Source organism: Pseudomonas sp. JDS28PS106 (assembly GCF_036706555.1).
In the GTDB taxonomy this organism is placed as follows: domain Bacteria; phylum Pseudomonadota; class Gammaproteobacteria; order Pseudomonadales; family Pseudomonadaceae; genus Aquipseudomonas.
On sequence record NZ_JBAJGT010000001.1, the window covers coordinates 344,950 to 400,708 of the forward strand.

Sequence of the window (55,759 nt, forward strand, 5' to 3'; positions counted from 1 at the left end):
TCGATCGGCCCCGGCGCGATGGCATTGACGGTCACCCCGCCGGCGGCGAGCTCCTTGGCGAAGATCTTGGTCAACGTAACGATCGCGCCCTTGGAAGCAGCGTAATGCGCGCCGGTCGCGGTGCCGCCGTTCTGCCCGGCCAGCGAGGCCATGTTGACGATCCGCCCGTAGCCGGCCGCCGCCATGTGCGCGCCGAACACCTGACAGCCGACGAACACGCTGCGGGTGTTGAGGCTCAGCACGCGATCGAACTCCTCGGGGCTGATCTGCATGACCGGCGTGGTCATGGTCATCGCCGCATTGTTGACGACCACGTGCAGTGCGCCGAAGCGTTCCAGGGTCGCGGCCAGCGCCGCCTCGAAGTCGGCCTTGCTGGCGACGTCGAGCTTGAGTGCCAGCGCCCGCTCGCCGCTGGCGTCCAGGGTCAACGCCGCCTCCTGGGCACGCTCCAGCGACAGGTCGCTGAGCACCACCGCGTAGCCCGCGGCGAACAGCCGGCCGGCGATGGCCTGACCCAACCCCTGGGCGGCGCCGGTGACCAGTGCGATCTGCGTCATGTCAGGCCCTCACAGGATGTAGCCGATGCCCGCGAGGGTATCGTCGGAGTTGATCAGGCGGATCAGCTTGCGCTGGATCCGGAAGCTGTCGCCATTGCGCACCAGGTCGTAGGTGAGATCGGCGCTGTAGTGCTTGAGCACGTCCTTGCGGAAGTCGCGCAGATGCTGCGAGCAGCGCACGCGTACGGTGTCGCCCTGCGCTTCGAGAATGCGGAAGTTGGAGGCGGCGCGCACCGTGCGCGGCTGCGGACTGGTGGAGATCGACTCGCCACCGATCAGCCGCTGCACACGCAACTGGCGCATATGGGCGTCGTCATAGGCGTAATTGAGCGTGTTCTCGAAATCCTCTTCGGTGGGGTCGATCGGGATGATATAGGTCCCCTTCTCGGTCCACAGCGCCAGCCAGGCGTCATACTCGTTGTGGTCGAGCATGTCGCCTTCCTGCCAGATGAAAGCGGTGACTTCTTGAAGCAGTTGCAGGTTCATGTCTCGGGTCTCCATCGATCAGGCCGACATCATCTTTTTCCACTGTTGGTAGGCAGCGCGCATTCCGGTTTCCGCCGACACGTCGCTGACGCGGCCGTCCTCGCTCGGCTTTTCGCCCGGTAAACCGCGATTGAGCATGATCCACAGGTCCTCGCCGGCGTTGGCGCCCTTCTGCACCCGCTCCCAGGCCTCGGAGTCGTCGGGCGTACCGAAGCCCATCGGTCCCTGGAAGTGTTCGTGCAGCCGCAGGCGATAGCGGTTGGCGACGGCCGGACCGCCGTCCATGGTGATCACCGAGTGGTGGATTTCGGTTTCGTTGACAGAGATCGGTTGCAGCACCCGGAAGAACGCCATCGAACAGGCGATGTTCGGGAACAGGTTGAGGTTGAAGCCTGAGCCGCCAACAGCGCGCACGATGCGCCGCACCTGCATCTCCTCAATGCCTTCGTCGCGCAGCTCCTGGGCCAGGCTCTCGAAACGGGTCGGGATCGGCGCGTCGAGGTTGGCTTCCAGATCGATCAGATCCGGGATCATGACCATGACGCTGTGGCCGTTGCCCAGGTCTTCCACGTAACCGGAACCGTCGACGAAATCGAGCATGTCCATGGTCTGCTGGTCCACCGAGTGCAGAAACGACTTGTGCACCAGCGGGAAGTGGTAGGCGTCGGTAGTGTTTTCCAGCTGGATCTTCCAGTTGCCGGGGAAGCGGAAACGATGTTCGCCAGGGACCTTGATGCCATAGCCGGCGCCCTGCTTCATGAACAGGTCCATCCACTTTTTCGCAGGGCCCAGGAAATCCACCAGCGGTTCGATATCGTCCTTGAAGGTCGCGAAGATCATGCCCGCGTAGGTTTCGGTACGCAGGCTGACCAGCGGCAGCTCGCTCTTGTCCAGGCAATCGCCATAGCTGTCCGGATGCGGAATACCACGCAGCGAGCCATCCAGACCGTAGCCCCAGCCGTGGTACGGGCAGACGAAGCTGTTGGTCTTGCCCTTCTTGTGCTCGCATACCGTCGCGCCACGGTGACGGCAGCGGTTGAGCAGCACATGCACGTGCTTCTTGCGGTCGCGCACAGCGATCACCGGTTGCTTGCCGATGTAGGTGCTCTTGTAGCTGCCGCCGTCGGGAATCTCGCTCTCGTGAGCGACCCAGACCCAGGTGCTGTAGAAGATCTTTTCCATCTCCGCGTCGAACAGCGCGGCGTCGGTATAGAGCGACGTATGCACGCGGTCAGGCTTGACCAGTTCGGCGGGATCGCATTCGAGGTTCACGACATCGATCATGTTATTCACGGTTGGCTCCTGAAAATCCGGAATCATTCGGTGCTCTTGGGCACCGGTAATGTGGCTTCGCTGTTCCAGGCGCCGACCGGGCGGCTGAACAGGTTTTCGGTCTGAAAATGGGCCATCCGCCAGGCGCCTTCCTGCCTGGCGAAACGCACGGTCAGGCGCGCGGCGTTAAGGTGTGAGGCGCCATCAGCGAAGGTCGAGGTCTGCAACATCACCCAGCTGCCCGTAGCGCTGCCCGCGTCTACCTCGATCAGCTCGCTGGTGAGGAAATGCACGTTGAGCGCGAAGTGCGCCGGGGTCTTCATGTAAGTGGCGAACATGGCGCGAATCGCCTCGCGCCCTCGGTAGCCGCCAAAGCTGGCGGAGTATCTGGCACCCTTGCCTTCCCACAGCGCGTCGGTGGTGAACAGTCCGGCCAGTTCGTCCAGCGGCGAGCTGGCGTCAAGGGCGTCGCAGAGCACCATGTAGCGGTTCATGCAGGCACGCACCGCATGTTCGGTTTCGAAACGTTCGAGACGGGTCTGGAGTTCGGCAAGGGTCGACATGGCGGTCACGAGCGCTGGATGATCAGTTCGCGGCCGGTGCGGGCCTCGACTTTCGCGTAGCGCCACAGCTTGTAGGTGCCCTGGCCTACCGGCGTGGTGCGGAACAGGTTGCACGCCGCATGCACGGTTTCGATGTCCGGGACATCGGCCAGCAGATAGGTGGTCCACGGATAGCCGTTCGAAGGGCCCACCATGCTCTGGTCGTCATCCATGTTGCCGAACACGGTCACGCCCGGCAGGTCGTGGATGCCGTTCCACATGGCGCTGAATGCGGCCCAGACTTCCAGTTGCTCTTCACGCGGGGCGTCGAAGAAGTTCTGGTTGATGCCCATGCAGAACAGCACGCGCAGGGGTTTTTTCTCGCTCATGTTTCGCTCCTGAAAAGGGTCAGAGATAGCCTGGCAAGGGCTGCTTGCCGAAGAAGATCGCGCCGGCGTTCTGGTAGGTGACATCGCCCATGAAGGCATGCTGGGTCACCACCTGGGTGTCATTGACACAGCGCGCCAGCGGACTTGAGTTGTAGATGCCGGTCATGCCCGAAAGCATCTGCGCGGTGCGTGCGACGTCCGCCGCCACGCGGGTGGCATGGGTCGAGGAAAGGCGCAGCAAATTGGTCTGCTCAGCCGACACCTTGTCGCCGGCTAGCACGCTCAGCCAGGCCTCCTCGATCGAGTCGAAGAAGAACGCCCGTGCCGCCAGCAGCGCGGCCTCGGCCTTGGCGATCTCGACCTGGGCCAGCGGCCGGTCGGCGACGGCGGGGGCGCCGGTGACCGAAACCCGTCCGGCGGCCATGTCGCGCAGTTCGTCGAGGGCGGCGCGGGCCACGCCCAGCCCCACCACCGACAGCACCTGGGTGGCGAACGACAGGGACGGATAACGGAAGAAGGCTTCGTCCAGATTCGGCGCGCCGCCGCGCACGAAGGTCCATTCTTCAGGCACCAGCACATTTTCGACCACCAGGTCGTGGCTGCCGGTGCCGAGCAGGCCGACGGTGTCCCAGGTGCGCTCGATGCGCGCCTTGTCCTGAGGCATCACCGCCAGACGCGGCAGGTCGAGCTTGTCGCCGTTGCGCGGCGCGATGCCGACACCCACCAGCGAGGCACCGACACAGCCACTGGAGTATTTCCAGCGGCCATTGACCTTGAAGCCGCCCTCGACCGGGTCGGCCGGCTGCGGCGGGAAGATGCCGCCAGCGAAGACTACGTTCGGGCCCTCGGCGTAGACCTTATTGATCGTCTCCAGCGGCAGCGAGGCCAGGTACACAGGGCTCATGCCGAAGCTGGCGACCCAACCGGCCGACCCGTCGGCGGCGGAGATCGCTTCGATCAGCGCGCAGAATTCGGCGGGCGAACACTCGTCCCCGCCGAAGCGCTTGGGCACGCAGGCGCGGTACACGCCCAGCGATTTGAAGCGTTCGATGATATCCGGGGCGATATGGCCCAGGCGGTCGAATTCGCCGTCGCGTCCACGCGCGCGTACATCGTCGAGCAGTGATCTGAAGGCCTCGCTCGACAAAAGAGCAGCCGTCGGCCGCAGGCCGGCCGCGTTAAGCGATGTCATGGGAAAGCTCCACGTTGGAATCGAGGCGGCGCAGCAGCTCGGTGGCGACTGCGAAAAGCAGCTCGTCGGCGCCCTTGGCGGCGACCAGTTGCAGACCCACCGGCAGACGCGATTTTCCTTCGAAGGGAATGGTCAGCGCCGGGTGGCCGGAAAGATTGAAGGGTCGCACGAAAGCGGTCATGCCCAGCACCGCCCGGGTGTCGGCGGCGTCTTCCAGGCGCAACGGATATTCAGGCATGGTCGGCAATGCGAGGACCGGGTACCGGGCCAGCGCAGCGTCGACTTCTGCGGTAAAGGCACGACGCGTCGCCTCGGCGGCGGCCAGCGCTTCGTCGCTGGTTTCTCCGGCCGCTCGCAGACGGCCGGCGATGTCCGCCCCTACCCGCCCGGTTTCCAGCAGGTGACCGCAGGCATTCCAGGTTTCGCGGTTGATGACCACCATGCCCGCGTCGTAGGCAGCTTTCATGCCTGGCAGCTGCACTGCTCCAAGCTCGAAACCCGAAGCTTCCAGTACTGCGTCGATGGCTTCGCGCACTTCGCTGTCAGCGTCTACCGACACGACCCCGAGTCGAACGCCGTTGACCCCCGGCAGTTCTCCGAAGCCCGGGTCGATGGCGCGCATGGATTCGGTCAGCCGCGCAATGTCGGCGGCGAAGGTTCCGATGCAATCCAGGGAAGTCTGCGCCGGCATGACGCCGCTGCGATCGATGCGTCCGAAGGTCGGCTTGAAGCCGAACACCCCACAGCAGCACGCCGGTATGCGCACCGAGCCGCCTGTGTCGGTACCCACGGAGAAATCGCAGAGACCTGCCGCAACGGCCGCAGCCGAGCCGCTCGAAGAGCCTCCGGGAATGCGTCCCGGATAGCGCGGGTTCTCGGCGGTGCCCACGTGATGGTTGATGCCGGTGGTGCCAAACGCCAGCTCATGCAGGCTGGTCTTGCCGACCAGCCGGCAACCGTGTTCCAGCAGACGCTCGACGACCACAGCATGACGCGCGGCGGCAGGAGCGTCCCGCAATGCCTGGCTGGAAGCGCGGGTCGGGTAACCCTCGACGTCGAGGGTGTCTTTGACCATCACCGTCGGGCCGGTGCCTCCAAGGTTCAATCGTTCAATCACTATCGACATGCCACTTCGCCTCTGCGACGGAATCAGGTGCCGGGCCGGGCAGCCCTTGCGTAAATCAAAAATCGCCATATTTACGTGAATTGTCAATTGAATTATGCGAAATATTTTGCGTGTAGAAATGGTGCACTTTTCACGTAAAAGCACCATCAGCGTGCAAAACGGTAACACGATGGAAATCGCATATTTGCAGGGCAGATCCAGCAGATAAATCGTTATTTTTCAGTATTTTAAACGATTCAAGACAGCTTTCGATGTTCTACCCGGTCGTTACCGCGAGCGGGAACAGGTGGTAACAGAACCAGAGATTAACAACCTCTTGAAAATTATTTTTTCGGCTGATTAACGCTGATTTTAAGCTAGTTTTCTGGACCGGTTTTCTCACCCAAAAAACGTGCTGGATCCTTGATCCGATTGAAGTTTTTGCCCACACGCTGACGCCGAGTGCTCGCTCCTCGCGACACAGCACAAACGACGTCCGGTGCCCGGCGCGATCCTGGTGCGCCGCAATCGCTGGCATGCAATCTGCAATTTCCGCTTCGCTGTCTCGCCCTGCGCGGCGTGTCGAGCCACCGGCGGTCATCCGCCCCACGAGAAGGCCGTTACAGGCCCGTTGCAGCCTTGCCAATGGAGAAAGACATGCGGTTCAAGAAAGCTCTGTCCACCCTGCTGCTGAGTGCGATCTGCGCATCCATGGCCCATGCCGAGGTGAAGATCGGCGTGATCACCTCCTCCACCGGCCCCATCGCACTGGTCGGCATCCCGCAGAAGGAAAGCGTGGCGTTGATGCCCAAGAAGATCGGCGACCAGGACATCACCTATATCTCGCTGGACGACGGCAGCGATCCGACTGCTTCGGTCAAAGCGTTCAAGAAGCTGATCGACGAAGAGCGCGTCGACGCAATCATCGGCCCGAGCGGTTCGCCCAATGCCATGGGCGTGATTCAGTTCGCCGCCGAGTCCGGCACGCCGATGCTCGCGCCGGTGGGCACCGCCGCTGTGGTGCTGCCGATGACCGATCAGAAGAAATGGGTGTTCAAGACCACCCAGAACGATGACCTGATCGCCCAGGCGCTGATCGAGCACATGGTCAAGACCGGCAAGAAGACCCTGGGTCTGATCGGCACCGCCGACCCGTACGGCGAGAACTGGAGCAAGGTCATGACCGAGCTGGCGGCGAAGAACGGCATCAAGATCGTCGCCAACGAGCGCTTCCAGCGGCAGGACACCTCCACCACCGGCCAGGGCCTGAAGATCCTGATGGCAAAACCCGACGCCGTGCTGGTCGCCGCGCCGGGCAGTTCGGCGGTGATGCCTCAGACCACCCTGTTCAACCAGGGTTACAAGGGCCAGATGTACCAGACTCACGGCGCCGCGCTGCCAGCATTTCTGCAACTGGGCGCCAACAAGGTCAACGGCACCATCCTGGCCGCCAGCCTGATGCTGGTGATCGACCAGGTGCCCGACAGCCATCCTTCCAAGGCCGTCGCGCGCAAATATATCGACGACTACACCCGCCTCAACGGCAAGGAGCCGGCCACCTTCGGCGCCAACGTCTATGACGCCGGGCTGTTGCTGGAAAAAGCCATCCCGCTGGCGAGCCAGAAAGCCCAGCCCGGCACCGCCGAGTTCCGCGCGGCACTGCGCGATGCGCTGGAGCAGTCCCACGAGCTGGCCGGCACTCAGGGCGTCTACAACATGAGCCCGCAGGACCACAGCGGCTTCGATGTGCGCGGTCGTGAGCTGATCACCGTCAAGAACGGCCAGTGGGCGTTGCTCGAACAACCGTAAGCGCCATAACCACAGGTTCCGGCCGCCGGGCGCGATGCGTGGCGCGGCGGTCGGGGCCGCCAGAGCGAGCGGCCTTTGCGGACCGCAAGCCTACCGTGTGCCGCCGGCGACGCCGGCCGTTGAGGGATGCCTTGCAATGAACTTTCAGATAGCCATGCTGCTGGGCCAGGATGGCGTGACCAACGGCGCCATCTATGCGCTGCTGGCGCTTTCCATTCTGCTCGTGTTTACCGTGACCCGGATCCTGCTCATCCCGCTGGGCGAATTCGTCACCTTCGGCGCCCTGACCATGGCCGCCTTGCAGGCGGGTCAGGCCACCCGTCTGGTGTGGCTGCTGCTGGCCCTGACCCTGATCGACTGTGCGCTGGATCTGTTCGCAGCCGCGCGTTCGGGCCAGCGCTTTCGGCTGCCGAAATGGACACCGGTCAAGCTGGTCTATGCCGTGATCATGCTGGCGCTGGTGCAGACGCTCCCTCTGGCCGAGCTTGGCGTATCGCTCCAGACCTTGCTGACCCTGGCGCTGCTGGTGCCCATGGGCCCGCAGATGTACCGGCTATTTTTCCAGCCGGTGGCGGGCGCCCATTCGCTGGTGCTGCTGATCGTCTCGATTGCCGTGCACGTGGCGATGGTCGGCATCGGCCTGCTGCTGTTCGGGCCGGAAGGCGCGCGTACCCGGCCGTTCTCCGAAGCGGGCCTGGAACTGGGACCGGTCATGCTCAACAGCCAGACGCTGTGGGTCATCGCAGTGTCCCTGGCGCTGATCGTCGGGCTGTTCCTGTTCTTCGAGCGCAGCCTGTACGGCAAGGCCCTGCGGGCCACGGCCGTGAATCGCATGGGCGCGCGACTGATGGGCATTTCGCCGACGCTGGCGGGCAAGGCGACATTCGCCCTGGCCGCCTTCATCGGCACACTGTCCGGCATTCTCATCGCACCGATCACCACGCTTTATTTCGATTCCGGCTTCGTCATCAGCCTCAAAGGCTTCGTCGGCGCCATCATCGGCGGCCTGATCAGCTATCCAGTCGCCGCGCTCGGTGCCCTGGCGGTCGGACTGGTAGAAGCCTTCTCGATGTTCTGGGCCAGCAACTACAAGGAAATCATCGTGTTCACCCTGATCATCCCGTTCCTGCTGTGGCGCTCGCTGACCAGCCGACATGTGGAGGAAGATGAATGAAACCGCGTCTTCTCGTTGCGCTGCTTATCGTTGTCGTTGCGCTGGCGCCGCTGCTGCTGCCGACTTTTCAGGTCACGCTGCTCAATTACATCGGGCTCTACACCCTGGTGGTGCTGGGTCTGGTTCTGCTGACGGGCGTCGGTGGCATGACCAGCTTCGGCCAGGCCGCGTTCGTCGGTCTGGGTGCCTACACCAGCGCGTACCTGACCACCACCGAGCAATTGCCGGCGTGGCTGGCCTGGACCGCGGGTTCGCCCTGGCTGTCGCTGCTGGTCGGCATTGCCCTTACTGCCTGCGTGGCGCTGCTGCTGGGCGCCCTGACCCTGAGGCTGTCCGGCCACTATTTGCCGCTGGGCACCATCGCCTGGGGCATCTCGCTGTACTACCTGTTCGGCACCGTCGACGGGCTGGGCGGCCAGACCGGCATCACCGACCTGCCCTATATCTCGCTGTTCGGCCTCGCGCTGGACAAGGGCGACAAGATCTATTACCTGATCTGGGCGGTGCTGCTGGTGGCGATCCTGGTCACCCGCAACCTGCTTGACTCCCGCGAAGGCCGGGCGATCCGCGCCCTCAAGGGCGGCCAGGTCATGGCCGAGTCCATGGGCGTCAATACCTTCCGCGCCAAGCTGGTGGTGTTCCTGATCTCGGCGTTGTTTGCCGCGGTTTCGGGCTGGCTGTACGCGCACACCCAGCGCTTCGTCAACCCCACGCCGTTCGGCCTGCATATGGGCATCGATTATCTGTTCATGGCCCTGATCGGCGGCGTCGGCAGCGTCTGGGGCGCGCTGCTCGGCTCGGGCATCCTGACTCTGCTCAAACAGTGGTTGCAGGACTGGCTGCCGATGCTGATGGGCAGTCAGGGCAACTACGAAACCATCGTCTTCGGCCTGCTCGTGGTGCTGCTGATGCAACGCGCGCCGGGCGGACTGTGGCCGCTGCTGGTGCGGCTCACCCCGGCCAGCTGGCGTCAGAACGGCAACGCGCCGCGAGCCGACGATCGGCCCAGCGGCCTGTCCCGGCGCGACCTGCCGCGCGGCGGCGAACGCATTCTCGAAGCCCGCAACGTGACCAAGCGCTTCGGCGGGCTGGTGGCCAACAGCAAGATGAACATGACGCTGAATGCCGGGGAGATCCTGGCCCTGATCGGTCCCAACGGTGCCGGCAAGAGCACCATGTTCAACCAGCTTTCCGGGGTGACCGCGCCCAGCGAAGGCGATGTGATCTTCATGGGCGAGAAGATCAACGGCCTACCGTCCCGGCAGGTCGCCCGCATGGGCATGAGCCGTACGTTCCAGCACGTCAAACTGCTGCCGACCATGAGCGTTCTGGAGAACGTCGCCATCGGCGCGCATCTGCGCGGCAGCCAAGGCATCGTGCCAGCCCTGCTGCGTCTGGACCGAGACGAGGAAGCCGACCTGCTGCGCGAAGCGCGGCGGCAGCTGGAGCGCGTCGGGCTCGGCGACTATCTGTATGAAGAAGCCGGCTCTCTGGCACTGGGCCAGCAACGCATCCTGGAAATCGCTCGCGCCTTGTGCGCCGATCCCTGCCTGCTGCTGCTCGACGAACCGGCTGCCGGCCTGCGCCACAAGGAAAAAGAGGCGCTGGCCGACCTGCTGCGCAAATTGCGCGGCGAAGGCATGGCGATCCTGCTGGTGGAACACGACATGGACTTCGTCATGGGCCTGGTGGATCGGGTCACGGTGATGGAGTTCGGCCAGAAGATCGCCGAGGGCCTGCCCGATGCCGTCCAGCAAGACCCGGCGGTACTGGAAGCCTACCTTGGCGGAGCGGAGTGAACCCATGCGCAATCAACCGAAAAACACCCTGCTCGAAGTCAAAGACCTGAGCGTGGCCTACGGCAAGGTCGAGGCCTTGAGCAACGCCAGCCTGACCGTGGGCGAAGGCCAGATCGTGACCGTGATCGGCCCCAACGGCGCCGGCAAGACCACGTTGCTGTCGGCAATCATGGGCGTACTGGGCTCCAGAGGTCAGGTGCGATTCGACGGGACGCTGGAAGCGGTTCCGGAAGTCGAGGTACTGGTCGGCCGCGGGCTGGGGCTGGTGCCGGAAAAGCGCGAGCTGTTTTCCAGCATGAGTGTCGAAGACAACCTGCTGCTGGGCGGTTTCATGCGTTACCGCAAGGGCGACAGGCAGCTCGGCCAGACGCTTGAGGAAGTCTACGGCCTGTTCCCGCGCCTGCTGGAGCGTCGCACCCAGGAATCGTCGACCCTGTCCGGCGGCGAACGGCAGATGCTGGCCGTCGGCCGGGCGCTGATGGCCAAACCCAAACTGCTTATGCTCGACGAGCCGAGCCTTGGCCTGGCGCCGCTGATCACCCGCGAGATTTTCCGGATCATTGCCGACCTGCGCCGCCAGGGCGTGTCCATCCTGCTGGTGGAGCAGAACGCCCGGGCCGCGCTGCGCGTCGCCGATTATGCCTACGTGCTGGAGACCGGCCAGATCGCCATGCAGGGTCCGGCTGCCGAACTGGCCGACGACTCGCGGGTCATCGAAGCCTACCTGGGCCTTGCCAGCAAACATCAGGAAATGCTCGCCAGTTGAAGGAGAACATCATGGCGTCTTCATCTCCCTACCGCGTCTGTATCGCGGGCGCCGGCGCGATTGGCTGCACCCTGGCGGCGCGCGTCGGCGCCAGCGGACAGCCGGTCAGCATGCTCGCCCGTGGCGAGACGCTCGCGGCACTGCGTCGCGATGGCGTATGCCTGCACGACCTGGACGGCGAGCATCGCTGCACAGTGAACGCCAGCGACGACTGCGCGACGCTCGGCGAACAGGATCTGGTATTCATCTGCACCAAGGCGCCCGCGCTGGCGACGCTGTTGCCCACGCTCCAGCCGCTGATCGGTCCCGAAACCGTGGTCGTGCCGGTGGTCAACGGCGTTCCCTGGTGGTACTTCCATGGCGTCGAAGGCCGCTTCGCCGAACGCCATGTGGAAGCGGTCGATCCCGGCCGGGTGCTGAGCACAGCGCTCGATCTGGACAAAGTGCTGGGCTGCGTGGTGTTCATCACGGCCGAAACCGAAATGCCGGGCGTGGCACGCTCGGTCAATCCGCACCTGATGATTCTCGGTGAACCGGACGGACGTCTCAGCGAGCGACTGGAACGCGTGCGCGCGCTGATCGAGCGCGCCGGCATCGAAGCCCGGGCCAGCGAGCGCATTCGCGATCAGCTGTGGACCAAGATCATCGCCAATCTTTCTTCCAACCCGCTGTCGGTGGTCACCGGCGCCACCCTCGCACAGCTGTACGGCACCGGCGAGCTGAAAGAGGTGGTCATCAAGATCGTTCAGGAAACCCTTCTGACCGCGGCCGCCTATGGCGCGCGCATCCAGTTCGACCCGCAGACCTTCATGGAACTGGGCGCCGGCATGGGCCAGGTGCGTACGTCCATGCTTCAGGATTTCGAACAAGGCCGACCGCTGGAGCTGGCCGCCATCGGCGACGCGGTGATCGAGCTGGCCGGCTACCAAGGCCTGAACATGCCCACCACACGCGACATTCTGACCCTGGCGCGCTTTCGCGGCGCCCAGGCACTTGCACACTGAAAAGAGGCCCCCATGAACGCCATGACCAAACACACCAAGCCCGCCCACTGCAGCGACGAAGAATGGGCGCTGCGCGTCAAGCTTGCCCACTGCTATCACCTGGTCGACTACTTCGGCTGGACGGAAACCATCTTCAACCACATTTCCGCCCGCCTGCCCGGCCCGGCCCACCATTACCTGGTCAACCCGTTCGGCCTGAACTATACGGAAGTCACCCCGGCGAATCTGCTCAAGGTCGACCTGCACGGCAAGAAGCTCGAAGAATCCCCTTACGACGGCAACCCGGCCGGCTTCGCCCTGCACAGTGCGGTGCACGGCGCGCGGGACGACATCCAGTGCCTGATCCATACCCACACCACGCCGATCTCGGCGGTCGCCCAGAAAAAGCGCGGCTTCGGCCATGACGATTTCTACGGTGCCCAACTCTATGGCCGCGTCGGCTATCACGCGTTCGAGGGCATTACCCTCTTCGATGACGAGAAAACACGCATGATCGAAAGCCTGGGCGACAAGCACGTGCTGGTACTGCGCAACCATGGCATCGCGGTTGGCGAAAGCAGCATCGAAAAGGCGTTCTTCCTGCTCTGGACGGTCCAGCGCGCCGCCGAAAACCAGTGCGCGGCCGGTGCCCTGGGCGGGGAAGATCACCTCCTCGACGAAGGCATCGCCGAGAAATGCGCCAACCTCACCGAGATGCTGATCCGCGAAAGCGGCTTCGCCACCAAATTCTTCGACGCCATGGTGCGCAAGATGCAGGCTGAACGCGGACCGGCGTGAAGCCCCCCTCACCCGTAGGAGCCAGCTTGCTGGCGATCAATGACGCCGCGCAATGCCTTGGATTCCGCAGCGTCCTCTTTGCCGCCGCTTCGCCGCAGATCGCGGATAAATCCGCTCCTACAAAAACCCGTTCGTGCAAGCGACGGCTGGAATGCCGGCCCGTAGGAGCGGATTCATCCGCGAAGGGCGCTTTCGAAGATTGGCGTCAGCCCCGACAATTCCAGTTTGCGCACCAAATCACCCAGGCGGCGCAGTTTGTAGGCTTGCAGGTCGACGCCCTGATAATCGTAGAAACCCACGCCGTCGCGCAGGCCGTTGCGCCCACCGTGCATGTTGTCGGAGATGACCTGCGGCGAATGGAAGCGCGGGTCCAGGGCGTCGCCCAGATAGCGGGAGGCGTAGTACAGAATGTCGCCGCCGCCCCAGTCGATGAACTCCAGCAGTCCCAGCACCGAAAAACGCAAACCGAAGCCGACCCGCACCGCCGTATCGATATCTTCAGCGCTGGCGACGCCCTCCTCGACCATGCGCGCAGCCTCGTTCATCGCCAACGCCTGGATGCGGGGCACGATGAAACCGGCGCTGGCGTTACACACCACCGGTACCTTGCCGATCTGTTTGAGCAGCGACAGCAGGCGTTCCACTACCGCGTCGTCGGTGTTTTCACTGCGGCTGATCTCCACCAGCGGCATCAGGTGCGCCGGGTTTAGCCAGTGGGCGTTGACGAAGCGACCGGGGCCTTGCACCATTTCCGCCAGCTCGGTGACCAGAAAAGTCGAGGTCGTCGAGGCGATGATCGCATCGGGAGCGACTTGTGCACCCATCCAGGCAAAGGTTTCCCGCTTGACCGACGCCACCTCGGGCACCGCTTCGAACACCAGCTGACAGGCGGCCAGTGGCGTGGTCAGCTGATCCTTGGCGCCAACCACAATCAGGTCCAGAACGTCTTCCGCCTGACTGTCCTGCAACAGCTCCAGACGCACCAGCATCTGCAACTCGCGCCGCAGGTTATCCCGCACGCTCTGAAAATAGGCTTGGCGCTCGTTGGCTGGACGTGCCTTGACGTCCAGCAGCACCACCGGCACGCCGGCATAGGCGAACGACAGGGCAATGCCCTCGCCCATGCGACCGGCTCCCACCACTCCCACGCTCCGTAGCAGCTCTGTCATGCGGCCAGCCCCTCGCGCAGCAGGCGCTGCATCTGTTCTGAATCCAGATCCGCCAGCCCGAGGTTTTCCAGGGTGCGGCCCTCGGCATAAAGATCCCGCTCGGCGACGGCCGAGGCAATGGACAACAGGCCGTGGGCGACCGGTGTCGGCACCCCGGCCCAGCGTCCCACGGACACCAGGAAGGACAAGCCCAGGCGGGTGTCCTCCAGCATGTAACGATGGCGTTGCAGGTCGATGTCCTCACGCCAGTCACCGCTGTCGGTCAGCTTGCCGTGGGCGCCACGGCCGTACATCCATTCATCGCCTTCGGTGGTGTTGTAGTGGTCGGCCAGCGGGAAATGCGGCGCCCCATAACCCAGCGCTTCGCGCACCGCCATGCGTTCGGCGTCCAGCCGGCTGGTGACCCGGCGAATCGAAGGCTGGGTGCCTTCGTGATGAATGTCCCATTTATCGAAGTGTTCGAGCGGACCCGCGTTCATCATGATCAGCGGCGGATGGATGATGGGGCCGGCGTTCATCAGCGCGCCGCTCAGCGCGTCTTGGATCGGCTCGACGCTTGGATAGGCCGCGCGCAAGACCTCGAACGCCTGATCGGCCAGCGCCGCGGGGTAAACGCCGGTGGGGAGCCGGGTGGCATAGGCGCTGATCACCAGATCTGCCGGGCCATGCTTGCGCACCAGGTACGGCAGGGTTCCGGTTTCGGCAAAGGCCACCCGCGCGCAGTTGCCGGCATCGAGCATGGCCTTGGCGAACACCAGCGAGCCGAAGGTACCCGGCGGCAGAAACACCACCTGGCCGTCACGCAGCAGGGGCGCGACTTCGCGGGCGAGTTCTTCGTGGGTCGTGGACGGCAGCGGGATCACCACCAGTTGCGCGCCGTCCAGTGCCTGCGCCAGATCCACGCTCAATTGCAGCCTGTCGTCCGGTTTGCCGAGCGACAGCGTCCGGGTGCCCCGGTAATCCTTGACCGTCAGGGCGCCAATGGCGAGCAACTCGCCCAGCGCATGGGCATCGCGACGCCACAGGCAGGTCGAATGCCCGTTTTCCGCCATTTCAACGGCGGCCGCATAACAGCCGTGTCCACCACCAAGCACTGCAATTTTCATCGGTTCACTCCTTTACTGGGAGGCTCGATGCTAGTCCCGCCGGCGAGCCATGACGCTCCGGATCGCGCAAACGGGTTACCGATTGCGCAACCGATCAGTGACTGCGCCGCCGCAGGGTCTCGGACGGCAGGCAGCCGTAGCGCTGGCGATAGGCGCTGGAAAAATGGCCGAAGCTGTTGATGCCATGTCGTAGCAAGACATCGGTGACGGTGTCGCCCGGCGCACCGCGTTGCAGCGTTTCGTGGATCACCGCCAGGCGCCGGTCGCGCATGTATTCCACCGGCGTCTGTTGCAGAAACTGGTTGAAGCCGTTCTGCAATGTGCGCACCGACACCCCCGACAGATCGCTGAGGGTCGCCAGGCTGATGGGCTCGTGCAGGTGCTCGTCGATGTAGTCCCGGGCACGCTTGACGTGACGCGGCAGCGCGCGGCGGCCCAGGCCCAGCAGCTCGTCGGAGCTGTTATGGGGTAACTGGGTCAGCACCAGCTGAATCAGATAGTCGGACAGGCTGCCGCCCAGCACCGAAGCCTGAAGACTGCCGTCATACAGGCGGCAGATGTAATCGAGGGTGTGGAACAGCCCGGCCACCCCGCTGCTGGACTGGTCGACACTGACGTCGAAGATCAAAGGTGTACGCAAGCTGCGTCCCAGCAGGCGTTGCAACTGGGTTTCCAGCGCTTCGCGCTCCAGGCGCAGGATCAGGTTGCGGCAATTGCCGTCGGTCCTGATCCGGCTCGACGCGAACGGCGACGAGACGCTCAGGCACCCGGACTGCATGGCTGCCTGGCGCGGACCGTGGGCGACTTCGCAGTGCCCTTGCAGGGTGATGCGAAACAGATAATGGTCGGCGATATCGCCCACGCTGATCTCGACCGGCGCCTCATAACGCAGATCGAGCAGCGCGCAGGCGCCGAAGAACACCCCGTTGAGGTGCGTGTGCACCGGCGTATCACACAGAATCTCGAACCGGTGAGGGCAAAGGTAACGGCTCACCTGTTCCTTGATCTCGGCGTAATCGGCCGAGCACAGCAAACGGTGCCGTTCCAACAGGTGGATATCGTTGAGCATTGAGTCCCTCCCCCAGGTGCCCCGCGCCACATCGGGGCGCCGCTGCTGTCGACCGGCCGTTCAGCCCAGTCGTGGTCGCTCCCGTTCGAGGCTCGAACGGAAGCAGGCGCAGCCTTTGTAAAGCAACAGCAGTGCCAGAAGCGAAGCGCCGGCGATCACCACCGCCATGGAGTTGCCCACCGCCGCCGGCGACATGAACACCCGGTCGGTGAGCAGCGCGACCAGCGTGGTGCCCAACCCCAGCCCCAGCAGGTTGCTGATCAACAGAAACACCGCCGAGACCTGGGCGCGTACCTGATTGGGCGCCAGGATCTGCATGGCAGCTGTGGAAGCCGGCATCGGGAAAGATGCGAAGAACATCGCCGGCACCAGCAGCGTCACTGACAGCCACAGTTGGTCCACCTGGGAAAACGCCACCGCCGGCACCAGCATGCCCAGCGCGCCGATCACCCCGGTGCGCATCGCCGCGTCACTGCGGCCGCGCCGCGCCAGATAGTCGGTCAGCCAGCCGCCGAACAGCACACCGGCGGTGTTGGCAAGCAGCAGGACAGTGCCGAGCATGTAGCCGGCCTCGACCGGAGTCAGCCCGAACTTGCGGATGTACAGCGCCGGGCTCCAGCTCATCATGCAGAACAGCGCCATCGCGTAGAACGAAAACCCCAGGTAGTGACAGGTGAAGGTTGCGCGGTGGCGCTTCAGAAAGCCGATGCCATCGTTCCAGCGCACCTGCTTGGCGCGACCGCTGGCATCGGTTTGCAAACCCCTGCGCTGCGGGTCGCGCACGGTCAGCCAGATCAGCACGCCGACCAGAATGCCCGGCAAACCGACGATGAAGAACGCCAGCTGCCAGGCCTTGAGCGAGCCGAGAATCGGCAGCTCGAACGCCGTGGTGTCCTTGAGCAGCGCGATCACATACCCGCCCACCAGAAACGCCAGGCCGCCACCGATAAAGGAGCCGATGGAATAAATGCCCACCGCGCGCCCCAGCTTCTCTTTGGGGAACATGTCGCTGAACATCGAATAGGCCGAGGGCGACAGCGCAGCCTCGCCGACGCCCACCCCGATCCGGGCGAGAAACATGTGCAGGAAATTCTTGCTCAGGCCACAAGCGGCGGTCGCGATGCTCCAGAACACCACGCCGACGGCGATGATCCTGGGCCGCGAAAAGCGGTCCGCGAGATAGGCGATCGGCATGCCCATGAAAGCGTAGAACAGCGAAAACGCCAGACCATGCAGCAGGCTGAACTGGGTGTCGCTCAGGTGCAGGTCGGCCTTGATGGGTTCGATCATCAACGCCAGGATCTGGCGATCCACGAAGGAGAAGATGTAGGCGACCATGCACAGGCCAACCACATACCACTCATACACGTAGCTCTTGCGCTGTTGCTGAAGGAGTGAATCCTTGACGGGCGAGTTCATTGACGCGGGCTCCTGATGACGACGGCCGGGCAACCGGCAGAATTCGGTTCACGCTTGCTTGCCGGCGCTAAGCGCAAGCAAAGGGCGAGCCGGGCGTGTTGCGGCAGGAGCCTGCAAGGCGCAGGCGTGAGAATGGAGCATGCAGAGCAATCAGGCATGGCGGTCGACCTCTTGTTGTTATGTTGGACAGGCGTGCGGCGGTTTCAGGACCGCTTAAAACCGAAACGTGGTGCGTACCGACACAAACTGCGCATCAGTGCCGCCGACCTCGCGGATCGCGGAGCCGACATCGTAATAGTTGTAGTCACCGTCAAGGGTGATGTTGGTGGTCACTTTCCAGCGCAGGTTCACTCGGTAGATAGTTCCGGTGTAGCGCTCATCGACGTTTTGCGAACCCGGCACCGGCACCATGCCGGGTGTGTAGATGGCGTCGTCGGTGGATTCGCGCCACACCGCGAACACCCCAGGCTCCAGACGCAGCGACGGAGTCGGCGCGAGGCTCAGGGTCGGGCCGGCCAGGATGATGTTGGAAAGCGTGGTCAGGCCGATCTCGCCATACCAGCCATTGTTGGGATACAGCGGATCGAAGGTCTGCAGCTTGCCGTCACCGGGATCACGGTCGCCGCTCGCCGCATCGATGCGCATCCCGAGCCGTGTGTCCCAGGCGTCGGCGAAACGATAGCCGCTGTCGCTGGAAACGCCCCAGGCCCGGATGTCTTGCCCGTCCAGGTCGCCGAACTGACCGACCAGATCCCAGGTCCAGTCGAATCCGCCACTGGCGCCGAACAGCCGGGCGCCGACACTGTAGCGATCCTCCTGCCCCGCAAGCCCCGCCAGGCTGCGTTGCTCGGTCTGCAACCCCAGCGCGTAGAGATCGACGCTGAGCGCAGAAGTGATCGGCAGCGTGCCATAGGCGCCGAAGAATCGCTGGTTGTTATCGGTGCCATCGTTGAACGAGCCTTCGGCGTCCAGCGCCACCGGCCGCGCGGCGAACAGATCGAGGCGGCGCCCGTCGCGGCCGCTCCAGGCCAGCTTGAAGCCGTCGAACGAGCGGCGAATGTTGGGAATATCGCGCACCGTTACCAGCGCCATGTTGCCGAAGTACAGTTCCTGCCGCCCCGCCCGCAACGTCAGGCGACCGCTGTCGGTGTTCAGGTTGCCGTCGATGAACGCCTGCTGCACATCGGTGCGGCTTTCGTCGGTGGGCGCGGTCAGATCCTTGCCCCAGCTACGGGTATTGGCGAGTTGCACGAAGGTGCGCAACGCATCGTCGAACAGATGCAGATCGGCATGCAGCATCGCCCGCTGTTGCAGATAGCTATCGTCGCGCAGGCCGCGCAGACCGAAGAACGGCCGCTCGTTGACGTCATAGCGATAACGCAGATCACCGCCGATCTGCAGCCACGCCGACTCGGAGAGCCGGTTGAAACGCAACCCGTCGAACGCATCCGTGCGCCGGCTCGGGTCATCGAGAAACCGGTAGTCCTCGATCCAGCGCGGCGGACCGGGGCGGGTCGGACGGGCCTGCTCCAGCGGCCCGCTTGCTGCCTGCGCGCGAGGCGGCTGATCGGCCGCATGCGACCAGATGCTCCAGCTACAAAGCGCGCCCATACAGAGGAAGCGGTACAGCATCAATGGTCGATACATAAGCCTGTCCGTTGCCGAGGGTAGTCGCCATCGAACCTACCCAGCCGCAAGCGGACCGGCCTCCCCAATTGCGCATGCTGCTCCCTGATTGCGCAGATAACCGCTCTGTTCGCGTTTTCATCGAATGCCACGAGGGCCGCGTTGACATATATGCTTAAGGCAAACATATAATTGCCTAGAGCAAACAAACGGAAATCCTTATGTCATCTGTACTTCTGGAGCGGGCCGAAGCGGTACGCCGTTTCAATCGGTCCTACACCCGCAGGATCGGCGCCCTGCGTGAACATCTGGCCCGTGCTGAGTTGTCGCTGACCGAAAGCCGGATACTTTACGAACTGGGTGCCGGCAAGGAGCTGACCAGCGCTGACCTGCGCGCAATGCTCGGGCTGGACGCGGGTTACCTGAGCAGAATCGTCAGCGGGTTCGAAAGCAAGGGCCTCATCAGCCGGACCCGCTCGACACGTGACGCCCGCGCCGTGGTGCTCGAACTGACCGACCAGGGTCGCGCGGTCCTGAGCGATCTCGAACAAGGTGCGCGGGACGAAGTCATGGAACTGCTGCGGGAAATGCCGGAGTCCGGCCAGGAACAACTGGTGCAGGCGATGGACCGCATCCGGGCACTGCTGGGCGACGCCAGCCCCTCGTATCTGCTGCGCGATCCTCGCCCCGGAGACATGGGGCTGGTGGTCCAGCAGCAGGCGGAACTCTATGCGCGCGAATACGGCTGGAACAGCGAGTTCGAAGCCATGGCCGCGGAGCTGGCCGCGAGCTACCTGCGGGGCTTCGATCCCACCGGCGACCGTTGCTGGATCGCGGAAAAAGATGGCCGGGTCGCAGGCTCAGTCTTCGTGGTACGCCAGGATCAAACCACCGCGAAACTGCGCATGCTGTACGTCGACGCGAACGTCCGCGGCCTGGGCATCGGCAAGCGGCTGGTCGAAGAAGCGTTGCACTTCGCACGGCAGGCCGGCTACACGCGAATCGTCCTCTGGACCACCAGCGTCCTCACCGGCGCCCGTGCGCTGTATGAAAAAGCGGGCTTCAGCCTGGTGGAAGAAGAACAGGTGCAGCTTTTCGGCAAGAAACTGACTGGCCAGACCTGGGCGCGGGATTTGTAACCGGCCGAGGAACGCGATAATCGAAGCCACGCCGCGCTTGATGCACCGCGTCGTTTTCCCGCTGCCGCTCGGCGGCAGATCGCGGATGAATCCGCTCCTACGAAGATATGAGGGCAGCAGCGTTTCGCAGACCCTGTAGGAGCGGATTCATCCGCGATGCGCCAGGTCAGGCAACACATCTCCGGAGATTTCTTCGCCTTTCCGCGGATGAATCCTCTCCTACAGGATTTGTGAATACCACTCCTGCGTGGCCGGCGGTCAAGGATGGATGTCAGGGCTGTATTTATATACAGTTACACCTTGACTCCTACAACACAGGAAACCGCCCCAGCATGCGTCTGATGGACCTGCACCTTCCCCTCCACCAGTTCAGCGAAACGCACTCCGTGGATATCCCGGTCGAACCTTCCCGGGCGATGCGCGAAGTGCTTGCCTGGCGGCCGGAACACGACAGCCTGTTCCGTTACGCCATCGGTATCCGCGAACTGCCCATGCGCCTACTGCGTCGCGGCGGCCTGCGACCGGCGGCGTTCGGCATGGACAACTTCACCCTGATCGCTCGCGATGGCGACCGGGAGGTCGTTTACGGGCTGGCCGGCAAGCTTTGGCAAACCGACTTCGGACAGGCGCGTATTGCGGATGCCGATGGCTTCGGGCAATTCAACGAGCCGGGCACGGTAAAGCTGGGAGTAAGTTTCGTCTGCGAACTGCTGCCGTCGGGGTTGACCCGAATCACCACCGAGACCCGCGTGCACTGTCTGGACGCCGAGGCCTTGGGGCGGTTCAGGCCCTACTGGTACCTGATCCGCCCCGTCAGCGGGTTGATCCGCCGGCGTATGTTGCGCGCGATAGCGCGGCGCTGCCGGGCCTGAGACGGCCCCGCCCGCCATCACCGGCTCGTCGCAGCCAACGGTCCGGAGCCCGCGGCCGGTTTCTTCGGACGCCTGTCGTCCGGTACGCCCCAGAGGATGACGCCTGCACAGATCAGGCAGAACGGCGCCAGCGCCAGCATGCCCATGTAGGTATTGCCGGTCAGATCGTTCACGTAGCCCACCAGCAGCGGCGCGACGATGCCGCTCAGTTGCCCGATGGTGTTGATCGCCGCAATGCCGCCGGCGATCGCCAGGCCGCTGAACGCCTGTTGCGGGATGGTCCAGAAGATCGGAATCGCGATGAATACGCCTGCGGTCGCGAGCACCAGGAAGGACGTCAGCAACACGTAGTTGTCGTTGAAATACAGCGCCGCGAAGTAGCCGATACCGCCGACCAGCATGCACTGCCAGAGATACTTTCTGCGTTCGCCGGACCTATCGGACAGGCGCGTCACCCAGATCATGCCCAGCGCCGCGACCATGTAGGGCATCGCGGTCAGCACACCGACCCACAACTGGTTTTTGACCCCGGCCGAACCGATCAGGTGCGGCATCCAGAAGTTGAGGCCGTAGCCGGTCAGTTTGATCATGAAGTAAATCACCGACAGGATCGCGACTTCGCGGGTCAGCAGCACCTTGAGCAAGGTGGTGTGGATGGGTCTGGACTCTTTGCGGTCGTTGTCCAGGTTACGCTGCAACAGGTCTTTTTCCGGCTGGCTCAGCCATTTTGCCGACTGGATGTCACGGTCGAGCTTGAACAGTACGATGACCCCCAGCGCGCTGCACGGCAGCCCGGACAGCACGAACAGCCAGTGCCAGCCGGCCAGGCCAAGAAAGCCGTTCATGTATTCCAGAATCAGCCCGGAGACCGGCGCACCGAGCACGCCCGACAAGGGAATCGACAGAAACCAGATGCCGTTCATGCTCGCCAGGTTCTTCTTCGGAAACCAGCACGCCAGATAGAACAGCAGCGCCGGCCCGAAACCGGCTTCCATGACACCGATCAAAAAGCGCAAAAAGTACAGGGTGTACTCGTTGTAGGCGAACACCAGCGCGGCGGTGGCCAGTCCCCAGGAGACCATGATCCGGCAGATCCAGCTCGGCGCGCCGTATTTCTTCAGGCCGAAACTGCTGGGCACTTCGAACAGGACGTAACCGACGAAAAAGATGCTGGCGGCCAGACCATAGGCCGCGTCGCTCAGGCCCAGCTCGGCGTGCATCTGGGTCTTGGCGAAGCTGATGTTGATCCGGTCGAAGTAGGAAAACAGGAAGCAGACGATGGTCAGCGGCAGAATGCGCCAGGCGATCCGGCGATAGAGCAGCATTTCGTCGATTTCGGTCGAGGCGCCACGGGACGAGCTATCAATTGCAGCCATTTCGATTCTCCATAATTGTAATTGTCGGAGATTTGGGTAAACGGTCGATTCAGCGATGACGCAGTATGAGCACTCCGTCTTCGTCTGCGCAAACGACGTCACCCGGCAGGATCGGTCGGTTTTCAAGCAAAACGGGGACGTCACGGCGTCCCCCTTCGTTGTTCTCGGTGCGCGCCGGCCAGGTGCCCAGCGCCACAACGCCCAGCGAAATGTCCTTGAGTTGCGCGGCGTCACGCAGGTTGCCGCGCACGACAACGCCCGCCCAGCCGTTTCGCCGGGCAAGCAGTGCCAGGTTTTCGCCGATGCAGGCTCGCTGGTCACCCTGGGCATCGATCAATAGCACACGCCCCGCGCCGGGTTCGGCCAGGGCCTGGCGGATGTGGTAATTGCTGCCGCCGGTTTCGACGGTCGAGACCGGCCCGCTGAACGATCGCTCCTGACCGAACCAGCGCCATTCGCCGGGCAGGATCATCAACTCGCCCTGCCCTTGCCCCGCGTCATGGGCGTCGCAGAGATCCGCGGTCGGCGTGTTCATGCCAACGCCTTGCGCTGTCCGACCACCTGCTGCAGCTGGTCAAAGCTGCAGATGCGCCCCAGCAGCGCACTGGCCGCGACGGTATACGGGCTCGCCAGCCAGACCTGCCCTGGCCCCGAGCGGCCGGGGAAGTTGCGGTTGATGGCGCTGACTGTCACCTGATCGGCGCGGGTCGAGGAACCCGGACCGCAGTTGGCGCAGGCGCCGCAGCCGGGCATGATCAGCTCCACACCCAGGGCTTCGAAAGTTTCCAGGTAACCTTTGGAGATGCAGTAGTCGCGCACCGCCAGGGTCCCGAATTGCAGGAACAGCCGGGTGTCGGCCGGCAGCCGCAGCCCGCGCGCCCGCCCCCAGGCCAGCACCTCATGGTAGTAATCGAAGTCTTCGCGCTTGCCCGCCGTGCAGGAGCCGCCGTAGGCAATGTCGATCCTGACCGGGCCGGCCAGTTCGTCGATCGCCAGTCCGTTGCCCGGATCGCCGGGCGCCGCTACCAGTGGGGTGAGCCGGGCGCAGTCGATGGCGATCACTTCCTTGTACTCGGCGCCTTCATCGCTGACCATCCACGGCTCCAGCCGGACGTCGACACCCCGACGCTCGCGGATGAATTCGACCGCCTTGCGGTCCGGCGCGACGATGCCGGTAAAGCCGCCCAGCTCGGCGACCATGTTGGTCAGCGTCGCGCGCTCGTCGATGGACATGGCCGCGACGGTGTCGCCGGCGTATTCGAACACGGCGCCGATGGCGTGGCCCTGCCTGATTGATTCGCTGCGCAGCAGCTCTAGCACCAGGTCCTTGGCGGTGACGCCGGGCGCAAGCCGGCCGTTGAGTTCGACGCGAATCACCTCGGGCACCCGACAACGAATGAAGCCGGTGGCCCAGCTGTTGGCGATGTCTGTGGCCCCGGCACCGAACGCCAGGCAACCCAGCGCCCCGGAATGCGGGGTGTGGGAATCGGTGCCGACCACCACTTGCCCCGGCAGCGCGTGCATCTCGGTCATCAAGGCATGGCAGATGCCCTCGGAACCCGCCTCACCCCGCAAGGCCCCGTGGCTGCGCACCGGATAGCGGCGCACGAACTCATCGTGGGCACTCGCCAGCCCGCCCACGGCCGCCAGCAGGTTATCGCGCACGTGTGGGAAGCTCTGGTTCGCCAGGATCAGGTGATCCTGAAAGGCAATGATCTCCTCGGGGCGAGTCAAGGTCAGGTCGTAACCGAACGCCTCGTGCATGAGGTGCGCACACATGCCGGTGAAATAATCATGACTGAAGCGCCAGTCCGCCGAGAGGAATACGCCGTCGCCCTTCGCAACCGGCCCCTGTGGCGCGACGCGGCGGCGTTCGATGATCTTCTCCACCAGCGTCAGCGGCCACTCGCCGGGGATCTCGTTGAAAACCTTGCGGGCAATCGCAGGCAGGCTGGTCTTGCTGTACGGCAGCAGCCCGCCAGCCTTGATGACGGCCTGGGTCACCGCATCCCGCCCCTCGAGAAACTCTTCGATGTCTATGGCTTCGCCGGCCCTGATCCGCTCGATAAGGCCGAAGTCCGTGGAGGTGTAGATACCAATGTTGTCGCAGTTCTGGCGATAGATCCGCTCGAAGCTTTCCGCGATGATCAGGCGAATGCCGGCGGATTTTTCCGCCAGCGGACTGGACTCCCGCGACGAGCCCTTGCCATAGCGCTTGCCGGCGACGGTGATTTCGAACCCCGCGTCCTTGACTGCGTTCTCGCCGATAGGCAGCACGCCCTCGGTCTTGAAGCCCACGTAGGGATATTTTCCGAGCCGCTCGTCGTAGGTCATCATGATCACCACCGGCGTGATTTCATCGGTGGAAATGTCATCCCGCAGCGGCCCTGCCTGCGCAAGCGTCAGGTCGGCGCCGGCAAGCTGGTCGCTTACCGCTGCTGCGTCGCGGCATAAAAACAGAAAGCGCCCGGAGAATTCGATTTTTGTTGTCATACTGGCCGTCTCCTCATCATGCAGACATGCTAGGAACAGTTCGGCGACTTGGGTAACGGTAAAAAGTGATGCTTAGCGTGAGAAAATTTCTTGGGAGGCGGCGTGCATAACCTGTGGCGATTCGATCCGACCACGCTGCGGCTGTTCATCTCGGCCTGCGAAGAAGGCACCTTCGGCCGCGCGGCCGAAAAGGAAGGCCTGGTGCCCTCGGCGCTAAGCAAACGGATCGCCGAGCTTGAGGAAGCGGTGGGCGCGGCGCTGCTGTATCGCCTGCAGAAAGGTATTCAGCCCACCCCGGCCGGGCTTTGCCTGCTCGAACACGCGCGGCACGTGCTGGACGAAATGACCCTGATGTCCGCCGCGCTGTCGCGCTACGCCGATGGTGAGCAAGGCCACCTGCGCATCAGCGCCAACCGCTCCAGCATCGTCCAGTTCCTGCCCCGCGACATTCGCGCCTGGCGCCAGGCGCACGCCGGCATCAAGCTGGAATTGCACGAGCGAACCAGCGAAGAGCTGGTGGACGACGTAAGCGGCAATCTCAGTGACGTGGGCATCGGCACCGAACTGAGCGGGGTCGATGACAAAGGACTGATCCTCACCGACTATCATCGCGATCAGCTGGTCGTGGTGCTCGCGCCCGATCATCCCCTCAGTGACAGGGATACGCTGGCGTTCAGCGAAACCCTGGCCTTCAACCACGTCGCGCTGCACAAGGACAGCCCGCTGTACCGCCGACTGGATCAGGCGGCGCGGGCCGCGCGGCAAAAGATCAACTATGAAGTGCACGTCAAGAGCTTCGACGCCGTGTGCCGGATGGTCGAGGCCGGGCTGGGAATCGGCATCATCCCGCGCCAGGCCATCAGCCATGTCGCCGACGGCGGGCTGGTGGCCATTCCCTTGACCGACGTCTGGGCGACCCGCCGCTTCCAGATCGTCACCAAGACGGGCGCGGCCCAATCCCGGGCATGCGCGGATTTTCTGGCGTTTCTGGGGGCTCGCGCGGGGTCTGTCTGATTACATCGGTTTAGCATGGCATCGCCAGCAAGCTGGCTCCTACTCGTCCTGTAGGAGCCAGCTTGCTGGCGATGAAAATGACGCGATTTATCTGAAATCCCACGGGGGATGTGTAGGTCAGACTTTCACCGCGCCAGCCACCTTCGAGCCATTCGCACGCCCGAGCAGGCCGGAGATATCGCGCCCGACTCGGATGACTTTCGCCATGTCCACGCCGGTCTGGATACCCAGCCCGTGCAGCAGGTACAGCAGGTCTTCGGTCGCCAGATTGCCCGATGCGCCCTTGGCGTAGGGGCAGCCGCCGAGGCCGGCAACCGAGCTGTCAAAGACCGCCAGCCCTTCCAGCAGGCTGGCGTAGACGTTGGTCAGTGCCTGGCCGTAGGTGTCGTGGAAGTGTCCGGCCAGATGCTCGCGTGGGATCAGCGCCGCCACTTCGGCAATCAGCGTGCGGGTTGCGGACGCGGTGCCAACGCCGATGGTGTCGCCCAGCGAAATTTCGTAGCAGCCCAGGTCATACAGTTCGCGGGCGACGGCGGCGACTTGCACGGGCGAGACGCTTCCGTCATACGGGCAACCCAGCACGCAGGATACGTAGCCTCGGACCCGCACACCCTGCTGCCGCGCTGTTTCCACGACCGGCGCGAAGCGCGCCAGGCTCTCGGCAATCGAGCAATTGATGTTGCGTCGGGAGAAGGACTCCGATGCCGAGGCGAACACCGCCACCTCTCGCACGCCGGCTACGAGCGCGGCTTCAAGGCCTAGCAGGTTCGGCACCAGCGCCGCGTAGGTAATCCCTGGCCGCTGGATGATTCCCGCAAACACCGCGGCGCTGCCCGCCATCTGCGGCACCCATTTCGGCGAGACGAAACTGCCGGCTTCGATATAGCCAAGCCCGGTGTCGGACAACGCGTCGACGAAGCGGATTTTGTCTTGCGAGGTCAGCGGATGCTGTTCGTTCTGCAGGCCGTCCCGCGGCCCGACCTCGACCACCCGCACGCGATCAGGCAGGTTCATGACGCGTCCTCCAGCTCCACCAGCACCGTGCCCTCGCTGATCAATTCGCCTTCGCTGCAATGGACCGCAACGACCGTCCCCGCCTGTTGGGCGCGCACGCTGTGTTCCATTTTCATGGCTTCCAGGACCACCAGCACCGCGCCTGCCTCCACCTGTTGTCCGGCTTCGACCAGCACCCGCACGATGCTGCCGTTCATGGGCGCAGTCAGTCCGCCGTGGTGAACGTGCGCGTTCTGCGCGGCCGTCATCGCATCGAAGCGTCTCACGGGGTACCACTCGTACCCCCAGCGCAGGTAAAGGGTGTCGGCGTGGCGAATGATATCGCTGTGCTTTTGCACTGCCTGTGAAGGCTCGGCGGAGACCTCCCGGCGCAGCTCTCCACAGACCAGACTCTGGCTGTCCACGGATGGCAGCCCGCTGCGCCAGGAATTGCGCGCTGCCCAGGGGGAACAGGGGTCGTCGGCGCGGCGGCGCTCGGCGTCGGTTGACAGGAACGCCGACGCCGCACGTTGCCAGAAGCCGTCGGGCAACTCTTCGGCGTTGGGCAGCAGATCGGTGTGGTGACGTTCGATAAAGCCGGTGTCCAGTTCGGCAGCGGCAAATGCGGGATGAGCGAGGATGCGTTGCAGGAACGCCAGGTTGGTCTTGAAGCCGCCGACCGCCGTCTCGGCCAGCATCGCCAACAAGCGCTGGCGGGCTTCCTCGCGGTTTTCACCCCAGGCGATCAGCTTGGCGACCATGGGGTCATAGAACGGCGAGACTTCGTCGCCCTGCTCCACACCACTGTCCACGCGCCGGCCGGGGCCCGGCGCGGGTTCGCGATAAAGGTCCAGATGCCCGCTGGCCGGCAGGAAACCACCCTGCGGGTCCTCGGCATACAGCCGCACTTCGATCGCATGACCCATGAGCGGCACTTGTTCCTGGGTGATCGGCAACGGCTCGCCCCGCGCCACGCGGATTTGCCAGGCGACCAGGTCCAGCCCGGTGATGACTTCGGTCACCGGATGCTCCACCTGCAGCCGGGTGTTCATTTCCATAAAGAAGAACTCCCCCCGGGAGTCAAGCAGGAACTCCACCGTACCGGCTCCCACGTAGCCGATGGCCTTGGCGGCCTGCACCGCGGCTCCGCCCATGGCGCGGCGCAAGGCCGGAGACAGGCCCGGCGCGGGGGCTTCTTCGACCACCTTCTGGTGACGACGCTGAATCGAACAGTCACGTTCGTTCAGATACAGGCAATTGCCGTGACGGTCGGCGAAGACCTGAATCTCGACATGCCGGGGTTTGAGCACATATTTTTCCACCAGCATGCGCGCATCGCCGAACGATGACTGGGCTTCGCGCTGCGCCGAGGACAGCGCCTGGGCCAGTTCGCCTTCGCTCTCGACGACCTTCATGCCCTTGCCGCCGCCACCCGCCGTGGCCTTGAGCAGCACCGGATAGCCGATGCGCCGGGCCGCCTCGCGAAAGGTGTCGAGATCCTGGGCTTCGCCATGGTAGCCGGGTACCAAAGGCACGCCGGCCTGCTCCATGAGCGCCTTGGCCGCCGACTTGCTGCCCATGGCTTCGATGGCGCTGGCCGGCGGGCCGAGAAACACCAGGCCGGCGGCTTCCAGCCTGCGGGCGAATTCCGCGTTTTCGGAGAGAAAGCCATAGCCGGGATGGACGGCCTGAGCGCCGCTGGCAATCGCTGCGTCGAGGATCTTGTCGATCAGCAGATAACTGTCGCCGGGTTTGGCGCCACCGAGGTTGACCGCGCGATCGGCCTCGCGCACGTGGCGCGCGGTACGGTCGATTTCGCTGTGCACAGCTACCGTGCCGAGCCCCAGCGCCTTGGCCGTGCGCATGACGCGGCAGGCAATCTCTCCCCGGTTGGCGACCAGCACTGTGTTTATTGTTGTTTTGTTCATGTCATCTCGCCTTGGCAATTAGAATTCCGCGCTTCGACATCCACGCCCCGGGAGCCAGCCTGCTGGCGATAACCCGCCTGGCCATTGCGTCGCTTCCGTCGCCAGCAAGCTGCCTCCCACAGATGCCTGGCGCACATCGGCTCTGTGGGAGGGAGCTTGCTCGCGACCGTGGAGTCACGCAATTCGCCTGATACCGCGCGTCGCCTTCATCGCGAGCAAGCTCGCTCCCACGGGCCAGTGGCCCGCAGCCTCATGGGCCGCTCAGGTCCACGCCGGTTTGCGTTTTTCCAGAAAGGCGTTCAAGCCTTCCTGCCCTTCCGGGCTGACGCGAATGCCCGCAATGGTGCTTTCGGTACGCTGGCGCAGGGCTTCGTTGAGCACGCCGCTGCCGACATCCTGCAAAAGTGCCTTGCCCGCGCGCATGGCTTGCGGGCTGTTCTGCAGCAAGGTGCCGGTCCAGCGTTGGACCAGGGTTTCAAGTTCGCCTGCGGGGCAGGTTTCGGCGAGCAGACCCAGCTCACGCGCGCGCTCGCCGCCGAAGCGTTCGGCGCTGAGGGCGTAGCGGCGGGTCGCGCGTTCACCGATCGCCTGCACCACATACGGGCTGATGACCGCGGGCACCAGGCCGATGCGCACCTCCGACAGGCTGAACAGCGCGTCCTCGGCACCGATGGCGATGTCGCAGCAACTGACCAGCCCGACCGCGCCACCAAAAGCGGCACCCTGAACCACCGCCAGGGTTGGAAAAGGCAGGTGATACAGCAGGCTCATCAGCTCGCCCAGTTCATGGGCATCCTTGAGGTTCGCAGCGTAATCCAGTGCCGCCGAGGCCTGCATCCAGGCCAGGTCCGCCCCGGCACAGAAGTGCTTGCCGCGTCCGCGCAGCAACAGGAAGCGGATGGCCTCGTCGGCGCCCAGCTCGCGCAGCGCATTGACCAGCTCGGCGATCATCCGCGCATCGAGCGCGTTGTGCTTCTCGGGCCGGTCCAGCCAGAGCGTCACGACACCTGCCGCGCTACGCTGGATCTGAAGGGTGGTGTAGTCGCTCATGAAGCAGTCCTCGACGTCAGTCTTGTGCATCGGGCGTTACATGCGGAATACGCCGAACCGGGTGGGCTCGATGGGTGCGTTGAGGCTGGCGGAAATCGCCAGCGCCAGCACATCCCGGGTCTGGGCCGGATCGATGACGCCGTCGTCCCAGAGTCGCGCGCTGGAGTAAAAGGCGTGGGCCTGACGTTCGTATTGATCGACGATGGGTTGCTTGAGCCGCAGCTCATCCTCGGCCGAGAAAGACTGCCCGGCACGTTGCGCCTGCTCCTGCTTGACCTGCACCAGCACACCGGCGGCCTGCTGGGCGCCCATCACGCCGATCTTCGCGTTGGGCCACATCCACAGGAAGCGAGGATCGTAGGCCCGCCCGCACATCCCGTAGTTGCCGGCGCCGAAACTGCCGCCGATGATCACCGTGAACTTGGGCACCTGAGCGCAGGCCACGGCAGTCACCAGCTTGGCGCCGTGCTTGGCGATGCCGCCGGCCTCGTATTTCTGGCCGACCATGAAGCCGGTGATGTTTTGCAAGAACACCAGCGGAATGCCGCGCTGGCAGGCCAGCTCGATGAAGTGCGCGCCCTTCTGCGCCGCCTCGGCGAACAGAATGCCGTTGTTGGCGAGCACTGCCACCGGGTAGCCGTGGATGCGCGCGAAGCCGCAGACCAATGTGGTGCCGAACAATGCCTTGAATTCGTCGAGCACCGAGTCGTCGACGATGCGGGCGATGACTTCTCGCACGTCGAAGGGCTGCTTGGGGTCGGCCGGAATGATGCCGTAGAGTTCTTCGGCGGCGTAACGCGGCGCAACCGGCTCGACGCTTTCCAGTTTCCCGAGCTTGCGCCAGTTCAGGTTGGCAACACAGCGGCGCGCCAGCGCCAGGGCGTGCGCGTCGTCTTCGGCATAATGATCGGCGACGCCGGACACCTTGCAGTGCACGTCCGCGCCCCCTAGATCCTCTGCACTGACCACCTCGCCAGTTGCGGCTTTTACCAGCGGCGGGCCGGCCAGGAAGATGGTGGCTTGCTCGCGGACCATGATGGTTTCGTCGCTCATCGCCGGCACGTAGGCGCCGCCCGCGGTGCACGAGCCCATCACCACGGCGATCTGCGGAATGCCCTGGGCGCTCATGGTCGCCTGATTGAAGAAGATGCGTCCGAAGTGTTCGCGGTCCGGAAAGACCTCGTCCTGACGCGGCAGATTGGCGCCGCCCGAATCCACCAGATACAGACACGGCAGGCGATTCTGCTGGGCGATGGCCTGGGCACGTAGATGTTTTTTCACGGTCAGCGGGTAGTAACTGCCGCCTTTGACCGTGGCATCGTTGGCGATGATCATGCATTCAACGCCCTCGACCCGGCCGATCCCGGCGACGACGCCCGCGGCCGGGACCTGCTCGTCATAGACCTCAAAGGCGGCAAGCTGGCCGATTTCCAGAAACGGCGAGCCGGGGTCCAGCAGGCGGTCGATGCGATCCCGGACCAGCAACTTGCCACGCCCGGTATGGCGTTGTTGCGCGGCGGTTCCGCCACCTTCACATACCTGGGCCAGCAGTCCGCGCAGGTTTGCGACCTGCGCCAGCAGCGCGTCCCGGCTGGCGAGGAAGTCCGCCGACCTGGGGTTGATCTGGGTGTTGAGTCTGGTCATGGCCACCTCTTGTTGTTATTACCCGATTCGACATCAGCAGCAGCGCGTGATGGCTGTCATCGCGTTTCGTTGAACAGCTCGCGCCCGATCAGCATGCGCCGGATTTCGCTGGTTCCGGCACCGATTTCGTAAAGTTTGGCGTCGCGCCACAGGCGGCCAACCGGAAACTCATTGATATAGCCGTTGCCGCCGAGAATCTGGATGGCCTCGCCGGCCAGCCATGTGGCTTTTTCCGCGGCATACAGAATGACGCCCGCGCAGTCCTTGCGAACCTGGCGTACATGTCCGCTGCCCAATGCGTCGAGGTGTTTGCCCACGGCATAAAGATAGGCGCGGCAGGCCTGCTGAGTGGTGTACATGTCGGCGATCTTGCCCTGAATCAACTGGAACTCGCCGATGCTCTGGCCGAACTGTTTGCGGTCATGAATGTAGGGCACGACGACGTCCATGGCGGCCTGCATCAGGCCAAGCGGTCCACCGGACAGAACGGCGCGTTCGTAGTCCAGGCCACTCATCAGCACCCTGGCCCCTTCGCCGACTCCGCCGAGTACGTTTTCCGCCGGAACTTCCACATCCTGGAACACCAGTTCGCCGGTGTGCGAACCGCGCATCCCCAGCTTGTCGAGCTTCTGCGCGACGGAGAATCCGGCGCTGCCCTTCTCCACGATAAAGGCGGTCATGCCCTTGGCGTTTGCCGCCGGATCGGTCTTGGCATAGACCACCAGCACGTCGCAGTCGGGGCCGTTGGTGATCCACATCTTGGTGCCGTTGAGGACGTAACGGTCGCCTTTACGGTCGGCCCGCAGCTTCATGGACACCACATCCGATCCGGCATTGGGCTCGCTCATGGCCAGCGCCCCGATATGTTCGCCGCTGATCAGCCTGGGCAGAAACCTGCGCTTCTGCTCATCGGTGCCATTGCGATTGATCTGGTTGACGCACAGGTTCGAATGGGCGCCGTAGGAGAGGCCGATGCCACCGGCGGCGCGGGAGATTTCTTCCATTGCGACCATATGGGCCAGGTAGCCCATGCCCGAGCCGCCGTATTCTTCGCTGACGGTCAGCCCCAGCAGTCCCATGTCGCCGAACTTGCGCCACAGGTCCATGGGGAATTGGTCGGTGCGGTCGGCTTCTTCGGCGCGGGGAGCAATCTCCCTGGCGGCGAAACCGGATACGGAATCGCGCAACATATCGATTTCTTCACCCAGGAAGAAATTCAATCCGGGCAGATGGCTCATGGTGTTCTCCGTCTTTTTATTGGAATTGGGGTACAGCAAACACGGCATGCGATGAAAGAGTGCTCATTTCAAACACCCTAGTCACGCAATGCGCTATCGTAAAATTCTAAAAACAGACATCAGGTATAAAAATAATAGATGCCTAGTTCCCGTGACGTGACTTTGCGCCAACTGAGGTATTTCGCGGCCGCCGCCGAGACCGGCCAGTTCTCCCAGGCTGCGGCCAACGAGCATATATCCCAATCGGCGATCACCTCGGCGGTCAGCCAGCTGGAACTGACACTGGGCGTAAGTCTGTTCGAGCGGCTGCCCCATGGCGTGCGGCTGACCCTGGAGGGTTATCGCTTTTTCGAACGGGCGCAGTCGATCCTCAATGAGGTCGACGATGCGCTGAGCGAGCCGCTGACCAATAACGCCTCCTTGAGCGGCACGGTTCGCATCGGCGCCAGCTATACCGTGCTGGGCTACTACCTGCCGGGCCTGCTGGCACGCTTTCGACGCAGCTACCCCAACATCGATTTCGATCTCAGGGACCTGGATCGAGAGGCCATCGAACAGGCGGTCGCCACCGGCGAGCTGGATCTGGGCCTGATCATTCTGTCCAATTCCAGCCCGGATCTGGCGCTGGAGAAAACCGTGCTGCTGCGCTCGCCGCGCCATATCTGGCTGTCGGCCGATCATCCGTTGATGCAGCAGGCGCACATCCGGCTCAAGGACATCGAACGGTTTCCCTACATCATGCTCACCGTCGACGAGGGCGAAGCCTCGTCCAGCCGTTACTGGGCCGCGTCGGGCGTGGCGCCTCAGGTCGCGTTCAGGACCGGTTCCATGGAGGCGCTCAGGGATCTGGTCGCCCATGGGTTCGGCGTGACCATCCTGTCGGAAATGGTCTTTCGCTCCTGGTCGCTGGAAGGACGAAGGCTGGAAACCCGCCCGCTGATCGACCCGCCGCCGGAGCTTGAGCTTGGCCTGATCTGGAACCGGGACAGTCTGACTGCACCCGATGTCAAGTCTGTACACAATTTCCTGCTTCAGGTGAGCAAGGGCTGACCTGCGGACCTGCGGGTGGCCTGGCCCTGCTGGACGCTGTTAACATTCCTCGTTTAATCGTTTCAGCTTATTTCGAGGAAGTGAATGTCCATTCAGGAAGCGCCGCCCCTGGCGGCGTCGAAAACGACTGTAGCCAAGATGGAAGCCGCCATGGCGCTGGGCAGCTTTGCCATCGGCACCGGCGAGTTCGCGATCATGGGCCTGATGCCCGATATCGCAGGCAACCTGCAATTGAGCGAGCCGCAGGTCGGCCACGCCATCAGCGCCTACGCGCTGGGGGTCATGGTCGGCGCGCCGACCCTGGCGATACTGGGCGCCAAATTGTGGCGCAAACACATGCTGCTGTTGTTGATGGCGTTGTATGCGCTGGGCAACCTCGCCACTGCGCTGGCGCCCTCCTACGCGGGTCTGGTCGCCTTCCGCTTCATCAGCGGCCTGCCCCACGGGGCGTATTTCGGCATTGCGGCGGTGGTTGCATCGAGCATGGTGCCAACCCATCAACGCGCCGGGGCCGTCGCGCGGGTGATGATGGGCCTGACACTGGCGATGCTGCTGGGTAACCCGGTCGCGACCTTGCTGGGCCAATACTTTGGCTGGCGCTCGGCCTTCGTGCTGGTGGGGTTGCTGGCGGTGTGTACCATCGCCCTGGTCTGGCGCTTCGTACCCCAGCGTCACGACGAAGCCCGTAGCGATCCGCGCAAAGAGCTGCAAGCCTTTCGCCTGCCGCAGGTGTGGATGGCGCTGGCGATTGCGTCCATTGGCTTCGCCGGCATGTTCTGCGTGTTCAGCTATCTGGCGCCCACCATGCTGGAAGTGACCAGGACATCGCCGCAGTGGATTCCCTTTGGTCTGGCGGCATTCGGTGCCGGCGGCATCATCGGCAACATTGTCGGCGGCAAGCTGTTCGACCGCTTGCAGTTCCGCGCCGTGGGCGTGGTGCTGGTATGGTCCATCGCCGTGCTGCTGTTCTTCCCGTTCGCCGCTCATTCGCTGTGGTCGATCCTGCTGGGCATCGGTCTGGTGGGCACCATGATCGCCCTCGCCGCTCCGTTGCAGATCCGGCTGATGGACATTGCCCATGAAGCGCCAAGCCTCGCCGCTGCCTCAAACCACGCCGCCTTCAACCTCGCCAACGCCCTGGGCCCCTGGTTTGGCGGCATCGCGATCACCGCGGGTCTTGGCTGGACCAGCACCGGCTACATCGGCGCCGCCACCGCGCTCGCCGGTCTGGGCCTTTATTGCGTGGCGCGACGCATGAAGGGCGGCCATTGATCGACTGAAAAGATCGTTTTTTCGGTTCCAACCGCAAGCAAAAGTGTTGTTTCGCGTCCCGGCTCATCGGGCTCATACTGGGACGCGATCGCGCGCCTTCGGACTTTGCGCCTCGCCTCGCGCAGGGCGCGTTACTAGACAGGAGGCCCCGTGGCGGCATACAACCTCAGACAACTCAAATATTTCACGACGGTCGTGGACTGCGGCAGCGTGGCGGAGGCGTCCCGCAAGCTGTATATCGCCCAGCCGTCGGTCTCCACGGCCATCCGCCAGCTCGAAGAAAGCTTCAACGTGCAGCTGTTCATCCGCCAGCACGCTCAGGGCATGGCCCTGACGCCGGCCGGCGGACGCTTCTATCGCAAGGCCATGGAACTGCTGCGCATGGCCCATGAATTCGAGCAGAACGCGCTGGCCGACAACGATACCGTCGCCGGGCAGATCGATATCGGTTGCTACGAGACCGTGGCGCCGCTGTATATGCCGATGCTCATCGCCGGCTTTCGCGCCAAGTGGCCCGGCGTCGAAATTCGTCTGCGCGACGGCGAACAGCAGGAGCTGGTGCAAGCGCTGACCAGCGGCAGCATCGACCTGGCGATCCTGTTCGAGCACGAACTGGATTCGACCATCGAAACCGCGCCGCTCACACCGCCCCGCCAGCCCTATGCGCTGTTGCCGGCCGATCATCGCTTCGCCGCCCAGGACAAGGTGTCGCTGCACGAGTTGGTGCTCGAACCCATGATCCTGCTGGACACCATGCCCAGCCGCAGTTATTTCGTGAGCATTTTCACTGAGCGTGGACTCAACCCGCACATCACCTTCAGCTCGCCGTCGATCGAGATGGTGCGCGGCATGGTCGCCCAGGGGTTTGGCTATTCGATTCTGGTGACCCGTCCGTTCTCGGACTACACCTACGACGGCAAGCAGGTGGCCTGCGTGCCGCTGGCCGAAGACGTCACCGGCTCCGGGCTGTCGGCGGCCTGGCTGCGTCGTTCGCACTTGACCAAACCCGCGCAGCTGTTCGTCGAGCACTGCAATGAGGAACTGGCGCGTCTGAAACGCTAGAAAGGTGGGAAGCGACGTTCGCCATCGGACGTCGCTTCCCCTGCGGAAGGTTACGCCGCCGACGGGCTTGAACAGAACGCCAGAATCCGCTGCAACATGGCATCGCAGGCCCGGAGCTGCGCAAGGCTGACGAACTCGTCCGGCTTGTGACCCTGGTCCATGCTGCCCGGTCCACAGACGACGGTCGGAATGCCGATCTGGTCGAACAAACCGCCTTCGGTGCCGAACGCCACGGTGCCGAACTCGTTCGATCCGCAGAACTGCGCCACCCACTGCGCCGCCTGGCTTTGCGCCGAAGTCGCCAGGCCCGGATAGCTCGACAGCTCGCTGAAGCGGATGTCGCTCTGGCCGCTCACCGCGCGCATGGCGGGCAGCAAAGTAGTGGCCGCGTAGTGCTGCAACTGCTCGGCCACCTGCCAAGGGTCCGAGGCCGGAAGCGCGCGGACTTCGAAGTCGAAACGGCAATCCTCGGGCACGATGTTCAACGCCTTGCCACCGTGGATCACGCCGGTCTGCACGGTCGAGAACGGCGGATCGAAGCGCTGGTCATGCTGCTCGGGCGCCTTGAGCGCATCGCCCAGCCGGCCGAGTTCGGCGATCAGGCGCGCGGCATATTCGATGGCATTGACGCCCTGAGGTGCATAGGCCGAGTGACAGGCCGCGCCGCGCACATCGCAGCGCATGGCGAGCTTGCCCTTGTGGCCCAACACCGGCTTGAGTTCGGTCGGCTCGCCGATCACGCAGAGCAGCGGCTTGACTGGCCGCGCGCCGAATACATCCAGCAGCGAACGCACGCCCAGACAGCCGACTTCTTCGTCGTAGGACAGCGCGATGTGCACCGGCATGCGCAGCGGCGCGGCCTTCAGGGCCGGCACCAGCGCCAGCACGCAGGCGATGAAGCCTTTCATGTCCGCCGCGCCGCGGCCATACAGCTTGCCGTCGCGCTCAGTGAGTTCGAAAGGCGCGCTGCTCCAGGCCTGGCCGTCGACCGGCACTACGTCGGTATGGCCGGACAGGACGATGCCGGGCACCTGCGCCGGGCCAATGGTGGCGAGCAGGTTGGCCTTGGTGCGGGTCTCGTTGTACACCAGCTCGCAAGCGACATCGTGCTCGGCCAGCCAGCCCTGCACGTATTCGATCAGCGCCAGATTCGACTCCCGGCTGGTGGTGTCGAAGGCCACCAGCCGGGCCAGGATCTGCGCGCTGCTCATCGCGTGTCACCCGGCACGCCGTAGCCGGGAGCCTGCGCCGGGTTGAGGGCGCGGTCGATGTAGTCCTGCATCTGCGGGCGGTAAGCCTGCCAGAGTTTGTCCAGCTCGCCGATGGGGTTTTCGTCGGCCCAGTCCACCCGCAGATTGACGATGGGCCAGGTCAGATCGCCCACCACGACCAGCGCCGCGGAATGCACCGGTCCGGCTTCGCCGCCCTCGCCCAGCCCGGCCTGCATCGCAGCCAGCAGACGGTCGGCCAACTGCCCTTGCGCGGCCTCGAACGCCCGCACCATGGCATCGACCACGCCGGGACCTGCCAGCATGTTGCCGGCCGCCACGCATTGTTCACCACTGACGGCGTTGTGTACGCCAAGGGTCTCGCCGCCACTGAAATGCGCGGTGCGGCCATGGGCGTCGATGGCGGTGATCTGTCGGTACTGGCTGTAGCCGTTGCTGGTCAGCACCTTGTCCAGCGCCTGTTCGGGAGCGAGTCCCTGCTCCAGCAGGTTCAGGGTCTCAGGTCCCAGCGCGGGAAGCGTGATGTTCTGCGACGAAACGGCGCCGACTCCCGGCCGCAGCCAGGGGCAGCGCGCGCCGACGGCGATGCTGGATGAACTGATGGCGATGCCGAACTGACCCGAATCCGGACAGCGGGCCACGATGGAAAATGTCATCTCTGCACTCCTGTCAGTCGGGGATCACGGCGATCACGTCGATTTCCATCAGCCACTGCGGCTGCGCCAGGCCCGACACCACCAGCCCGGTAGAAATCGGGAAAACGCCCTTGAGCCATTTGCCGACTTCGCGGTAGACCGGCTCGCGATAACGAGGATCAATGATGTAGGTGGTGGTCTTGACGATGTGGGACAGGTCGCTGCCCGCCTCTTCCAGCAACTGCTTGACGTTCTTCATCGCCTGATCGGCCTGCGCCGCAGGATCGCCGAGGCCGACCAGATTGCCTTCGAAGTCGGTGCCGACCTGGCCGCGCACATAGACCGTGTTGCCGGCGCGGACCGCCTGGCACAGGTCATTATCCAGGCTCTGGTTCGGATAGGTTTCCTTGGTGTTGAACATGCGGATGCGGGTATGGGTAGGTGTGCTCATCGTGTAATTCCGTGGTGAGGCGCCCGACGGGGCCGGACGCCTGAAATGTGATCAAGCGGTGACTGTGTGCTCAGACGCGGTGCCGACCGGCGCGGCCGCGCTCGGTGGCCGGGCCGGTTCCTGATACTGCTGATACGAGCGCTGGGTGGCGATATGTCCGGCCACGTGCTTGGCGTCGTGCCAGACGCCCCAGATGAAGGCCGATCCCCGTCGCGACAGCCAGGGCAGACCGACGAAGTAGATGCCCGGCTCGCTCGACACACCGCGCTGATGGCGAGGCTTGCCTTTGGCATCCAGCGCATCGACCGGCAGCCAACTGTAGTCGGTGGCGTAGCCGGTGGCCCAGATGATCGAACTGACGCCGGCCTCGGCCAGATTCAGCTCACGCAACGGATCGGTGATGCAGGCAGCGTCCGCGACCCGCTCACGGGCCTGCGGTTCCAGCGGCAGATCCAGACCGTTGCGCTCGACGTAGGCGTCGGCCGAGTCCAGCAGCGCCAGGTAGTTCTCGTCGCCACGCTGGATGTTTTCCACCAGATCCTGCTTGAAGCTGACGCTGTCGCCGTGGAAGGTTTCGGTCAGCCCCACCAGGGTGACGCCTGCCTGGGCCAGACGCCGGAAGTCCACGGTATGCCCGCCTCGCGCGCCGCTGACGGCAATGGTCACGTGCTCGCGGCCCGGCTGCATGGTTTCGGTGTCCCACAGGCCCAGCACGCCGAGCCACCAGCAGAAGTCGCGATTGCGATAGGCGCGCGGCGGACGGTCATGGGGGCCGACCGAGAGATAGACCTGCCGACCGGCACGCATCAGTTCTTCGGCGATCTGCACCCCGGAAGATCCGGCGCCGACCACCAGCACCGCCCCGGCGGGCAACTGCTCGGGGTTGAAATAATGCGCGGAATGGATCTGATGCAGCGCTTCGTTCTTAGGTGCAATGGCGGGAATCACCGGCTTCTGGAAAGGCCCGGTGGCGGCAACCACGCGCTGCGCCTGGATCGTGCCGTGGGACGTCTCGACGGTGAAGCCGGTGCGGCCGGTGTTACGCGTCACCCGCTTGACTTCGACGCCGGTGTGAACCGGGGCGTCGATCTGCTTCGCATAAGCTTCGAAATAGGCCGCGACCTGATCCTTGTGCGCGAAGGCATCGGGTGCGATGTCGAATTCGCGGCCGGGAAAGCGGTCGTGCCAGGCCGGGCCGTTGGCGACCAGCGAATCCCAGCGCCCGGTGCGCCAGGCTTCGGCGATGCGGCTGCGCTCCAGTACCAGATGCGGCACGCCTTGTTGGCTCAGGTGTTCGCTCATGGCGACACCGGCCTGACCGGCGCCGACCACGAGGGTATCAATGACTGTTTGATCCAGTGACATATCGACTGTCCTTCATCCGGGCAGCGGCCATGAAAAGAAGTTGGCCGTTGCGTTCAGCGGCAGAGTAAGGAGCCTCCTGCCGCCGGTAAATTAGTATTAACCTTGCGGCTGACCATGTTTCGCCGGGGTATCCCGAGCGCCGCGCATCAAAGCCCCGCGCCTGTCGCGATGCTGGTCTGGCGACGGCGATACGCGCTGTCACGGCTTGCCAGCCAGTAATACAGCGGCGATGTCACGACCAGGCCCACCAGCCAGGACAGGTCGGCGCCGTTGATATAAGCGGACACCTGACCGACATACAGCGGCGTGTTCATGAACGGAATCTGCACCGCGATACCGATGGCGTAAGCCAGCAGCGCCTGGGGGTTGTAGCGTCCATAAACGCCGCCATCGACACGAAAGATCGAGGCGATGTCGTACTGGCCTTTGTGGATCGCATAGAAGTCGATCAGGTTGATCGCCGTCCAAGGCACCAGCACCACCAGCAGCGCCAGTACCAGATCGACGAAGTGACCGATGAAATCGGCCGCCGCCGAGACCGCCATTACGCAGCAGGCCGCGAGCACGATCACCGACAGCACCGCGCGACTGCGCGCCGTGGGAATCCAGCGCCAGGCGAAGGTCTGCACCAGGGTGATGATCGACAGTACCGCGCCATACAGGTTGAGCGCGTTGTGGCTGATCACGCTGAGCAGGAACAGAACCAGCATCAACGGGCCGATGGCCCCGGTCGCCTGCTTGACGGCGTCCATGGTGTCGACGCCGGCCGGCACCGCGAGCACGGCCATCGCGCCGAAAATGAACGCCAGCGAAGAGCCCAGCGCCGATCCCAGGTAGGTCGCCCAGAAGGTCGACGCCACCGGCACATCGGCCGGCAGGTAACGGGAGTAGTCAGAGACATAGGGCGCAAATGCGATCTGCCAGAGCGCGGCAAGCGACACCGTCGCCAGCCAGCCGGAGATATTGAAACCGCCACGGGTCAGGAAGTCGTCGCTCTGGACGTGGGTCAGGATATAGCCGAACCCGACCACGATGCCGATGCCCAGCACCCAGGTGCCAATCCGATTAAGTACATGGATGAAGCGGTAACCGATGATACCGATCACCCCCGACCCCACTGCGCCGATCACGATGCCCACCGGCACCGGCACGCTGTCGGCGACGCCATGCAGCGACTTGCCGGCCAGCACGATATTGGAGGCGAAGAAGCCGATGTACATGATCCCGGCAATGATCACCACCAGCAAGGCGCCGAGGGAACCGAACTGCGCCCGGCTCTGGATCATCTGTGGAATGCCCATCTGCGGCCCCTGGGCCGAGTGCAGCGCCATCAGCACGCCGCCGATCAGGTGGCCGACCAGAATGGCGACGATGCCCCAGACCAGATTGAGGTGGAACAGCTGAACGCCCAGGGCGCCGGTGACGATCGGCAGCGGCGCGATATTGCCACCGAACCACAGGGTGAACAGGTCACGGACCTTGCCGTGTCGGTCCTCGGGGGGAACATAGCCGATCGTGTGCTTCTCGATCAGCGGCGCTTGATTCGCAGGCGTAGACATAAAGACTCCAGTCGTTAGTGGCCGGAACCACAACGCTCTCCCGCTCCGCGAACAGAGTCAGGAAAACGGTCGACAGCCTGAGGTGCGACGCGTCATTGCCGGGCGAGTAACGGGCCGGGTGATGACTGCGCTTTCGGGACACCTTTGCAGCCGGACATGGACGTCTCCGACTGGCAAGCAACTCCCTCACGGCTGTTATAGTTGTGATCCGGGGCAGTCAAAATGGCGTTGGCTGGACACTCTGTGGCGTCCTGAACCTTTTGTTCGAGCGACTGGCAATGCCAGTGCACGGAAGGGATCTTGCGCGAAACCGGGTGACCGGAAAATTAGTAAATATGTTCTCTGAACATAGGAAAAAACTCGCTAGCGCGCACCGAATCGGGGCGCTGCGCTTGAGGGTGCGCATAGTGCCAGCCGAAGGTTCTTTGATCCATAGCCATGACCGTAGGAGCGGATTCATCCGCGAAACAATCGATCAGACAACACGAAAGCTTTGCCATATACATATAAACAGAACGTATAACCTGCGTACCCAGTACAAACTCTGAGATATGAAAAAATTGCCCAAGAATCTGAGTTTGGCTATGGTCAAAGCGTCCCAGGTTTTCACATGCCAGCCAGGTCCCCTCGCGATTCAGGCGGCCATCAGCAGTCAGGAGTTGCCATGACATCCCTCGCACAGTTCCAAGACAGCCTGAAAAGTCCGACGCTGGTTGCCGATTTGCGAGCGGGCCTGATCGGTGATGGTGAGGCGTTCGAAACCCCCTTCGGCATGCAGACCCTGCTCTACGCGGACTACGTCGCCTCCGGCCGGGCGCTGCGCCAGATCGAAACGTTCATCCTCGAACACGTCCTGCCCTTCTACGCCAACAGTCACACCGAAGCCTCGTTCTGCGGCGCCGCCATGACCCGCCTGCGGGAACAGGCGCGACGCCAGATCGGCGAGTACGTCAATGCAGGCCCGGACTGCCACACGATCTTTACCGGCTCCGGCGCAACCTCGGGCATCAACCGCATCGTGCGCCTGCTCGACATCCCGACGCGCCTCGCGGCCGGTCAGCGCGTGAAGGTGCTGCTCGGCCCCTACGAGCACCATTCCAACATCCTGCCGTGGCGCGAAAGCGGCGCCGAGATGGTCCAGATTGACCTTTCTCCGGAAGGCGTGATCGACCTTGAATACCTGGATGTCGAGCTGTCGGCCGCCGACCACGGCGACTTGATCGTCGGCGCGTTCTCAGCCGGGTCCAATGTCACCGGCGTTCTCACCGATGTCGACGCCGTCACCCGCCGCCTGAAAGCCGCAGGCGCACTCGCCATCTGGGACTACGCCGCAGTCGCGCCCTACATCGCCATGGACATGGGTAGTGGCGAACTGGCCAAGGACGCCATCGTCTTCTCCCCGCACAAATTCCCCGGCGGCCCGGGCGCATCCGGCGTAATGATCATCCGCGACTCACTGTGCCTGCCCGACCGCCCGACCGCGCCCGGCGGCGGCTCGGTGACCTTCGTCTCACCCTGGGGCCACAACTACAGCGCCCGCGTGGAAGCACGGGAAGAAGCCGGCACCCCCAACATCGTCGGCGACATTCGCGCCGCCCTGGCGATGATCGTCAAACACAGCGTCGGCCTCGACTTCATCCACCAGCGAGAGACCGAACTACGCCAACGCGCCCTCAGCCACTGGCAAGACCTCCCACAGCTGCGCCTGCTCGGCGCCGCAACTAACGCCGACGCCCTGCCAATCTTCTCGTTTCAGGTTCGCCAGCCAGACGGAACCCTGGTGCATCACCAACTCTTCACCAAGTTGCTGAGCGACGTCCACGGCATCCAGGCCCGAGGCGGCTGCGCCTGCGCCGGGCCTTATGCGCACCACCTGCTGGACATCGACGAGCAACGCTCGGAACTGCTGTTCGATACCTTGCAACAGGGCAAGGAACTGGAAAAGCCCGGCTGGGTGCGGTTGAACTTCAGTTACTTGCACAGTGATGAGCAGGCACAGCGGATTATCGAGGCGGTGATGGATCTGGCGAGGAATGCGGGGGAATGGCTGCCGAAGTATCGGGTGGATGAGCGGAATGCGCGGTTTTCGGTTTAGGTAAAGGTTTAAAGCCCAGGTCGCTTCTGCAGCGATCCACGTCACTACTCTTGTTCATCTGCAGCGAGTCTATTCCTGCACTCCGGAAAGAGTCCTGCAATTACAACAACTTAGAAAATCTTGCCTCCCGTCGGACACGGTTTGCCCACCAGCACGCTTTGCCACTACTGTATATCCATACAGACATTTCCCACAAGTGTTTAACCTATGGACTACAACAAGAAGACGGAGCTCTTGACCGAGTGGCACCGACGTCTCGATGACAAGCGCGGGTGGCGTACGCCATGGCTTCATCATCGGTTCCTGATGCGCATGGCGGACGATATGCAGTCCGCGGCGATCATCGATCCGCTGGAGCGCTTCGATCTGGTAGAGCTGGCGCGGTCGGCGTGTTTTCACTACACCGAGGAAGGCAACCTCGAATGGCGACACCCGGCGGGCCAATACGCGGTGTATGACGCGTATGCGGTGCAGATCGGCAGTCTGATCCATGGCCGCTATTACCTGCATCGCCCGGACCAGGACCCGCAGCATGCGGGATACTTTGCCTTTCTCAAGGAAGACAATTCGATCATTACCGGGACTTACGCCCGATACGGCGTACTGGAAGAGCGCTTCATTCATACCGAGGACGGTCAGCGCCTGACGCTGGTGGAGCTGAACCGGCAAATCGAGGGTGTGCTCTGTCAGCGGCTGGACGATCCGGACCGGTATCGTTCGCTGATCGATGCGGCGACGCTGGCCTTGGAACACGGCGACTTCGAGCAGTATTTGCGGCTATGGGAGGCGCAGGATTTTTCGATCTTTCGCAAGTGCTCGCACTGCAATGATTTGTTTGTACTGCGCGAGGATTGCGTTGCATGTTCGGGGTGGGGATTTGTGGAGGACGAACAGTGCCCAAGCAAGATCCCGGCCTGGTTGCTGGCGCGTCGCCCCCGGAAAACAGGCCAGGAGGAACAGCGCCGGGTTGCACTGGCTGCGACGCTCCACGGCGACAAAAGCGCTTCGCCGAGAGCACTGCCAGCCCGTGGTGTCTAACCGGCCATCACCCTCAGCGCCGCTACCAGCGCCTGCATATCCGATACCCGGCTGTTGAAGCCGGGAGTGATGCGAATACAGGGCCCGCAGGCGGAGCCTTCGCGAATGACGGTGAACAGGTTGAAATCCTTGAGCAGGCGCTGGACTTTTTCGCCCTGGTCCGCCGTGTCCACAAACCGGAACGAGGCAATGCCGCAGGTCAGCCGCGGATCGTCGGGAGTGAGGATTTCGATGCCCGGCAGCTGGCGTGCTTCGTTCATCCACAGGTCGCGCAGATAACGCAGGCGCGCGCCCTTCGCTTGCCATCCGCCCACCGCCTGATGTTCGGCAAAGACGGCGGGCAGGCTCATCAATGCCGGGACGTTCGGCGTGCCGTAAGGCGACAGGCCACGGATGTCGCCAGCGGGATAGCTGCGTCCGGCCATGTCTGGGTCGAAGTCGGTCAGGCGGTCACTGCGAACGTGGATCACGCCAAGGCTCAAGGGCGCTCCGATCCATTTCTGCAGATTGAAACCGGCGAACTCGATGCCGAGGTCGGCGAGGTCCACTTCCAGCTGACCCAGCGAATGCGCACAATCGAGGATCACATCGATGCCGCAGGCTTTGGCCAACCGGGCGATGGCCTTGACCGGCATGACCAGTCCGGTGCGGTGGGTCACGTGGGTCAGCGCCATCAGCTTGAGTCGCGGATGTGCTGCGAAGACGTCGGTATAAGCCTGTACCAGACCATCGTAAGTGGCCGGGTGACGGTGCTCGATGCGGATGACTTCGACTCCGCGCGCCTTTGCCAGCCAGTGAAACGCGTCCTGGACAGAGCCGTAATCGAGGTCGCTGATCAGCACCTGATCGCCTGGTTGCAGGCGGTTATAGTTGCGGATCAGCGCCTGGAGCGCTTCGGACGCACTGCGCGCGAACGCCAGCTCTTCGGCGGCCAGGCCCATCAGAGCGGCCAATTGCTGGCGGATGTCCTCGGCTTCATGACGTTCGAAGTGTTCGCGCACATGCACGGCGTTGCTGCGATTCACATGGCGGATGGCGCGTTCGTAAGCCTGCACGACGTCGTCGCTCATGCGCCCGAAGTACCCGTTGTCCAGATTGATCGGGCCATTGTCACGGGGATAACGAGCCGCGACCTGGCTCCAGTAAGTTTCGTCGGCGGCTGAGGGAGCGGGAAGTTGCGCGATGCTGGACATGACGACTCGCTTGGCGGGAGGAAGTCACTGAGCATCGCCTCGTATCGCATGACCGGCAAGTGGCGCGGTAAAAAAGAGGTTCGAAATATTCAGCCCGGGTCAGGATGACAGCCACAACTCGTCGATGCGCCGATCGAGCTGCTCCATGTCCGCCATGCCGAGCACCCTGGTCGTGTTCAGCCCCCTGAGGTAGCCCTTGAGCTGCTCGGCCGAGGCACGCAGTTCTTCGGCGGGCGCTTCGGGCCGGGTAAGCACCTGCTCGTAAGCGTCGATATAGTCGGCAACGCGCTCCCGGAACTCCGGCAGTACTGCATCAAGAATCAGGTCGAAGGTGCGTTGTTTTTGGCTCGTAGGCACTGTATCCCCCGAAAACGGTGAGGGCCGAGAATGGCCGGCCCTTTCGATTGTAGGTCACTTCAGCAGACCCCCTCACATGCGGTGATGTTCCAGCAGGAAATCCACGAATACCCGCACCCGCGCCGGCATGGTCGCCCCGCCGATGAAGACCGCATGAATCGGCTCCTCATCGCCCGGGTTCCAGGCTTCCAGCAGCGGCACCAGATCACCGCGTCGCAGATCCTCGGCGACCGTGAAGCGACCGATGCGCGCAATGCCCGCTCCTTCCCGCGCGAACTGGGCAAGCGCCTCGCCACTGCTGCATTCGATGTTACCGCTGATTTTCAGGGAAAAGCCGGTGCCATCCTTGCTGAACGGCCAATCGGGTTCGGCGCGGCGAAAATTGAAGCGCAGGCAGTTGTGTCGCAACAGGTCAGCCGGCTCCTCGGGGGTGCCATGGCGCTGCAGATATTCAGGCGAGGCGACTACCACCTGCCGGGTCTCGCCGATGCGCCTCGCCGTAAGGGGGCTGTCCGGCAGATGGCCGAACCGAACGGCCACATCGGCCTGACCGCCAAGGATATCGACCACCTCATCACCCAGGTTAAGGTCGACGACGATGTTCGGGTAGCGGGCGCTGAAGGCCGCGACCAGAGGCACGATCGCCATGCGACCGTGGCCAAGCGCGGCACTGACTCGCAGCCGGCCTTTGGGCACGCCCTGATCGGCGATGGCCTCCTCGACTTCGGCCATGTCGGCCAGGATTCGTCGCGCGGCACGCAAATAGGCCTCGCCTTCAGCGGTCAAGGTAATGGCCCGGGTGGTGCGTAACAGCAGACGAGTTCCTAGGCGTTGTTCGGTACGGGCGATGACCCGGCTGATGGCAGAAGGCGTCAGGCCAAGCACCCGCGCGGCGGCCGACAGACTGCCTTCCTGCGCGACGGTAACGAACACCGCCATCTCTCCTGATCTGCCGCCTGAATCCATTTGTGCCTCACGCGCAAAGGTGTTTGCCAGAAAACCCGTCTACCGGGCTTGGCGGGGCGATTGTAGCATTGGCGGCATAGATAAGGAGCTCTGCATGCGTATCAACCCACCTCTCATAGCACTCGCCACAGGTGCCTTCGGCATCGGCGTCACCGAATTTGCGCCCATGGGCATGTTGCCCGGCATCGCCGCCGATCTGGGTGTCTCCATTCCCGCAGCCGGTCTTTTGGTCAGCGCCTACGCCCTGGGGGTACTGCTCGGCGCGCCACTGATGACCCTGACCACCGGAAAGATACCCCGCCGCCAGCTGCTGATCGGGCTGATGGCGATCTTCACCCTGGGCAACCTGATGTCCGCTCTGGCGACCGATTACTACAGCCTGCTGATCGCCCGTGTGGTGACTTCGCTCAACCATGGCGCGTTCTTCGGCGTCGGTTCCATCGTGGCGGCCAGCGTGGTCGCGCCGGACAAGCGCGCCGGGGCGGTTGCGGCCATGTTCATGGGCCTGACGCTGGCGACCATCGGCGGAGTGCCGCTCGCCACCTGGTTCGGCGAGGTACTTGGCTGGCGCACGGCGTTCTGGGGCATTGCAGGCCTGGGAGTCGTGACCATGACAGCGCTGTGGTTCGCGTTGCCGAACCTGCCGCTGCCGAAAAGTGACGGCGTTCTCGCAGAAATCCGGGTATTGGGGCGCGCTCCGGTCCTGAGCGCGCTGGCCCTGACCGTGGTCGGCTCGGGCGCAATGTTCACGGTGTTCACGTATATCGCGCCGATCCTGAGCAGCGAAACCCACGCCTCCACCTCCTTCATCACCGCCATGCTGGTGCTGTTCGGCGTGGGCCTGACCCTGGGCAACATGTGGGGTGGCAAAGCCGCTGACCGTTCCATCGACCGCACCCTGATCGTGTCATTGAGCGTGCTGATCCTGGTGCTGCTGGCCTTCACCCTGCTGATGCGCTGGCCGATCGCCGCCGCTGTAAGCATTCTGATCTGGGGCATCGCCAGCTTCGCCCTAGTGCCTCCGTTGCAGATGCGGGTGATGGAAGCGGCCAAGGACGCGCCCAACCTGGCGTCGGCCGTGAACATCGGCGCGTTCAACCTGGGCAATGCGATAGGTGCGGCACTGGGCGGCGCGGTGATCAACGCGGGGCTGGGCTATCCGGCCATCTCCCTGGCCGGAGCTGCGATGGCCGGGCTGGGGTTGATCATGGTGGTGGTTTTTGCGTGGCGATCCCGGACGGACTTGGCAACCGCGGCATAGAAAACCCTGCGCGGCAGATCGCCGCCGAAACCAATCGCCAGCAAGCTGGCTCCTACACGGACCGTAGGAGCCAGCTTGCTGGCGATCCGTATTGCTGCACTCCTGCCCCCTCCTCCTGCGACTACATCAGAAAGCTCTTGCACATTTAGTCTTATGGTATACCATCATACCAAATACAGCCCATACAACATCGGGAGAGACGCATGAGCTTCGAAATCCGCAAGATCGTCAATTACACCGAAGAAACCTTCATCGAAGGCGGCAAGGCGACCGACAAGCCGGTCACCATGGTCGGCCTTGCGGTGGTGATCAAGAACCCTTGGCTGGGCCGTGGCTTCGTCGAAGACCTGAAGCCTGAAATCCGCGCCAACTGTTCGGATCTGGGCGCACTGATGGTTCAGCGATTGACCGACGCCATCGGCGGCGCCGACAAGATCGAGGCATACGGCAAGGCAGCCGTAGTGGGCGCCGAAGGCGAGATCGAGCATGCTTCCGCGGTGATCCATACCCTGCGCTTTGGTAACCATTACCGCGAAGCGGTCCAGGCCAAAAGCTATCTGAGCTTCACTAACAAGCGCGGCGGCCCGGGCACTTCGATTCAGATCCCGATGATGCACAAGGACGACGAAGGTCTGCGCTCGCACTACATCACGCTGGAAATGCAGATCGAAGACGCACCGCGCGCCGACGAAATCATCGTGGTACTGGGCGCGGCCAATGGCGGGCGCCTGCATCCTCGCATCGGTAATCGCTATATCGACCTGGAAGAACTGGCCGCTGAAAAGGCGCAGTGATCCCCTCTCGTTCTCAGTGCTGCGCAGGAGTACTCCATGATTCAGCTCACCGCTGAACGCACCCCGACCGGCACCAGCTATCTGGTGACCGGCCAAGGCCATCCTGTGGTGTTGATTCACGGGGTGGGCTTGAACAAGGAAATGTGGGGCGGGCAGGTCGTCGGCCTGGCCCCGCGCTACCAGGTCATTGCCTACGACATGCTGGGCCACGGCGCCAGCCCGCGCCCGGCGTCCGAAACCGGTCTGCTGGGCTACGCGGAACAGTTGCGCGACCTGCTTGACCATCTGCGGATCGATCAGGCGACAGTGATCGGCTTCTCGATGGGCGGGCTCGTCGCACGCGCCTTCGCACTGCATTTTCCCGACCGGATATCGGGGCTGGTGGCGCTCAATAGCGTGTTCAACCGCAGCCCGGAACAGCGCGCCAGCGTTATCGCGCGCACCAGTCAGGCCGCCGAGCACGGCCCGGATGCGAATGCCGCAGAGGCCCTGTCGCGCTGGTTCAGTCGCGAATATCAGGCGGCCAATCCTGCCCAGATGGCGGCCATTCGGCAGAACCTGGCCAGCAATGATCCCCAGGGTTACCTGACCACTTACAAACTGTTCGCCACTCAGGACATGTACCGCGCAGAGGATCTTGCCCAGATCAAAGTGCCGACCCTGGTCGCCACCGGCGAACTGGACCCCGGCTCGACACCCGAGATGGCGCGTCAACTGGCGCAGCGTATTCCCGGCGCCGAGGCGGTAATTCTGGCCGAACAAAGGCACATGATGCCGGTGGAATCGCCGCGACTGGTCAATCAGGTGCTGCTGGAGTTCCTGGAAAAGTCGATCAAAGGCCTACATTCGATCAAGGGGATAGTTGCATGAGCCTCACCCGCTTTCAGATGTGCATCGACGGACAGTGGGTAGATGCGCTGTCCGGCAATACCTTCGACAGCCTGAACCCGGCGCTGGCCGAACCCTGGGCGCAATTGCCCGATGCCAGCGAGGCCGACGTGGACCGCGCGGTCCAGGCCGCGCAGAACGCGTTCGACAATCCGGCCTGGCGCGGGCTGACCGCCACCGCGCGCGGCAAACTGCTGCGTCGCCTGGGCGACCTGATCGCCGAACACAAGGAACACCTGGCTCAGCTGGAAAGTCGCGACAACGGCAAGCTGATCCGCGAGACTCGCGGCCAGGTCAGCTACCTCCCCGAATTCTTCCACTACACCGCGGGACTGGCCGACAAGCTTGAAGGCGGCGCCCTGCCTCTCGACAAGCCCGATCTGTTCGCCTACACCGTGCACGAACCCATGGGCGTCGTGGCCGGGATCATTCCCTGGAACAGCCCGCTGTACCTGACTGCCATCAAGCTGGCTCCGGCACTGGCCGCAGGTAACACCATCGTGCTCAAACCTTCCGAGCACGCTTCTGCGACCATTCTGGAACTGGCGCGCCTAGCGCTTGAAGCAGGTTTTCCGCCCGGCGTCGTCAACGTCGTGACCGGGTACGGTCCGAGCACCGGCGCGGCGCTGACAAGGCATCCTCTGGTGCGCAAGATCGCCTTCACCGGCGGCGCAGCCACGGCTCGCCATGTGGTGCGCAGCAGTGCCGAGAACTTCGCCAAGCTGTCTCTTGAGCTGGGCGGCAAATCGCCGAACATCATTTTCGCCGACGCCGACCTCGACAGCGCCATCAATGGAGCCGTCGCCGGCATCTACGCCGCTTCGGGCCAGAGCTGCGTGTCCGGTTCCCGCCTGCTTGTGCAGGACGAGATCTACGACCAGTTCGTCGCCCGGCTGGTCGAGCGCGCCAGCCATATCCGCATCGGCAATCCGCAGGACGAACACAGCGAAATGGGACCGATGGCGACCGCCCAGCAGCTGGCGGTGGTCGAAGGACTGGTCGCCGATGCGCTGGCCGAAGGCGCGCGCCTGCGGATCGGCGGCAAGCGCCCTGATATGCCGGGCAACGGCTGGTTCTACGAACCGACGCTGTTCGAATGCGATCGCAACTCGATGAAGATCATGCAGGAGGAAGTCTTCGGCCCGGTCGCCTCGGTGATCCGTTTCAAGGACGAAGCCGAAGCGCTGGCTATTGCCAACGACTCGCAGTTCGGCCTGGCGGCCGGCATCTGGACGAGAGACCTCGGCCGGGCGCACCGAATGGCCCGTGATATTCGCTCCGGCATCGTCTGGGTCAACACCTACCGCGCGGTATCGGCGATGGCACCGATCGGCGGCTTCAAGAACAGCGGTTATGGGCGCGAAAGCGGCATCGATTCGGTGCTCGCCTACACCGAACTCAAGACGGTATGGATCAACCTGTCCCAGGCGCCCATGCCAGACCCATTCGTGATGCGTTGAAGGAGATCACCCGCGATGATCGAACCCGGCATATATAAAGAAGTCATGGCGTCGTTTCCTTCGGGCGTCACGATCGTCACTACACTGGACGCCGAAGGCAATCTGACGGGTATCACCGCCAGCGCCTTCAGCGCTCTGTCCATCGACCCGGCGCTGGTGCTGTTCTGTCCCAACTATGCATCGGACACCTACCCGGTGCTGCGTGAGAGCAAACAGTTCGCCATCCACCTGCTGTCCGCTGATCAACAGGCCGAAGCCTACGCCTTTGCCGGCAAAGGCAAGGACAAGGCCAAAGGCGTGGAATGGCACTTGAGCGAGCTGGGCAACCCGCTGCTCGGCAAAGCCACCGCGATCATTGAATGCGAATTGTGGCGCGAATACGACGGCGGCGACCACGCGATCATCGTCGGCGCCGTGAAGAACCTGATCCTGCCCCAGACGCCGCCTACGCCGATGCTGTATCACCGCGGCAAGCTGGGCGCTCTGCCGGGGCTGGCCTGAACCGGCGAGCAAGCGGGGCTTCTTGGTGGATGTGACGGCCAGCGTGATAAACTCGCCAGCCTGGGTCTGGATGACCCAGCCATGCGGCAGCGGCCCGGTTCGTCCCGGGCCATTGTCTACATCGCGCCGCGCGGCATTGCGCCGAACGCGGTTGTATTCTGGACAGACCACCTCTGAGCACCGCCGATGAAACGCCTGCCACTCGACGACAATTTCAAGGTCAATCGCAACCCCGTCACGCTGCGCGAGATCGTGCTCGACAAGCTGCGTGGCGCGATCATGAACTTCCAGCTGTTGCCAGGAGACCGTCTGGTCGAGCGCGACCTATGCGACCGGCTGGGCGTCAGCCGCACATCCGTGCGCGAGGCGCTGCGTCACCTGGAATCCGAAGGCCTGGTGGAATTCGCCGACGCCAAGGGGCCACGGGTCGCCATCATCACCCTGGAAGACGCCTGCGACATCTATGAATTGCGCTGTGTGCTGGAAGGGCTGATCGTCCAGCTGTTCACGCTGCGCGCCAAGCCCAAGGATATCCGCGCACTGGAAAAAGCCCTGGACGCCAACCGCAAGGCGCTGAAGGACGGCGAACTGCAGCAGGTCATCGATTCGGTTCAGGGCTTCTATGACGTGCTGCTCGAAGGCTCCGGCAACCACGTCGCCGCCACCCAGTTGCGCCAGTTGCAGGCACGTATCAGCTATCTGCGCGCAACATCGGTCTCTCAGGAGAACCGTCGAGGCGCCAGCAATCAGGAAATGGAACGCATGGTCGAGGCGATCAAGAGCGGTGACCCGCTCGCGGCTCACCAGGCATCGGTCGACCACGTGCGCAATGCTGCGAAAATCGCGCTGGAGTATCTGAAGTCCAAGCAGGACGACGACGCCCCTGTCCGCGAGATCGTCGCGCCCGTCGGTCTCAAAGAACCTCGCATAGGCTACTGACATGCCAACCCCGCGCTTCTGCCCCCAATGCGGTAGCGCCAGCCTGGCGCAGCGCACGCCGCCAGGCGACACCCACCTGCGGCTCATGTGCGCGGATTGTCAGTACATTCACTACATCAATCCCAAGATCATCGCCGGCTGCATCATCGAGCAGGATGGCAAATACCTGCTGTGCCAGCGGGCGATTCCTCCGCGCCCCGGCACCTGGACCCTTCCGGCCGGGTTCATGGAAAGCGGCGAAACCACTGAGCAGGCCGCGCTTCGCGAGGTGTGGGAAGAAAGCGGCGTGCGCGCCGAGATCGTCTCGCCCTACTCCATCTTCAGCGTGCCGAAGATCAGCGAGGTCTACATCGTCTTTCGCGCGATTGCCCTGGAAATCACCGGCCAGTTCGGACCTGAAACCCTGGACTACAAGTTCTTCGCGCCGCAAGACATTCCCTGGGACAGCATCTATTACCCGGCCATCCGCCAGATTCTGGAGCGCTACATCGCCGAACGGCAGGCCGGGGTTTACGGCATCTACATGGGCAATGACGACAGCGGCAAAGTGCATTTCATTCGCTGACCGCCGTCACGTACCCGCGCCTGTTGCTCTCAAGGCGTCTCCACGCCCTCCACGATGACGATCCGCGCCTGCGCCACATCCTTGCGGTGGCTCATCGCCTGTTGATACTGCTCGGAGCGGTAACACGCCAGCGCCTGCTCGTAGCTGTCGAACTCGATCACCACCGAGCGCTGCGGAGACGCTCCGCCCTCCAGCGCTTCCGAGCGGCCGCCGCGCGCCAGGAACTTTCCGCCGAACTGTTCGAACGCAGCGGGTGCGCGTCGGGTGTACTCGCCGTATTGCGTGGGGTCGCTGACATCGACATGCGCTATCCAGTAAGCCTTCATGATGTTCTCCCTGGGATGATGGAATGAGCCTGCGAAACATACGTATTATGGTATACCATGATACGCACATTTCCTGCGAGATCTCGTCATGGCATTCGATCGTATTGAAGACATTATTGAAGACTACCGACAGGGCAAGATGGTCTTGCTGGTCGACGATGAGGATCGGGAAAACGAAGGTGATCTGCTGCTTGCCGCCGATCGCTGCACTGCTGAAGCGATCAGTTTCATGGCGCGCGAAGCACGCGGCCTGATCTGCCTCACCCTGACGGACGAGCACTGCACACGCCTGGGTCTGGAGCAGATGGTGCCCGCCAATGGCAGCGCATTCGCGACGGCGTTCACTGTTTCCATCGAAGCCGCTACCGGCGTCACCACCGGCATCAGCGCCGCGGACCGGGCGCGAACCGTAGCGGCGGCCGTGCATCCTGACGCCGTTGCCGAGGATCTGGTTCAGCCGGGCCATATTTTCCCTCTGCGAGCCCGGGACGGCGGCGTGCTGACGCGCGCCGGGCATACCGAAGCAGGCTGCGATCTGGCGCGGCTGGCAGGTTTCACCCCCGCTTCGGTGATCGTCGAGGTCATGAACGATGACGGCACCATGGCGCGTCGCCCCGATCTGGAACGTTTCGCCGCCAGACACGGGATTCGCATCGGCACCATTGCCGACCTGATTCATTACCGGCTCAGCCACGAGCACACGGTCGCACGCATCGGTGAGCGGGAACTGCCTACGGTGCACGGCACCTTCCAGCTGTTCAGCTACGAAGACCGGATCGAAGGCGGCGTGCACATGGCAATGGTCATGGGCGATATCCGCCGGGACGAGCCGGTTCTGGTCCGGGTGCATGTGGTCGATCCCCTGCGCGATCTGGTCGGTGCGCAATACACAGGTCCCGCCAACTGGACGCTGTGGGCGGCGCTTGAGCGAGTCGCACAGGAAGGCCGTGGCGTCGTGGTGGTGCTGGCCAACCATGAATCTTCTCAAGCGCTGCTCGAACGCGTCCCGCATCTGACCCGTCCACCGCGTCAGTACACCCGCTCCCAATCGCGGATTTACTCCGAAGTGGGTACAGGCGCGCAGATTCTCCAGGATCTGGGCGTCGGCAAGTTGCGTCACCTCGGGCCGCCCCTGAAATATGCCGGGCTAACGGGTTATGACCTGGAGGTCGTCGAAAGCGTGCCCTTCGCCGGTTGATCGCACGCCAGTGGCTCCAGCTCATTCGCCGGGCCTCGGCAGTAACGTGTCGAGTCCGCTGTCGCCCTCGCACCGCCGGATACCGGAAATCGCTTGCGCAAAGTTTGGAATACCATAATATGACATTCCAGAAGCCGGCCGAATGATAAGGCCGTCCGGCTTGGGAAAACCTTAAAAAAGCCTGATCGATCACCTGTTTTAAGGTCGCAAGACCCTGCTCCCGATCCAGCGGGTCAGCAAAGCCCGCTCACAAACACAAGAAAATGAGGGCGTAAAAATGGTGTTGAAAAAACATGCCACGGCCATTCTGGCCGCAGGGCTGCTAGCCTGTTCAAGCTTTGGTGCACTGGCGGCTGAAAGCGTCAATTTCGTCAGCTGGGGCGGTACCACCCAGGACGCGCAGAAACAGGCGTGGGCAGCACCGTTCAGCAAGACCACCGGCATCACCGTTGTGCAGGACGGCCCGACCGACTACGGCAAGCTCAAGGCCATGGTCGAGAGCGGCAACGTGCAGTGGGATGTGGTCGACGTCGAAGCCGATTTCGCC

Annotated in this window: 53 protein-coding genes (2 of these 53 running past the window's edge); 23 read left to right on the top strand and 30 right to left on the bottom strand. The window is 63.5% G+C overall.

Annotated features, from left to right (window positions below):
- The 7 genes in view from TRP66_RS01475 to TRP66_RS01505 are tightly spaced (at most 32 nt apart) and all read right to left on the bottom strand, a layout consistent with a single transcriptional unit that may run on beyond the window.
- Nucleotides 1-557 carry the 5' portion of an SDR family NAD(P)-dependent oxidoreductase gene (locus TRP66_RS01475; RefSeq protein ID WP_333399542.1) on the bottom strand. The gene continues 184 nt to the left of window position 1, outside the view, so 557 of the gene's 741 nt are visible here — the first part of the coding sequence; the start codon lies at nucleotides 555-557; its stop codon lies off the left edge, out of view.
- A 9-nt stretch (nucleotides 558-566) separates the two neighbouring features.
- Nucleotides 567-1,043: an aromatic-ring-hydroxylating dioxygenase subunit beta gene (locus TRP66_RS01480; RefSeq protein WP_333399543.1), complete on the bottom strand. Its 477-nt coding sequence runs from the start codon at nucleotides 1,041-1,043 to the stop codon at nucleotides 567-569.
- Between the two features lie 18 nt (nucleotides 1,044-1,061).
- Entirely contained in the window at nucleotides 1,062-2,327 is a 1,266-nt protein-coding gene (locus TRP66_RS01485; protein WP_442965156.1) for an aromatic ring-hydroxylating oxygenase subunit alpha, read from the bottom strand.
- A gap of 32 nt (nucleotides 2,328-2,359) precedes the next feature.
- A complete protein-coding gene (locus TRP66_RS01490; RefSeq protein WP_333399545.1) occupies nucleotides 2,360-2,878 on the bottom strand; it encodes a nuclear transport factor 2 family protein in 519 nt (172 codons plus the stop codon).
- Between the two features lie 5 nt (nucleotides 2,879-2,883).
- Nucleotides 2,884-3,246 (bottom strand): IacB protein, encoded by a 363-nt coding sequence (locus TRP66_RS01495; RefSeq protein ID WP_333399546.1) that lies wholly within the window; start codon nucleotides 3,244-3,246, stop codon nucleotides 2,884-2,886.
- 19 nt (nucleotides 3,247-3,265) lie between these two features.
- Nucleotides 3,266-4,438: an indole-3-acetate monooxygenase gene (gene iacA, locus TRP66_RS01500; protein ID WP_333399547.1), complete on the bottom strand. Its 1,173-nt coding sequence runs from the start codon at nucleotides 4,436-4,438 to the stop codon at nucleotides 3,266-3,268.
- Nucleotides 4,425-5,564, bottom strand: coding sequence for an amidase (locus TRP66_RS01505; protein WP_333399548.1), 1,140 nt, complete (start codon nucleotides 5,562-5,564; stop codon nucleotides 4,425-4,427). Before TRP66_RS01505 ends, iacA begins: the two co-directional genes overlap by 14 nt.
- Nucleotides 5,565-6,200: 636 nt before the next feature.
- Between TRP66_RS01505 and TRP66_RS01510 the strand changes: the two genes are divergently transcribed.
- The 6 genes from TRP66_RS01510 (at nucleotide 6,201) to TRP66_RS01535 (ending at nucleotide 12,872) form a co-directional block, all read left to right on the top strand.
- Complete coding sequence (locus TRP66_RS01510; protein ID WP_333399549.1) at nucleotides 6,201-7,352, top strand: ABC transporter substrate-binding protein; 1,152 nt, start codon at nucleotides 6,201-6,203, stop codon at nucleotides 7,350-7,352.
- 136 nt (nucleotides 7,353-7,488) lie between these two features.
- Nucleotides 7,489-8,526 carry a branched-chain amino acid ABC transporter permease gene (locus tag TRP66_RS01515; protein WP_333399550.1) on the top strand — a complete coding sequence of 346 codons (1,038 nt, stop codon included), beginning with the start codon at nucleotides 7,489-7,491 and terminating at the stop codon, nucleotides 8,524-8,526.
- Complete coding sequence (locus tag TRP66_RS01520) at nucleotides 8,523-10,325, top strand: branched-chain amino acid ABC transporter ATP-binding protein/permease (protein WP_333399551.1); 1,803 nt, start codon at nucleotides 8,523-8,525, stop codon at nucleotides 10,323-10,325. The genes TRP66_RS01515 and TRP66_RS01520 overlap by 4 nt, the downstream gene beginning before the upstream one ends.
- Nucleotides 10,326-10,329: 4 nt before the next feature.
- Nucleotides 10,330-11,091 (top strand): ABC transporter ATP-binding protein, encoded by a 762-nt coding sequence (locus TRP66_RS01525; protein ID WP_333399552.1) that lies wholly within the window; start codon nucleotides 10,330-10,332, stop codon nucleotides 11,089-11,091.
- Nucleotides 11,092-11,102: 11 nt separating this feature from the next.
- A complete protein-coding gene (locus TRP66_RS01530; RefSeq protein WP_333399553.1) occupies nucleotides 11,103-12,095 on the top strand; it encodes a ketopantoate reductase family protein in 993 nt (330 codons plus the stop codon).
- A 12-nt stretch (nucleotides 12,096-12,107) separates the two neighbouring features.
- Nucleotides 12,108-12,872, top strand: coding sequence for a class II aldolase/adducin family protein (locus TRP66_RS01535; protein WP_333399554.1), 765 nt, complete (start codon nucleotides 12,108-12,110; stop codon nucleotides 12,870-12,872).
- A gap of 173 nt (nucleotides 12,873-13,045) precedes the next feature.
- Here the strand turns inward: TRP66_RS01535 and TRP66_RS01540 are convergent, their stop codons facing one another.
- From TRP66_RS01540 to TRP66_RS01560, 5 genes are all read right to left on the bottom strand, one after another.
- Nucleotides 13,046-14,041: a 3-hydroxybutyryl-CoA dehydrogenase gene (locus TRP66_RS01540; protein WP_333399555.1), complete on the bottom strand. Its 996-nt coding sequence runs from the start codon at nucleotides 14,039-14,041 to the stop codon at nucleotides 13,046-13,048.
- Nucleotides 14,038-15,147, bottom strand: coding sequence for an NAD/NADP-dependent octopine/nopaline dehydrogenase family protein (locus TRP66_RS01545; RefSeq protein WP_333399556.1), 1,110 nt, complete (start codon nucleotides 15,145-15,147; stop codon nucleotides 14,038-14,040). Before TRP66_RS01545 ends, TRP66_RS01540 begins: the two co-directional genes overlap by 4 nt.
- A 94-nt stretch (nucleotides 15,148-15,241) precedes the next feature.
- Entirely contained in the window at nucleotides 15,242-16,216 is a 975-nt protein-coding gene (locus TRP66_RS01550) for an AraC family transcriptional regulator (RefSeq protein WP_333399557.1), read from the bottom strand.
- A 60-nt stretch (nucleotides 16,217-16,276) separates the two neighbouring features.
- On the bottom strand, nucleotides 16,277-17,635 hold the full coding sequence (locus TRP66_RS01555; RefSeq protein WP_333399558.1) for a spinster family MFS transporter: 1,359 nt from the start codon (nucleotides 17,633-17,635) through the stop codon (nucleotides 16,277-16,279).
- Nucleotides 17,636-17,848: 213 nt separating this feature from the next.
- Nucleotides 17,849-19,282, bottom strand: coding sequence for an alginate export family protein (locus TRP66_RS01560; RefSeq protein WP_333399559.1), 1,434 nt, complete (start codon nucleotides 19,280-19,282; stop codon nucleotides 17,849-17,851).
- A 200-nt stretch (nucleotides 19,283-19,482) separates the two neighbouring features.
- Between TRP66_RS01560 and TRP66_RS01565 the strand changes: the two genes are divergently transcribed.
- Entirely contained in the window at nucleotides 19,483-20,400 is a 918-nt protein-coding gene (locus tag TRP66_RS01565; protein ID WP_333399560.1) for a bifunctional helix-turn-helix transcriptional regulator/GNAT family N-acetyltransferase, read from the top strand.
- Nucleotides 20,401-20,732: 332 nt separating this feature from the next.
- Nucleotides 20,733-21,272, top strand: a complete 540-nt coding sequence (locus TRP66_RS01570) for a hypothetical protein (RefSeq protein WP_333399561.1) — start codon at nucleotides 20,733-20,735, stop codon at nucleotides 21,270-21,272.
- A 17-nt stretch (nucleotides 21,273-21,289) separates the two neighbouring features.
- Here TRP66_RS01570 and TRP66_RS01575 read toward each other — a convergent pair whose 3' ends face one another.
- From TRP66_RS01575 to TRP66_RS01585, 3 genes are read right to left on the bottom strand one after another with little or no spacing between them, the layout of a single operon-like run.
- Nucleotides 21,290-22,648 (bottom strand): MFS transporter, encoded by a 1,359-nt coding sequence (locus TRP66_RS01575; protein WP_333399562.1) that lies wholly within the window; start codon nucleotides 22,646-22,648, stop codon nucleotides 21,290-21,292.
- Nucleotides 22,649-22,697: 49 nt separating this feature from the next.
- Nucleotides 22,698-23,183, bottom strand: a complete 486-nt coding sequence (gene rraA, locus TRP66_RS01580) for a ribonuclease E activity regulator RraA (protein WP_333399563.1) — start codon at nucleotides 23,181-23,183, stop codon at nucleotides 22,698-22,700.
- Complete coding sequence (locus TRP66_RS01585) at nucleotides 23,180-25,141, bottom strand: aconitase family protein (protein ID WP_333399564.1); 1,962 nt, start codon at nucleotides 25,139-25,141, stop codon at nucleotides 23,180-23,182. Before TRP66_RS01585 ends, rraA begins: the two co-directional genes overlap by 4 nt.
- A 102-nt stretch (nucleotides 25,142-25,243) precedes the next feature.
- Between TRP66_RS01585 and TRP66_RS01590 the strand changes: the two genes are divergently transcribed.
- A complete protein-coding gene (locus TRP66_RS01590; protein ID WP_333399565.1) occupies nucleotides 25,244-26,155 on the top strand; it encodes a LysR family transcriptional regulator in 912 nt (303 codons plus the stop codon).
- Nucleotides 26,156-26,272: 117 nt separating this feature from the next.
- Here the strand turns inward: TRP66_RS01590 and TRP66_RS01595 are convergent, their stop codons facing one another.
- The 5 genes from TRP66_RS01595 to TRP66_RS01615 all read right to left on the bottom strand — a co-directional run bounded on the left by TRP66_RS01595 (nucleotide 26,273) and on the right by TRP66_RS01615 (nucleotide 33,008).
- Nucleotides 26,273-27,169 carry a hydroxymethylglutaryl-CoA lyase gene (locus tag TRP66_RS01595; protein WP_333399566.1) on the bottom strand — a complete coding sequence of 299 codons (897 nt, stop codon included), beginning with the start codon at nucleotides 27,167-27,169 and terminating at the stop codon, nucleotides 26,273-26,275.
- Nucleotides 27,166-29,076 (bottom strand): acetyl/propionyl/methylcrotonyl-CoA carboxylase subunit alpha, encoded by a 1,911-nt coding sequence (locus tag TRP66_RS01600; RefSeq protein WP_333399567.1) that lies wholly within the window; start codon nucleotides 29,074-29,076, stop codon nucleotides 27,166-27,168. The genes TRP66_RS01595 and TRP66_RS01600 overlap by 4 nt, the downstream gene beginning before the upstream one ends.
- 261 nt (nucleotides 29,077-29,337) lie before the next feature.
- Entirely contained in the window at nucleotides 29,338-30,126 is a 789-nt protein-coding gene (locus TRP66_RS01605) for a gamma-carboxygeranoyl-CoA hydratase (protein ID WP_333399884.1), read from the bottom strand.
- 36 nt (nucleotides 30,127-30,162) lie between these two features.
- Nucleotides 30,163-31,770, bottom strand: a complete 1,608-nt coding sequence (locus TRP66_RS01610; protein WP_333399568.1) for a carboxyl transferase domain-containing protein — start codon at nucleotides 31,768-31,770, stop codon at nucleotides 30,163-30,165.
- A gap of 56 nt (nucleotides 31,771-31,826) precedes the next feature.
- Nucleotides 31,827-33,008: an isovaleryl-CoA dehydrogenase gene (locus tag TRP66_RS01615; protein WP_333399569.1), complete on the bottom strand. Its 1,182-nt coding sequence runs from the start codon at nucleotides 33,006-33,008 to the stop codon at nucleotides 31,827-31,829.
- A 138-nt stretch (nucleotides 33,009-33,146) separates the two neighbouring features.
- Between TRP66_RS01615 and TRP66_RS01620 the strand changes: the two genes are divergently transcribed.
- The 3 genes from TRP66_RS01620 (at nucleotide 33,147) to TRP66_RS01630 (ending at nucleotide 36,392) form a co-directional block, all read left to right on the top strand.
- Nucleotides 33,147-34,058, top strand: coding sequence for a LysR family transcriptional regulator (locus TRP66_RS01620; RefSeq protein WP_333399570.1), 912 nt, complete (start codon nucleotides 33,147-33,149; stop codon nucleotides 34,056-34,058).
- 84 nt (nucleotides 34,059-34,142) lie between these two features.
- Complete coding sequence (locus TRP66_RS01625) at nucleotides 34,143-35,330, top strand: MFS transporter (protein WP_333399571.1); 1,188 nt, start codon at nucleotides 34,143-34,145, stop codon at nucleotides 35,328-35,330.
- Nucleotides 35,331-35,480: 150 nt separating this feature from the next.
- Nucleotides 35,481-36,392 (top strand): LysR family transcriptional regulator, encoded by a 912-nt coding sequence (locus TRP66_RS01630; RefSeq protein ID WP_333399572.1) that lies wholly within the window; start codon nucleotides 35,481-35,483, stop codon nucleotides 36,390-36,392.
- A gap of 50 nt (nucleotides 36,393-36,442) precedes the next feature.
- Here the strand turns inward: TRP66_RS01630 and argE are convergent, their stop codons facing one another.
- The 6 genes from argE to TRP66_RS01660 all read right to left on the bottom strand — a co-directional run bounded on the left by argE (nucleotide 36,443) and on the right by TRP66_RS01660 (nucleotide 42,302).
- Nucleotides 36,443-37,603: an acetylornithine deacetylase gene (gene argE, locus TRP66_RS01635; protein ID WP_333399573.1), complete on the bottom strand. Its 1,161-nt coding sequence runs from the start codon at nucleotides 37,601-37,603 to the stop codon at nucleotides 36,443-36,445.
- Nucleotides 37,600-38,277, bottom strand: a complete 678-nt coding sequence (locus TRP66_RS01640) for a DUF1028 domain-containing protein (RefSeq protein WP_333399574.1) — start codon at nucleotides 38,275-38,277, stop codon at nucleotides 37,600-37,602. Before TRP66_RS01640 ends, argE begins: the two co-directional genes overlap by 4 nt.
- Before the next feature lie 13 nt (nucleotides 38,278-38,290).
- Entirely contained in the window at nucleotides 38,291-38,707 is a 417-nt protein-coding gene (locus TRP66_RS01645; protein ID WP_333399575.1) for a RidA family protein, read from the bottom strand.
- Between the two features lie 51 nt (nucleotides 38,708-38,758).
- The gene (locus TRP66_RS01650; RefSeq protein ID WP_333399576.1) at nucleotides 38,759-40,072 is read right to left on the bottom strand and encodes a flavin-containing monooxygenase; all 1,314 of its coding nucleotides are present in this window, start codon (nucleotides 40,070-40,072) and stop codon (nucleotides 38,759-38,761) included.
- 146 nt (nucleotides 40,073-40,218) lie between these two features.
- Entirely contained in the window at nucleotides 40,219-41,631 is a 1,413-nt protein-coding gene (locus TRP66_RS01655; RefSeq protein ID WP_333399577.1) for a purine-cytosine permease family protein, read from the bottom strand.
- Nucleotides 41,632-41,957: 326 nt separating this feature from the next.
- Nucleotides 41,958-42,302 (bottom strand): hypothetical protein, encoded by a 345-nt coding sequence (locus TRP66_RS01660; protein ID WP_333399578.1) that lies wholly within the window; start codon nucleotides 42,300-42,302, stop codon nucleotides 41,958-41,960.
- Here TRP66_RS01660 and TRP66_RS01665 point away from each other — a divergent pair.
- Nucleotides 42,296-43,726, top strand: a complete 1,431-nt coding sequence (locus TRP66_RS01665) for an aminotransferase class V-fold PLP-dependent enzyme (protein WP_333399579.1) — start codon at nucleotides 42,296-42,298, stop codon at nucleotides 43,724-43,726. The two genes, TRP66_RS01660 and TRP66_RS01665, sit on opposite strands and share 7 nt — an antisense overlap.
- A 207-nt stretch (nucleotides 43,727-43,933) precedes the next feature.
- Nucleotides 43,934-44,764, top strand: a complete 831-nt coding sequence (locus TRP66_RS01670; RefSeq protein ID WP_333399580.1) for a hypothetical protein — start codon at nucleotides 43,934-43,936, stop codon at nucleotides 44,762-44,764.
- Here TRP66_RS01670 and TRP66_RS01675 read toward each other — a convergent pair.
- From TRP66_RS01675 to TRP66_RS01685, 3 genes are all read right to left on the bottom strand, one after another.
- Nucleotides 44,761-45,957, bottom strand: a complete 1,197-nt coding sequence (locus TRP66_RS01675; RefSeq protein WP_333399581.1) for an aminotransferase class V-fold PLP-dependent enzyme — start codon at nucleotides 45,955-45,957, stop codon at nucleotides 44,761-44,763. The two genes, TRP66_RS01670 and TRP66_RS01675, sit on opposite strands and share 4 nt — an antisense overlap.
- 99 nt (nucleotides 45,958-46,056) lie before the next feature.
- The gene (locus TRP66_RS01680; protein WP_333399582.1) at nucleotides 46,057-46,314 is read right to left on the bottom strand and encodes a hypothetical protein; all 258 of its coding nucleotides are present in this window, start codon (nucleotides 46,312-46,314) and stop codon (nucleotides 46,057-46,059) included.
- A gap of 72 nt (nucleotides 46,315-46,386) precedes the next feature.
- Nucleotides 46,387-47,280, bottom strand: a complete 894-nt coding sequence (locus TRP66_RS01685; protein WP_333399583.1) for a LysR family transcriptional regulator — start codon at nucleotides 47,278-47,280, stop codon at nucleotides 46,387-46,389.
- A 94-nt stretch (nucleotides 47,281-47,374) separates the two neighbouring features.
- On the opposite strand from TRP66_RS01685, the gene TRP66_RS01690 reads away from it, so the two are divergent.
- The 7 genes from TRP66_RS01690 (at nucleotide 47,375) to TRP66_RS01720 (ending at nucleotide 53,688) form a co-directional block, all read left to right on the top strand.
- Nucleotides 47,375-48,541: an MFS transporter gene (locus TRP66_RS01690; protein WP_333399584.1), complete on the top strand. Its 1,167-nt coding sequence runs from the start codon at nucleotides 47,375-47,377 to the stop codon at nucleotides 48,539-48,541.
- Between the two features lie 203 nt (nucleotides 48,542-48,744).
- Nucleotides 48,745-49,335 (top strand): amino acid synthesis family protein, encoded by a 591-nt coding sequence (locus TRP66_RS01695; RefSeq protein WP_333399585.1) that lies wholly within the window; start codon nucleotides 48,745-48,747, stop codon nucleotides 49,333-49,335.
- Between the two features lie 36 nt (nucleotides 49,336-49,371).
- A complete protein-coding gene (locus tag TRP66_RS01700; protein WP_333399586.1) occupies nucleotides 49,372-50,205 on the top strand; it encodes an alpha/beta fold hydrolase in 834 nt (277 codons plus the stop codon).
- Complete coding sequence (locus TRP66_RS01705) at nucleotides 50,202-51,683, top strand: aldehyde dehydrogenase (RefSeq protein WP_333399587.1); 1,482 nt, start codon at nucleotides 50,202-50,204, stop codon at nucleotides 51,681-51,683. The genes TRP66_RS01700 and TRP66_RS01705 overlap by 4 nt, the downstream gene beginning before the upstream one ends.
- A gap of 15 nt (nucleotides 51,684-51,698) precedes the next feature.
- The gene (locus TRP66_RS01710) at nucleotides 51,699-52,184 is read left to right on the top strand and encodes a flavin reductase family protein (RefSeq protein WP_333399588.1); all 486 of its coding nucleotides are present in this window, start codon (nucleotides 51,699-51,701) and stop codon (nucleotides 52,182-52,184) included.
- Between the two features lie 186 nt (nucleotides 52,185-52,370).
- Complete coding sequence (locus TRP66_RS01715) at nucleotides 52,371-53,123, top strand: GntR family transcriptional regulator (protein ID WP_333399589.1); 753 nt, start codon at nucleotides 52,371-52,373, stop codon at nucleotides 53,121-53,123.
- Between the two features lies 1 nt (nucleotide 53,124).
- A complete protein-coding gene (locus TRP66_RS01720) occupies nucleotides 53,125-53,688 on the top strand; it encodes an NUDIX hydrolase (RefSeq protein WP_333399590.1) in 564 nt (187 codons plus the stop codon).
- 29 nt (nucleotides 53,689-53,717) lie between these two features.
- On the opposite strand, the gene TRP66_RS01725 is transcribed toward TRP66_RS01720, so the two are convergent.
- Nucleotides 53,718-54,014, bottom strand: coding sequence for a DUF1330 domain-containing protein (locus tag TRP66_RS01725; RefSeq protein ID WP_333399591.1), 297 nt, complete (start codon nucleotides 54,012-54,014; stop codon nucleotides 53,718-53,720).
- Between the two features lie 88 nt (nucleotides 54,015-54,102).
- On the opposite strand from TRP66_RS01725, the gene ribBA reads away from it, so the two are divergent.
- Nucleotides 54,103-55,212, top strand: a complete 1,110-nt coding sequence (gene ribBA, locus TRP66_RS01730; protein ID WP_333399592.1) for a bifunctional 3,4-dihydroxy-2-butanone-4-phosphate synthase/GTP cyclohydrolase II — start codon at nucleotides 54,103-54,105, stop codon at nucleotides 55,210-55,212.
- Nucleotides 55,213-55,489: 277 nt separating this feature from the next.
- Nucleotides 55,490-55,759: the 5' end (the start) of an ABC transporter substrate-binding protein gene (locus tag TRP66_RS01735; protein ID WP_333399593.1), read on the top strand. Its footprint extends 756 nt past the window's final position; only the first 270 of its 1,026 coding nucleotides appear in the window; it begins with the start codon at nucleotides 55,490-55,492; the stop codon falls past the right edge of the window.

Excerpts from the sequence above, each read along its gene's own strand:
- TRP66_RS01650 (WP_333399576.1), bottom strand. The coding sequence starts at position 40,072 with ATGTCACTGGATCAAACAGTCATTGATACCCTCGTGGTCGGCGCCGGT.
- TRP66_RS01695 (WP_333399585.1), top strand. The coding sequence starts at position 48,745 with ATGAGCTTCGAAATCCGCAAGATCGTCAATTACACCGAAGAAACCTTC.
- TRP66_RS01725 (WP_333399591.1), bottom strand. The coding sequence starts at position 54,014 with ATGAAGGCTTACTGGATAGCGCATGTCGATGTCAGCGACCCCACGCAA.
- TRP66_RS01490 (WP_333399545.1), bottom strand. The coding sequence starts at position 2,878 with ATGTCGACCCTTGCCGAACTCCAGACCCGTCTCGAACGTTTCGAAACC.
- TRP66_RS01520 (WP_333399551.1), top strand. The coding sequence starts at position 8,523 with ATGAAACCGCGTCTTCTCGTTGCGCTGCTTATCGTTGTCGTTGCGCTG.
- TRP66_RS01515 (WP_333399550.1), top strand. The coding sequence starts at position 7,489 with ATGAACTTTCAGATAGCCATGCTGCTGGGCCAGGATGGCGTGACCAAC.
- TRP66_RS01645 (WP_333399575.1), bottom strand. The coding sequence starts at position 38,707 with ATGAGCACACCTACCCATACCCGCATCCGCATGTTCAACACCAAGGAA.
- TRP66_RS01720 (WP_333399590.1), top strand. The coding sequence starts at position 53,125 with ATGCCAACCCCGCGCTTCTGCCCCCAATGCGGTAGCGCCAGCCTGGCG.
- TRP66_RS01485 (WP_442965156.1), bottom strand. The coding sequence starts at position 2,327 with ATGATCGATGTCGTGAACCTCGAATGCGATCCCGCCGAACTGGTCAAG.
- TRP66_RS01675 (WP_333399581.1), bottom strand. The coding sequence starts at position 45,957 with ATGTCCAGCATCGCGCAACTTCCCGCTCCCTCAGCCGCCGACGAAACT.
- TRP66_RS01605 (WP_333399884.1), bottom strand. The coding sequence starts at position 30,126 with ATGAGCGACTACACCACCCTTCAGATCCAGCGTAGCGCGGCAGGTGTC.
- TRP66_RS01690 (WP_333399584.1), top strand. The coding sequence starts at position 47,375 with ATGCGTATCAACCCACCTCTCATAGCACTCGCCACAGGTGCCTTCGGC.
- TRP66_RS01610 (WP_333399568.1), bottom strand. The coding sequence starts at position 31,770 with ATGACCAGACTCAACACCCAGATCAACCCCAGGTCGGCGGACTTCCTC.
- TRP66_RS01525 (WP_333399552.1), top strand. The coding sequence starts at position 10,330 with ATGCGCAATCAACCGAAAAACACCCTGCTCGAAGTCAAAGACCTGAGC.
- TRP66_RS01640 (WP_333399574.1), bottom strand. The coding sequence starts at position 38,277 with ATGACATTTTCCATCGTGGCCCGCTGTCCGGATTCGGGTCAGTTCGGC.
- TRP66_RS01555 (WP_333399558.1), bottom strand. The coding sequence starts at position 17,635 with ATGAACTCGCCCGTCAAGGATTCACTCCTTCAGCAACAGCGCAAGAGC.
- TRP66_RS01565 (WP_333399560.1), top strand. The coding sequence starts at position 19,483 with ATGTCATCTGTACTTCTGGAGCGGGCCGAAGCGGTACGCCGTTTCAAT.
- TRP66_RS01540 (WP_333399555.1), bottom strand. The coding sequence starts at position 14,041 with ATGACAGAGCTGCTACGGAGCGTGGGAGTGGTGGGAGCCGGTCGCATG.
- TRP66_RS01495 (WP_333399546.1), bottom strand. The coding sequence starts at position 3,246 with ATGAGCGAGAAAAAACCCCTGCGCGTGCTGTTCTGCATGGGCATCAAC.
- ribBA (WP_333399592.1), top strand. The coding sequence starts at position 54,103 with ATGGCATTCGATCGTATTGAAGACATTATTGAAGACTACCGACAGGGC.
- TRP66_RS01595 (WP_333399566.1), bottom strand. The coding sequence starts at position 27,169 with ATGAACCTGCCTGATCGCGTGCGGGTGGTCGAGGTCGGGCCGCGGGAC.
- TRP66_RS01510 (WP_333399549.1), top strand. The coding sequence starts at position 6,201 with ATGCGGTTCAAGAAAGCTCTGTCCACCCTGCTGCTGAGTGCGATCTGC.
- TRP66_RS01665 (WP_333399579.1), top strand. The coding sequence starts at position 42,296 with ATGACATCCCTCGCACAGTTCCAAGACAGCCTGAAAAGTCCGACGCTG.
- TRP66_RS01670 (WP_333399580.1), top strand. The coding sequence starts at position 43,934 with ATGGACTACAACAAGAAGACGGAGCTCTTGACCGAGTGGCACCGACGT.
- TRP66_RS01585 (WP_333399564.1), bottom strand. The coding sequence starts at position 25,141 with ATGACAACAAAAATCGAATTCTCCGGGCGCTTTCTGTTTTTATGCCGC.
- TRP66_RS01615 (WP_333399569.1), bottom strand. The coding sequence starts at position 33,008 with ATGAGCCATCTGCCCGGATTGAATTTCTTCCTGGGTGAAGAAATCGAT.
- TRP66_RS01655 (WP_333399577.1), bottom strand. The coding sequence starts at position 41,631 with ATGTCTACGCCTGCGAATCAAGCGCCGCTGATCGAGAAGCACACGATC.
- TRP66_RS01530 (WP_333399553.1), top strand. The coding sequence starts at position 11,103 with ATGGCGTCTTCATCTCCCTACCGCGTCTGTATCGCGGGCGCCGGCGCG.
- TRP66_RS01545 (WP_333399556.1), bottom strand. The coding sequence starts at position 15,147 with ATGAAAATTGCAGTGCTTGGTGGTGGACACGGCTGTTATGCGGCCGCC.
- TRP66_RS01685 (WP_333399583.1), bottom strand. The coding sequence starts at position 47,280 with ATGGATTCAGGCGGCAGATCAGGAGAGATGGCGGTGTTCGTTACCGTC.
- TRP66_RS01535 (WP_333399554.1), top strand. The coding sequence starts at position 12,108 with ATGAACGCCATGACCAAACACACCAAGCCCGCCCACTGCAGCGACGAA.
- TRP66_RS01505 (WP_333399548.1), bottom strand. The coding sequence starts at position 5,564 with ATGTCGATAGTGATTGAACGATTGAACCTTGGAGGCACCGGCCCGACG.
- argE (WP_333399573.1), bottom strand. The coding sequence starts at position 37,603 with ATGAGCAGCGCGCAGATCCTGGCCCGGCTGGTGGCCTTCGACACCACC.
- TRP66_RS01710 (WP_333399588.1), top strand. The coding sequence starts at position 51,699 with ATGATCGAACCCGGCATATATAAAGAAGTCATGGCGTCGTTTCCTTCG.
- TRP66_RS01705 (WP_333399587.1), top strand. The coding sequence starts at position 50,202 with ATGAGCCTCACCCGCTTTCAGATGTGCATCGACGGACAGTGGGTAGAT.
- TRP66_RS01570 (WP_333399561.1), top strand. The coding sequence starts at position 20,733 with ATGCGTCTGATGGACCTGCACCTTCCCCTCCACCAGTTCAGCGAAACG.
- TRP66_RS01625 (WP_333399571.1), top strand. The coding sequence starts at position 34,143 with ATGTCCATTCAGGAAGCGCCGCCCCTGGCGGCGTCGAAAACGACTGTA.
- TRP66_RS01560 (WP_333399559.1), bottom strand. The coding sequence starts at position 19,282 with ATGTATCGACCATTGATGCTGTACCGCTTCCTCTGTATGGGCGCGCTT.
- TRP66_RS01600 (WP_333399567.1), bottom strand. The coding sequence starts at position 29,076 with ATGAACAAAACAACAATAAACACAGTGCTGGTCGCCAACCGGGGAGAG.
- TRP66_RS01660 (WP_333399578.1), bottom strand. The coding sequence starts at position 42,302 with ATGTCATGGCAACTCCTGACTGCTGATGGCCGCCTGAATCGCGAGGGG.
- TRP66_RS01480 (WP_333399543.1), bottom strand. The coding sequence starts at position 1,043 with ATGAACCTGCAACTGCTTCAAGAAGTCACCGCTTTCATCTGGCAGGAA.
- TRP66_RS01550 (WP_333399557.1), bottom strand. The coding sequence starts at position 16,216 with ATGCTCAACGATATCCACCTGTTGGAACGGCACCGTTTGCTGTGCTCG.
- rraA (WP_333399563.1), bottom strand. The coding sequence starts at position 23,183 with ATGAACACGCCGACCGCGGATCTCTGCGACGCCCATGACGCGGGGCAA.
- iacA (WP_333399547.1), bottom strand. The coding sequence starts at position 4,438 with ATGACATCGCTTAACGCGGCCGGCCTGCGGCCGACGGCTGCTCTTTTG.
- TRP66_RS01620 (WP_333399570.1), top strand. The coding sequence starts at position 33,147 with ATGCCTAGTTCCCGTGACGTGACTTTGCGCCAACTGAGGTATTTCGCG.
- TRP66_RS01715 (WP_333399589.1), top strand. The coding sequence starts at position 52,371 with ATGAAACGCCTGCCACTCGACGACAATTTCAAGGTCAATCGCAACCCC.
- TRP66_RS01700 (WP_333399586.1), top strand. The coding sequence starts at position 49,372 with ATGATTCAGCTCACCGCTGAACGCACCCCGACCGGCACCAGCTATCTG.
- TRP66_RS01575 (WP_333399562.1), bottom strand. The coding sequence starts at position 22,648 with ATGGCTGCAATTGATAGCTCGTCCCGTGGCGCCTCGACCGAAATCGAC.